The sequence below is a fragment of the Mycobacterium sp. E1214 genome, from assembly GCF_001666755.1.
In the GTDB taxonomy this organism is placed as follows: domain Bacteria; phylum Actinomycetota; class Actinomycetes; order Mycobacteriales; family Mycobacteriaceae; genus Mycobacterium.
The window spans coordinates 1-56240 of sequence record NZ_LZJC01000093.1 but is presented as its reverse complement, the minus strand read 5'-3'; the positions used below and the strand labels follow the sequence as shown (position 1 = coordinate 56240).

The 56240-nt window shown below is 70.7% G+C and carries 55 protein-coding genes, 1 tRNA gene and 1 pseudogene (1 of these 57 running past the window's edge); 36 read left to right on the top strand and 21 right to left on the bottom strand.

All coding sequences use genetic code 11. The features are described from left to right. Window positions 1-1074 carry the 5' portion of a hypothetical protein gene (locus A5700_RS13105; protein WP_068204784.1) on the bottom strand. Its footprint begins 765 nt before the window's first position, so only the first 1074 of its 1839 coding nucleotides appear in the window; it begins with the start codon at window positions 1072-1074; its stop codon lies off the left edge, out of view. A gap of 105 nt (window positions 1075-1179) precedes the next feature. After that, entirely contained in the window at window positions 1180-1368 is a 189-nt protein-coding gene (locus A5700_RS13100) for a hypothetical protein (protein WP_068067006.1), read from the bottom strand. Between the two features lie 135 nt (window positions 1369-1503). Here A5700_RS13100 and bioB point away from each other — a divergent pair, with 135 nt between their 5' ends. From bioB to A5700_RS13085, 3 genes are read left to right on the top strand one after another with little or no spacing between them, the layout of a single operon-like run. Then, window positions 1504-2538: a biotin synthase BioB gene (gene bioB / locus A5700_RS13095; RefSeq protein ID WP_068067003.1), complete on the top strand. Its 1035-nt coding sequence runs from the start codon at window positions 1504-1506 to the stop codon at window positions 2536-2538. Between the two features lie 30 nt (window positions 2539-2568). Further along, a complete protein-coding gene (locus tag A5700_RS13090; protein WP_068067000.1) occupies window positions 2569-2796 on the top strand; it encodes a hypothetical protein in 228 nt (75 codons plus the stop codon). Continuing rightward, a complete protein-coding gene (locus tag A5700_RS13085; protein ID WP_068066997.1) occupies window positions 2793-3440 on the top strand; it encodes a DUF2567 domain-containing protein in 648 nt (215 codons plus the stop codon). Before A5700_RS13090 ends, A5700_RS13085 begins: the two co-directional genes overlap by 4 nt. Here the strand turns inward: A5700_RS13085 and A5700_RS13080 are convergent. Continuing rightward, a complete protein-coding gene (locus A5700_RS13080) occupies window positions 3435-4775 on the bottom strand; it encodes a lipase family protein (protein ID WP_068066995.1) in 1341 nt (446 codons plus the stop codon). The two genes, A5700_RS13085 and A5700_RS13080, sit on opposite strands and share 6 nt — an antisense overlap. A gap of 171 nt (window positions 4776-4946) precedes the next feature. Further along, on the bottom strand, window positions 4947-5678 hold the full coding sequence (locus tag A5700_RS13075) for an NUDIX domain-containing protein (protein WP_068066992.1): 732 nt from the start codon (window positions 5676-5678) through the stop codon (window positions 4947-4949). A 64-nt stretch (window positions 5679-5742) separates the two neighbouring features. On the opposite strand from A5700_RS13075, the gene nadA reads away from it, so the two are divergent. Genes nadA through nadC form a run of 3 tightly spaced genes read left to right on the top strand, consistent with a single transcriptional unit; the run spans window position 5743 to window position 9214 of the window. Next, a complete protein-coding gene (gene nadA, locus A5700_RS13070; protein ID WP_369828269.1) occupies window positions 5743-6774 on the top strand; it encodes a quinolinate synthase NadA in 1032 nt (343 codons plus the stop codon). Next, on the top strand, window positions 6771-8369 hold the full coding sequence (locus A5700_RS13065) for an L-aspartate oxidase (protein WP_068066987.1): 1599 nt from the start codon (window positions 6771-6773) through the stop codon (window positions 8367-8369). Before nadA ends, A5700_RS13065 begins: the two co-directional genes overlap by 4 nt. Then, window positions 8363-9214 carry a carboxylating nicotinate-nucleotide diphosphorylase gene (gene nadC / locus A5700_RS13060; RefSeq protein ID WP_068204782.1) on the top strand — a complete coding sequence of 284 codons (852 nt, stop codon included), beginning with the start codon at window positions 8363-8365 and terminating at the stop codon, window positions 9212-9214. Before A5700_RS13065 ends, nadC begins: the two co-directional genes overlap by 7 nt. A 23-nt stretch (window positions 9215-9237) precedes the next feature. On the opposite strand, the gene A5700_RS13055 is transcribed toward nadC, so the two are convergent. Then, the gene (locus A5700_RS13055; protein ID WP_068066981.1) at window positions 9238-9651 is read right to left on the bottom strand and encodes a nitroreductase family deazaflavin-dependent oxidoreductase; all 414 of its coding nucleotides are present in this window, start codon (window positions 9649-9651) and stop codon (window positions 9238-9240) included. A 108-nt stretch (window positions 9652-9759) separates the two neighbouring features. Here A5700_RS13055 and hisD point away from each other — a divergent pair, with 108 nt between their 5' ends. Genes hisD through hisI form a run of 8 tightly spaced genes read left to right on the top strand, consistent with a single transcriptional unit; the run spans window position 9760 to window position 16161 of the window. Further along, window positions 9760-11106 (top strand): histidinol dehydrogenase, encoded by a 1347-nt coding sequence (gene hisD / locus A5700_RS13050; RefSeq protein ID WP_068066978.1) that lies wholly within the window; start codon window positions 9760-9762, stop codon window positions 11104-11106. Continuing rightward, entirely contained in the window at window positions 11103-12239 is a 1137-nt protein-coding gene (locus A5700_RS13045) for a histidinol-phosphate transaminase (protein ID WP_068066974.1), read from the top strand. Before hisD ends, A5700_RS13045 begins: the two co-directional genes overlap by 4 nt. Then, window positions 12236-12862, top strand: a complete 627-nt coding sequence (hisB, locus tag A5700_RS13040; RefSeq protein WP_068066972.1) for an imidazoleglycerol-phosphate dehydratase HisB — start codon at window positions 12236-12238, stop codon at window positions 12860-12862. Before A5700_RS13045 ends, hisB begins: the two co-directional genes overlap by 4 nt. Further along, window positions 12859-13479, top strand: a complete 621-nt coding sequence (gene hisH / locus A5700_RS13035) for an imidazole glycerol phosphate synthase subunit HisH (RefSeq protein ID WP_068066967.1) — start codon at window positions 12859-12861, stop codon at window positions 13477-13479. The genes hisB and hisH overlap by 4 nt, the downstream gene beginning before the upstream one ends. After that, a complete protein-coding gene (gene priA, locus A5700_RS13030) occupies window positions 13479-14225 on the top strand; it encodes a bifunctional 1-(5-phosphoribosyl)-5-((5-phosphoribosylamino)methylideneamino)imidazole-4-carboxamide isomerase/phosphoribosylanthranilate isomerase PriA (protein WP_068066962.1) in 747 nt (248 codons plus the stop codon). The genes hisH and priA overlap by 1 nt, the downstream gene beginning before the upstream one ends. A 4-nt stretch (window positions 14226-14229) precedes the next feature. Beyond that, window positions 14230-15030, top strand: a complete 801-nt coding sequence (locus A5700_RS13025) for an inositol monophosphatase family protein (RefSeq protein ID WP_068066960.1) — start codon at window positions 14230-14232, stop codon at window positions 15028-15030. A gap of 1 nt (window position 15031) precedes the next feature. After that, a complete protein-coding gene (gene hisF / locus A5700_RS13020) occupies window positions 15032-15817 on the top strand; it encodes an imidazole glycerol phosphate synthase subunit HisF (protein WP_068066959.1) in 786 nt (261 codons plus the stop codon). Further along, the gene (hisI, locus tag A5700_RS13015) at window positions 15814-16161 is read left to right on the top strand and encodes a phosphoribosyl-AMP cyclohydrolase (RefSeq protein ID WP_068066955.1); all 348 of its coding nucleotides are present in this window, start codon (window positions 15814-15816) and stop codon (window positions 16159-16161) included. The genes hisF and hisI overlap by 4 nt, the downstream gene beginning before the upstream one ends. On the opposite strand, the gene A5700_RS13010 is transcribed toward hisI, so the two are convergent. Continuing rightward, on the bottom strand, window positions 16158-17651 hold the full coding sequence (locus A5700_RS13010; protein ID WP_068066953.1) for a serine/threonine-protein kinase: 1494 nt from the start codon (window positions 17649-17651) through the stop codon (window positions 16158-16160). The two genes, hisI and A5700_RS13010, sit on opposite strands and share 4 nt — an antisense overlap. A 77-nt stretch (window positions 17652-17728) precedes the next feature. Here A5700_RS13010 and A5700_RS13005 point away from each other — a divergent pair, with 77 nt between their 5' ends. Beyond that, the gene (locus A5700_RS13005) at window positions 17729-18823 is read left to right on the top strand and encodes a calcium:proton antiporter (protein WP_068066951.1); all 1095 of its coding nucleotides are present in this window, start codon (window positions 17729-17731) and stop codon (window positions 18821-18823) included. A gap of 13 nt (window positions 18824-18836) precedes the next feature. Here the strand turns inward: A5700_RS13005 and A5700_RS13000 are convergent, their stop codons facing one another. Continuing rightward, window positions 18837-19295, bottom strand: a complete 459-nt coding sequence (locus A5700_RS13000; protein WP_068066949.1) for a peroxiredoxin — start codon at window positions 19293-19295, stop codon at window positions 18837-18839. A gap of 93 nt (window positions 19296-19388) precedes the next feature. Between A5700_RS13000 and A5700_RS12995 the strand changes: the two genes are divergently transcribed. The 10 genes from A5700_RS12995 (at window position 19389) to A5700_RS12950 (ending at window position 30465) form a co-directional block, all read left to right on the top strand. Beyond that, the gene (locus tag A5700_RS12995; RefSeq protein WP_068066946.1) at window positions 19389-20930 is read left to right on the top strand and encodes an anthranilate synthase component I; all 1542 of its coding nucleotides are present in this window, start codon (window positions 19389-19391) and stop codon (window positions 20928-20930) included. Continuing rightward, window positions 20920-21609: a TIGR02234 family membrane protein gene (locus A5700_RS12990; RefSeq protein WP_068066131.1), complete on the top strand. Its 690-nt coding sequence runs from the start codon at window positions 20920-20922 to the stop codon at window positions 21607-21609. The genes A5700_RS12995 and A5700_RS12990 overlap by 11 nt, the downstream gene beginning before the upstream one ends. Before the next feature lie 103 nt (window positions 21610-21712). Beyond that, window positions 21713-22531 (top strand): indole-3-glycerol phosphate synthase TrpC, encoded by an 819-nt coding sequence (gene trpC, locus A5700_RS12985; RefSeq protein ID WP_068066128.1) that lies wholly within the window; start codon window positions 21713-21715, stop codon window positions 22529-22531. Between the two features lie 68 nt (window positions 22532-22599). Then, window positions 22600-23862, top strand: a complete 1263-nt coding sequence (trpB, locus tag A5700_RS12980) for a tryptophan synthase subunit beta (RefSeq protein ID WP_068066125.1) — start codon at window positions 22600-22602, stop codon at window positions 23860-23862. Then, window positions 23859-24668, top strand: a complete 810-nt coding sequence (gene trpA / locus A5700_RS12975) for a tryptophan synthase subunit alpha (protein ID WP_068066122.1) — start codon at window positions 23859-23861, stop codon at window positions 24666-24668. The genes trpB and trpA overlap by 4 nt, the downstream gene beginning before the upstream one ends. Then, window positions 24665-26077, top strand: a complete 1413-nt coding sequence (locus A5700_RS12970; RefSeq protein WP_068066119.1) for a prolipoprotein diacylglyceryl transferase — start codon at window positions 24665-24667, stop codon at window positions 26075-26077. The genes trpA and A5700_RS12970 overlap by 4 nt, the downstream gene beginning before the upstream one ends. 24 nt (window positions 26078-26101) lie before the next feature. Next, a complete protein-coding gene (locus A5700_RS12965) occupies window positions 26102-26539 on the top strand; it encodes a DUF2752 domain-containing protein (RefSeq protein ID WP_068066116.1) in 438 nt (145 codons plus the stop codon). Between the two features lie 65 nt (window positions 26540-26604). Next, on the top strand, window positions 26605-28023 hold the full coding sequence (gene pyk, locus A5700_RS12960) for a pyruvate kinase (RefSeq protein WP_068066113.1): 1419 nt from the start codon (window positions 26605-26607) through the stop codon (window positions 28021-28023). A 16-nt stretch (window positions 28024-28039) separates the two neighbouring features. Next, the gene (locus A5700_RS12955) at window positions 28040-28945 is read left to right on the top strand and encodes an acyl-CoA thioesterase II (protein WP_068066111.1); all 906 of its coding nucleotides are present in this window, start codon (window positions 28040-28042) and stop codon (window positions 28943-28945) included. 131 nt (window positions 28946-29076) lie between these two features. After that, on the top strand, window positions 29077-30465 hold the full coding sequence (locus A5700_RS12950) for a bifunctional lysylphosphatidylglycerol flippase/synthetase MprF (protein ID WP_068204795.1): 1389 nt from the start codon (window positions 29077-29079) through the stop codon (window positions 30463-30465). Window positions 30466-30481: 16 nt separating this feature from the next. Here the strand turns inward: A5700_RS12950 and A5700_RS12945 are convergent, their stop codons facing one another. Beyond that, window positions 30482-31429, bottom strand: coding sequence for a DMT family transporter (locus A5700_RS12945; RefSeq protein WP_082960341.1), 948 nt, complete (start codon window positions 31427-31429; stop codon window positions 30482-30484). Window positions 31430-31599: 170 nt separating this feature from the next. On the opposite strand from A5700_RS12945, the gene A5700_RS12940 reads away from it, so the two are divergent. After that, the gene (locus tag A5700_RS12940; RefSeq protein WP_068066104.1) at window positions 31600-32451 is read left to right on the top strand and encodes a LysR family transcriptional regulator; all 852 of its coding nucleotides are present in this window, start codon (window positions 31600-31602) and stop codon (window positions 32449-32451) included. Between the two features lie 6 nt (window positions 32452-32457). Here the strand turns inward: A5700_RS12940 and cydC are convergent, their stop codons facing one another. The 6 genes from cydC to A5700_RS12910 form a co-directional block, all read right to left on the bottom strand. After that, on the bottom strand, window positions 32458-34131 hold the full coding sequence (cydC, locus tag A5700_RS12935) for a thiol reductant ABC exporter subunit CydC (RefSeq protein WP_156671211.1): 1674 nt from the start codon (window positions 34129-34131) through the stop codon (window positions 32458-32460). Next, window positions 34118-35731 carry a thiol reductant ABC exporter subunit CydD gene (gene cydD / locus A5700_RS12930; RefSeq protein WP_068066101.1) on the bottom strand — a complete coding sequence of 538 codons (1614 nt, stop codon included), beginning with the start codon at window positions 35729-35731 and terminating at the stop codon, window positions 34118-34120. Before cydD ends, cydC begins: the two co-directional genes overlap by 14 nt. A gap of 65 nt (window positions 35732-35796) precedes the next feature. Continuing rightward, window positions 35797-36837 (bottom strand): cytochrome d ubiquinol oxidase subunit II, encoded by a 1041-nt coding sequence (gene cydB / locus A5700_RS12925; RefSeq protein ID WP_068066098.1) that lies wholly within the window; start codon window positions 36835-36837, stop codon window positions 35797-35799. A 37-nt stretch (window positions 36838-36874) separates the two neighbouring features. Beyond that, complete coding sequence (locus A5700_RS12920) at window positions 36875-38338, bottom strand: cytochrome ubiquinol oxidase subunit I (RefSeq protein ID WP_068066092.1); 1464 nt, start codon at window positions 38336-38338, stop codon at window positions 36875-36877. An 81-nt stretch (window positions 38339-38419) separates the two neighbouring features. Continuing rightward, the gene (locus A5700_RS12915) at window positions 38420-39010 is read right to left on the bottom strand and encodes an HdeD family acid-resistance protein (RefSeq protein ID WP_156671210.1); all 591 of its coding nucleotides are present in this window, start codon (window positions 39008-39010) and stop codon (window positions 38420-38422) included. A gap of 45 nt (window positions 39011-39055) precedes the next feature. Beyond that, complete coding sequence (locus tag A5700_RS12910) at window positions 39056-40387, bottom strand: adenylate/guanylate cyclase domain-containing protein (protein WP_068066149.1); 1332 nt, start codon at window positions 40385-40387, stop codon at window positions 39056-39058. Window positions 40388-40687: 300 nt separating this feature from the next. On the opposite strand from A5700_RS12910, the gene A5700_RS12905 reads away from it, so the two are divergent. The 3 genes from A5700_RS12905 (at window position 40688) to A5700_RS12895 (ending at window position 41583) form a co-directional block, all read left to right on the top strand. Continuing rightward, entirely contained in the window at window positions 40688-40882 is a 195-nt protein-coding gene (locus A5700_RS12905; protein ID WP_068066081.1) for a hypothetical protein, read from the top strand. A gap of 81 nt (window positions 40883-40963) precedes the next feature. Beyond that, window positions 40964-41185: a hypothetical protein gene (locus tag A5700_RS12900; RefSeq protein ID WP_068066078.1), complete on the top strand. Its 222-nt coding sequence runs from the start codon at window positions 40964-40966 to the stop codon at window positions 41183-41185. Beyond that, the gene (locus tag A5700_RS12895) at window positions 41182-41583 is read left to right on the top strand and encodes a DUF4189 domain-containing protein (protein ID WP_068066075.1); all 402 of its coding nucleotides are present in this window, start codon (window positions 41182-41184) and stop codon (window positions 41581-41583) included. The genes A5700_RS12900 and A5700_RS12895 overlap by 4 nt, the downstream gene beginning before the upstream one ends. A 14-nt stretch (window positions 41584-41597) precedes the next feature. On the opposite strand, the gene A5700_RS12890 is transcribed toward A5700_RS12895, so the two are convergent. Further along, window positions 41598-41674 (bottom strand) — tRNA-Leu (locus tag A5700_RS12890). Between the two features lie 113 nt (window positions 41675-41787). Here A5700_RS12890 and A5700_RS12885 point away from each other — a divergent pair. Continuing rightward, a complete protein-coding gene (locus A5700_RS12885) occupies window positions 41788-42402 on the top strand; it encodes an ANTAR domain-containing response regulator (protein ID WP_068066146.1) in 615 nt (204 codons plus the stop codon). A gap of 100 nt (window positions 42403-42502) precedes the next feature. Here A5700_RS12885 and A5700_RS12880 read toward each other — a convergent pair whose 3' ends face one another. Together A5700_RS12880 and A5700_RS12875 are read right to left on the bottom strand one after the other, a co-directional pair. Beyond that, a complete protein-coding gene (locus A5700_RS12880) occupies window positions 42503-43705 on the bottom strand; it encodes a lipid-transfer protein (protein WP_068204793.1) in 1203 nt (400 codons plus the stop codon). Further along, complete coding sequence (locus tag A5700_RS12875) at window positions 43702-44145, bottom strand: Zn-ribbon domain-containing OB-fold protein (RefSeq protein ID WP_068066072.1); 444 nt, start codon at window positions 44143-44145, stop codon at window positions 43702-43704. Before A5700_RS12875 ends, A5700_RS12880 begins: the two co-directional genes overlap by 4 nt. Before the next feature lie 189 nt (window positions 44146-44334). Here A5700_RS12875 and polA point away from each other — a divergent pair, with 189 nt between their 5' ends. Further along, window positions 44335-46995 carry a DNA polymerase I gene (gene polA / locus A5700_RS12870; protein ID WP_197502728.1) on the top strand — a complete coding sequence of 887 codons (2661 nt, stop codon included), beginning with the start codon at window positions 44335-44337 and terminating at the stop codon, window positions 46993-46995. Between the two features lie 13 nt (window positions 46996-47008). On the opposite strand, the gene A5700_RS12865 is transcribed toward polA, so the two are convergent. Continuing rightward, window positions 47009-47725, bottom strand: coding sequence for a hemerythrin domain-containing protein (locus A5700_RS12865; protein ID WP_068066067.1), 717 nt, complete (start codon window positions 47723-47725; stop codon window positions 47009-47011). Window positions 47726-47912: 187 nt separating this feature from the next. On the opposite strand from A5700_RS12865, the gene A5700_RS12860 reads away from it, so the two are divergent. The 3 genes from A5700_RS12860 to coaE all read left to right on the top strand — a co-directional run bounded on the left by A5700_RS12860 (window position 47913) and on the right by coaE (window position 51744). Then, window positions 47913-48824, top strand: a complete 912-nt coding sequence (locus A5700_RS12860) for a manganese catalase family protein (protein WP_068066064.1) — start codon at window positions 47913-47915, stop codon at window positions 48822-48824. A 292-nt stretch (window positions 48825-49116) separates the two neighbouring features. Next, window positions 49117-50559: a 30S ribosomal protein S1 gene (gene rpsA / locus A5700_RS12855; RefSeq protein WP_068066061.1), complete on the top strand. Its 1443-nt coding sequence runs from the start codon at window positions 49117-49119 to the stop codon at window positions 50557-50559. Window positions 50560-50565: 6 nt separating this feature from the next. Beyond that, window positions 50566-51744, top strand: a complete 1179-nt coding sequence (gene coaE / locus A5700_RS12850) for a dephospho-CoA kinase (RefSeq protein ID WP_068066058.1) — start codon at window positions 50566-50568, stop codon at window positions 51742-51744. Between the two features lie 87 nt (window positions 51745-51831). On the opposite strand, the pseudogene A5700_RS26110 reads toward coaE, so the two are convergent. Next, window positions 51832-51924: pseudogene (locus A5700_RS26110) on the bottom strand (cell surface protein); the annotation flags it as partial. A 297-nt stretch (window positions 51925-52221) separates the two neighbouring features. Here A5700_RS26110 and sigK point away from each other — a divergent pair. Together sigK and A5700_RS12840 are read left to right on the top strand one after the other, a co-directional pair. Next, window positions 52222-52785, top strand: a complete 564-nt coding sequence (sigK, locus tag A5700_RS12845) for an ECF RNA polymerase sigma factor SigK (protein ID WP_068204792.1) — start codon at window positions 52222-52224, stop codon at window positions 52783-52785. Further along, window positions 52782-53480 carry an anti-sigma factor gene (locus A5700_RS12840; RefSeq protein WP_068066054.1) on the top strand — a complete coding sequence of 233 codons (699 nt, stop codon included), beginning with the start codon at window positions 52782-52784 and terminating at the stop codon, window positions 53478-53480. Before sigK ends, A5700_RS12840 begins: the two co-directional genes overlap by 4 nt. Window positions 53481-53496: 16 nt before the next feature. Here A5700_RS12840 and A5700_RS12835 read toward each other — a convergent pair whose 3' ends face one another. Together A5700_RS12835 and A5700_RS12830 are read right to left on the bottom strand one after the other, a co-directional pair. Continuing rightward, a complete protein-coding gene (locus tag A5700_RS12835; protein ID WP_068204790.1) occupies window positions 53497-53940 on the bottom strand; it encodes a DUF402 domain-containing protein in 444 nt (147 codons plus the stop codon). 100 nt (window positions 53941-54040) lie between these two features. Then, on the bottom strand, window positions 54041-56240 hold a 2200-nt coding region (locus A5700_RS12830; RefSeq protein ID WP_197504155.1), incomplete at its 5' end, for an ATP-binding cassette domain-containing protein.

Below are 56240 nucleotides of genomic sequence, written 5' to 3'. Positions count from 1 at the left end.
GTAGTGGTAGACGGCCCCGATCCACAGCGATTCCAGCCACAGCCCCGCCGTCCCGACCGCCAGGCCCGAGACGGCGCCGAAGAGCACCGGCCGCGCGAACAGTGGGGTGAGCGCCACGAGCTCGACGACCAGGGCCGGGCCCAGGTAGAGCGGGAACCAGTTGATCGGGGCACCGAGGATGGGGCCGACCAGCAGCGCGACGCCGCCGCGCAGCGCGATCGCGAAGATGGCCGCGATGATCGCGGCGCCGCGGCCCATGGTGACGCGGGCGGCGACGGCCGCCAGGGCGGCGGCCGCGGCGATCAGCATCGGCTGGAACACCAGCCGGAACTGGGGCACGCCGAAGTCGAATTCGATCTGATAGACGGACAGGCCGATGAACAGGCCGCCGAAGGACAGGTAGCGCAGAAAGGTGATGAACGCGCCGTGGGTCACCTCGTCGCCGTCGTGCGCCTCGCCCTCCCGTTCGAGCATGAGCACCGCGAACAGGGAGAAGCAGGCCCCACCGATCATCATCAGATGCGTGGGACCCCAGAGCGTCACGTCCTGGCCGAAGATGCGGTGCCAGATGTCGTCGAGCGGAAACCCGATCATCGCGTAGAGCCCGCAGCCGGCCATCAACACGCCGCCGACGGGGGCGTGCCAGTTGCGCGTGATGCGCACCGCCGCCGGTCCGGGCTTGTCGAAGGGCAGCACGATCGACGTCAGGCCGCCCAGGAACACCCCGAACAACCCGATGATGATGAAGTAGTGCGCCGGGTTTGCCAGCGGTCCGGGATCCCGGCCGTTGCCGATGTGCCAGCTGACGTCCCAGATGAACCCGAACAGGGCGCAGATGATCGACGTGGTGAAGATCAGGACCGGCAGCGCCACCCAGTTGGGCCGGTGGAACTTCTCGCCCAACTTGTCGGCAAGGCGGGTCAGCCACTGGATGCGGTGCGTGCGGTGCGCATGGCCGATCCACAGCAACGCCAGCGTGATCACGAACGCGGCTATCGAAAGCCCGATCACCTGGTTCAGTCCGGCGCCCCGTGCCGGTGGTGCGGCGAGAAGCGTCAACCCCGTCGACTCCATCGTTGTGCCCTCCAACTCGCGCGGTTCAGTGAACAGCAACTTACTCTTCAGTAAGTTAGGAATCCAGTAGCTGATCGCGGAATGCCCCGCCGGGCGTGTCGTCAATCACCCTTTCTCGTCGCCGACCGAGCGGGTGGGCTCGGGACCGCCCGCCGCCTCGTCGCCGTCACCGGCGCGACGGTCTTTGAGAGCGACGTAGAGGATCACGCCGACGACGATGACGGCCGGCAGGAACGCCGGAATCGCCAGCAGCAACATGTGGTGGGCTTCGTACTGGACGTGCACAGGAGTCATTGTGCTGACATACCCCGGCAGTCCCCACGATCAGCGGCCGCTACCCTACTTTGAACACTTTTATTCAGGCTGCCACCACGATGGGGCAGGGGCGGCCGCGCGCGCGGCCGCAACACAGATGCAGGGGAGTACCTGGTGACTCAAGCGGCAACTCGACCGACGACCGGCGCCCACGACGCAGACATCCTGGCGGTGTCCAGGGAGCAGGTGCTCGAGCGTGGCGAGGGGTTGCATCGCGAGCAGGTCCTGCGGGTGCTCCAGCTGCCCGACGAGCGGCTCGACGACCTGCTGGCGCTCGCCCACGAGGTCCGGATGCGCTGGTGCGGCCCCGAGGTCGAGGTCGAGGGCATCATCAGCCTCAAAACCGGCGGGTGTCCCGAGGACTGCCACTTCTGCTCGCAGTCGGGGCTGTTCGCCTCGCCGGTACGCAGCGCGCGGCTCGACATCCCCAGCCTGGTCGAGGCGGCCAAGCAGACCGCCAAGTCCGGCGCGACGGAGTTCTGCATCGTGGCCGCGGTGCGCGGCCCCGACGAGCGGCTGCTGGCCCAGGTCGCGGCCGGCATCGAGGCGATCCGCAACGAGGTCGAGATCAACATCGCCTGCTCGCTGGGCATGCTGACGCCCGAGCAGGTCGAGCAGCTCGCCGCGATGGGCGTGCACCGCTACAACCACAACCTGGAGACCGCCCGCTCGTTCTTCACCAACGTCGTCACCACCCACACCTGGGAGGAGCGCTGGGACACGCTGTCGATGGTCCGCGACGCCGGCATGGAGGTGTGCTGCGGCGGCATCCTCGGCATGGGCGAGACGCTCGAGCAGCGCGCGGAGTTCGCGGCGGAGCTGGCCGAACTGGGCCCGGACGAGGTGCCGCTGAACTTCCTCAACCCGCGGCCCGGAACGCCGTTCGGCGACCTGGAGGTGCTGCCGGCGTCCGAGGCGCTGAAGTCGGTCGCCGCGTTCCGGCTGGCGTTGCCGCGCACCATGCTGCGCTTCGCCGGCGGCCGCGAGATCACGCTCGGCGACCTGGGCGCCAAGAAGGGCATCCTGGGCGGCATCAACGCGGTCATCGTGGGGAACTACCTGACCACGCTCGGCCGCCCCGCCGAGGCCGACCTGGAGTTGCTCGACGACCTGCAGATGCCGCTCAAGGCGCTCAATGCGAGCCTGTAGCCGCGTCCGACGCGGCTAGGCGGCGCGCTCGTGGTCGGTAATTCGGGCGCCCCGGTGCGTGCCGGGGTCTACAACGTCTACACCGGGGAATTGGGGGGCAGCGCGGTGCCGACAGCCGCCCAGCTGGGTCTCGAACCGCCCCGGTTCTGCGCCGAGTGCGGGCGCCGGATGGTGGTACAGGTGCGCCCCGACGGCTGGCGGGCGCGGTGTTCGCGGCACGGCGAGGTCGATTCCGCCGATCTGGAGGCGCAGCGGTGACCGAGCTAGCGGCGCCGGCGGCCACGCCGCGGTCGGCCCGCGCCCGCGCGATCGCCGTCACGGGGCTGGGCTCGGCGGCGTCGGGGCTGCTCGTCGGGGCGCTGTGGGCCGGGATCGCCCCGCCGATCGGCGCCGTGGTCGCGCTCACCCGCCAGGGGGAGCGGGTGCACGACTACCTGGGCAACGAATCCGAGCACTTCTTCGACGCGCCCTGCCTGATGCTGGGGCTGCTCACCGCGTTGGCGGTGGTGTCGGCCGTCCTGGTGTGGCAGTGGCGGGCGCACCGCGGCCCGGGCATGCTCGTCGCGCTGTCGGTGGGGATGGTCGCCGCCGCGGCCGTCGCCACGGCCGTGGGCGCGGCGCTGGTTCGCCTCCGCTACGGGGCGTTGGACTTCGACGCGGTCCCCCTGGTCGGCAAGCCCTCGGTGGCTTACGTGACGCAGGCGCCGCCGGTGCTATTCGCGCGGGGGATGCTGCACATCGCCTTGACGTTGGTGTGGCCGGGTGGCATCGCCGCGTTGGTGTACGCGGCGTTGGCGGCGGCGGACGCCCGCGACGACCTGGGGGCGCTGCGGATGGTCGACGAGCCGGAGCACGCGCTGCCGGCGGCGCCCGGGGGCGCTACCGGGGCGAGCGTCTTATAGCGGACGGCGGCCGATTCTGCGGCCGGTGAGCACCTTGGCCGCGATCCTGGCCAGGCGCGCCATGCCGACGTAGGTCATCGGATTGAACATGGTCGGCCACGTGGTGCGGACCAGGTGCTCGGTGAGCGGCCGACCCTCGAACCGGTCGGTGAGCCAACGCAACGTCATCGGTGCCGACAGCGGGTGCAGCAGCATGTGCTCGTTGAACGCGTCGCGGTGGTAAGTGACCTTCGCGCCGCCGGCCGAATACGCGTCGGCGAGCACGTCGATGTCGTGCACGTCGATCAGGTAGTCGTGCACGGCCTGCACGATCAGCACCGGGGGTGTGGGGACCGCGGCGCCCAGTTTGATGTGGTCGAAGACGTACGTGATCTCCGGGGTGGACAGGATCTGCTCGAGCGGCTCGTCGAGGTAGTCGCCCATGTTCTTGCCGGCCATCCGGATGACGGCCTCCACGGTGGTCATCTTTTCCAGCGAGTCGAGCAGGGCGCGGCCCTCTTCGTTGGAGTGCTCGCGGATCACCCGGTCCAGGTCCGGGTAGATGTGGGCGAGGGCCGCGACGACCAGGGCCGGAAGGCCGGACAGGAAGCTGCCGTTGAGCCGGCGGAACGTGTTGCCCAGGTCGCCGACGGGGGAGCCGAGCACCGCCCCGACGATGCCCAGCTCGGGCGCGTAATCGGCGCACATCTCGGCCGCCCACGCGCTGGCCAGCCCGCCGCCCGAGTAACCCCACAGCCCGACGGGCGCCGACGGCGACAGGCCCAGACGCTCGGAGCTCAGCGCGGCCCTGATTCCGTCCAGGACGCGGTAGCCGGGCTCGTACGGCGCGCCCCACAGGCCGCGCAGCCCCTCGTGGTCGGGCACCGACACCGCCCACCCCTCGGCGACGGCGGCGGTGATCAGGAAGAGTTCGAGCTGGCCGATGGCGCCGAGCGCCTTGGCGCGGCGCCGCAGCGCGTACGACGGGAAGCAGCGCGACGACACGGCGTCGATGGCGCATTGGTAGGACAGCACCGGGCAGGTGCGGCCGGGCACCAGATGGGCGGGGACGATCACCGTGGTCACCGTCGCCTCGGGCTCGCCGTTCATGTCCATCGTCCGGTACAGCAACTGGACGGCCTTGATGGGCTGCGGGATCAGGCCGAGGAAGGCCAGCTCGACGTCGCGGGACCGCAACACGGTGCCAGGTTCGGCGTGCTGATAACCCAGCGGGGGCTGGTAGAACGGGTCGTCCGAGGGCAGCAGCGGGCGGACCTTGCGCTGCAGTTCCTCGTGCGGGGGTCGGGCGATCCATTCCGCACCCTGCGTGCCTGCCAAGTTGCCGAGCTCAGCCATTGAGGCTCCCTTCGTGGCCAACCGGCATTGTCCCGTACGAACGGTAGGTAACCAAACGTCGTCGCCGCGGTGTGAGGCAGTTCTCGCCCACGCCGCGGAACGGCTGCCGGGGCCGGTCGATCGCGCGTCGCCCGACGACGCGTTTTGGGCAAGCCTAGCGGTCCGGCGGGCTCATCCGGGTCCCGGCGGCCCCGGCGGCCTCAGCGCGGCGAATTCGTCGGTGACCCGCAGGGCCGCGTCGGTGAAGCGGTACAGCGCGGCGGGGCGCCCCCCGCTGCGGCCGGACTGCGCGATGGTCCCGGTCTGGGTGATCACCCCGCGCCGCGCCAGCACGCGCTGCAGGTTGGTCGCGTCGACCTGGTAGCCGAGCGCGGCGCCGTAGATGTCGCGCAGCGTCGACAACGCGAATTCTCTTGGCGCCAGGGCGAATCCGATGTTCGTGTAGGACAGCTTGGCGATCAGCCGGGTGCGGGCGTGCGCCACCATCGGCCCGTGGTCGAAGGCCATCGGCGGCAGGCAGCTCACGGGGTGCCAGCGGGTGTCGGGCGGCAGTTCGGGGCTGGCGGGGGAGGGCACCAGGCCCAGGAAAGTGGAGGCGATCATCCGGGCGCCCGGCACCCGGTGCGGTTCGGAGAACACCGCCAGCTGTTCGAGGTGGGCCAGCTGCTTGAGGTCGACCTTCTCGGCCAGCTGGCGGCGCGCCGAGGTGGTCATGTCCTCGTCGGCGCGCAGCCGGCCGCCCGGCAGCGACCAGGCGCCGCGCTGCGGATCCTGGGCACGCTGCCATAACAGCACGTTCAGCTGCGGTTTCTGCGCCTGCGGCCCTCGCGTAACCTGCCCGGGCGCCTGGCGAACCTGGAACACGACCGCGAGGACTTCGTGCTCGGTGCTACCATGGGCCATGTTTTCGATTATAAGTCGAAAACCTCTCGGGCTGAAAGGAGCCGCCGTGACGGTTATGAATCGCATGGACACGCTCGCCGAAGACCTGATCGCCGACATCACCGACTCTGCCGCCGGCTACACCGGGGTGGACGGTGACGAGCAGTGGGCCGCCGAGGTCCGCCGGTTGGCGACGCTGCGCGGCGCCACGGTGCTCGCGCACAACTACCAGCTGCCCGCGATCCAGGACGTCGCCGACCACGTCGGGGACTCGCTGGCGCTGTCCCGGATCGCCGCCGAGGTGCCCGAGGACACCATCGTGTTCTGCGGCGTGCACTTCATGGCCGAGACCGCCAAAATCTTGAGTCCCGACAAGACGGTGCTTATCCCCGACCAGCGGGCCGGCTGCTCGCTGGCCGACTCCATCACCCCGGAGGAGCTCGCCGCCTGGAAGGACGAGCACCCCGGCGCGGTCGTCGTCTCCTACGTCAACACAACCGCGGCGGTCAAGGCGCTCACCGACATCTGCTGCACCTCCTCCAACGCGGTCGACGTCGTCGCGTCCATCGATCCCGACCGCGAGGTGTTGTTCTGCCCGGACCAGTTCCTCGGCGCCCACGTGCGCCGGGTGACGGGGCGCAGCAACCTCCACGTCTGGGCCGGTGAGTGCCACGTGCACGCCGGCATCAACGGCGACGAGCTGGCCGAGCAGGCGCGGGCCAACCCCGACGCCGAGCTGTACGTGCACCCCGAGTGCGGGTGCGCGACCTCGGCGTTGTACCTGGCCGGTGAGGGCGCCTTCCCGTCCGACCGGGTGAAGATCCTGTCCACCGGCGGCATGCTCGACGCGGCCCACTCCTCGCGGGCCCGCAAGGTGCTGGTCGCCACCGAGGTCGGCATGCTGCACCAATTGCGCAGGGCGGCACCACAAGTCGACTTCCGCGCGGTCAACGACCGCGCGTCGTGCAAGTACATGAAGATGATCACCCCCGCGGCGCTGCTGCGCTGCCTGGTCGAGGGCGCGGACGAGGTGCACGTGGACCCCGACGTCGCGGCGGCGGGCCGGCGCAGCGTCCAGCGCATGATCGAGATCGGCCAGCCGGGCGGTGGCGAATGATCACGCGTCCCGCGTGGACTGACGTCGCCGACGTCGTGGTGATCGGCACCGGCGTCGCGGGCCTGGCCGCCGCGCTGGCGGCGCACCGCGCCGGGCGCAGCGTCGTCGTGCTCAGCAAGGCCGACCAGCCGTACGGCGCGACCGCGACCCACTACGCGCAGGGCGGCATCGCGGTGGTGCTGCCCGACAACCCGGAAAACGACGACTCCATCGAGGCCCACGCCGCGGACACCGTGGTGGCCGGCGCCGGGTTGTGCGACCCGGAAGCCGTGTGCTCGATCGTCGCCGACGGCCACCGCGCGGTGGCCGAATTGGTCGGTGGCGGGGCCCGTTTCGACGAATCCGCGCCCGGCCGCTGGGCGCTGACCCGCGAGGGCGGCCACTCGCGGCGGCGCATCGTGCACGCCGGCGGTGACGCCACCGGCGCCGAGGTCCAGCGCGCGCTCGACCACGCCGCCCGCGCGCTGGACATCCGCATCGGCCACGTGGCGCTGCGGGTCCTGCACGACGGTGCGGCGGTCACCGGCGTCCTGGTGCGTAACCGGGACGGCTACGGGATCGTCAGCGCGCCGTCGGTGATCCTGGCCTCCGGCGGCCTCGGACATCTCTATGGCGCGACCACCAACCCCGAGGGCTCCACGGGCGACGGCATCGCGCTGGCGCTGTGGGCCGGGGTTGCGGTCAGCGACCTGGAGTTCATCCAGTTCCACCCGACCATGCTGTTCACCCCCGACGCCGCCGGTGGCCGGCGTCCGCTGGTGACCGAGGCCCTCCGCGGCGAGGGCGCCGTGCTGCTGGACCGTCAGGGCCATTCGGTCACGGCCGGCGTGCACCCGATGGGCGACCTGGCGCCGCGCGACGTCGTCGCGGCGGCCATCGACGCGCGCCTGAGGGCGACCGGCGACCCGTGCGTGTTCCTCGATGCGCGGCACATCACCGGCTTGGCCGCCCGGTTCCCGACCGTCACCACCGCGTGCCGGGCGGCGGGCATCGACCCGACCCGGCAGCCCATTCCCGTGGTGCCGGGCGCGCACTACAGCTGCGGCGGCGTCGTCACCGACGTGCACGGCCGCACCGAGCTGCCCGGCCTCTACGCGGCCGGGGAGGTGGCCCGCACCGGCCTGCACGGGGCCAACCGGTTGGCCTCCAACAGCCTGCTCGAGGGGCTGGTGGTGGGCGGGCGCGCCGGCACCGCCGCGGCCGAGCACGCCGCGGTGGCGGGCGGCCGCCGGGCGGTGCCGCCGGAGCCGCTCGTGCACACCGCCCCGGAGCGCGGCGAGCTTCAGCGGGCGATGAGCCGCGACGCCTCGGTGGTGCGCGAGGCCACCGGGCTGTGCCGGCTGGCCGGCACGCTGGCCGACGCCCCGGCGCGCGCCGTCGCGGGCCGCCGCGACTTCGAAGACGTCGCCCTGGCGGTGGCCGCGCGCGCGGTCACGGCCGCCGCCCTGGCCCGCACCGAGAGCCGGGGCTGCCACCACCGCGCCGACTACCCCGACGCCGCGCCCGAACACGCGCGCAGCACCGTGCTGCGGCTCGCCGAAGACCAGCACACCGTGCTGGTCGAGGCGCTCGCGGCGGTCGGCTCCCCATGCTGACCGAGGCGGAACGCAACGCCGCCCGGGACGCGATCCGGCGCGCGCTCGACGAGGACCTCTGTTACGGCCCCGACATCACCACGTCGGCGACGGTGCCCCCGGGCACCGTCGCGACCGCGTCGATGGTGCCGCGGGAGGCGGGCGTCATCGCCGGGATCGACGTGGCCCTGCTGGTGCTCGACGCCGTCCTGGCCGGCGGCTACGAGGTGCAGCACCGCGCCGAGGACGGCGCCCGGTTGCAGCCCGGCGAGCCGGCGCTGACCGTGCGGGCCGAGACGCGCGGTCTGTTGACGGCCGAGCGGACCATGCTGAACCTGGTCTGCCACCTGTCCGGGATTGCCACGGCGACCGCGGACTGGGTCGCGGCCGTGGACGGCACCAAGGCCAAGGTGCGCGACACCCGCAAGACGCTGCCCGGCCTGCGGGTACTGCAGAAGTACGCCGTTCGGGTGGGCGGCGGCGTCAACCACCGGATGGGGTTGGGCGACGCGGCGCTGATCAAGGACAACCACGTGGTGGCCGCGGGCTCGGTGGTCGGCGCGCTGCGCGCCGTGCGCGACGCCGCGCCCAGCCTGCCGTGCGAGGTGGAGGTCGACTCACTCGAGCAGCTGGACGAGGTGTTGCCCGAGAAGCCGGAGCTGGTGCTGCTGGACAACTTCCCGGTGTGGCAGACGCAGATGGCCGTGCAACGGCGCGACGCCCGCGCGCCCGGCGTGCTGCTCGAATCGTCGGGCGGGCTGAGCCTGGAGAACGCGGCCGCCTACGCCGGCACCGGGGTGGATTTTCTGGCCGTCGGGGCGCTGACGCACTCGGTGCGGGTGCTCGACGTCGGCCTGGACATGTAAGGCCGCGGCGGCTGGGTCCGCCGTCAGGCGATGTCGGCGACGAAGATGCCGATGCGGCGCAGCTGCAGCCGCGCGAGCCGCGGCAGGCCCGTACCGTCGGAGCCGGCCGGCAGGATTCGCGGGTTGGTGAGGTGCACCACGCGGTCGCGGCCGAGCTGCAGATCCGCCTCCCCGGCGGCCAGCACGTTCTTGACCCAATTGGTCTTGCCATGGCCCAGGGCGATGGCCAGCACGTTGCCCTTGCGGTACGGCGTGACGATGGTCTCGTAGGGCTTGCCGGACGTGCGGCCGCGGTGCTTGATGGTCGCGGTGCGGGGCAGAAACCGCACGAGCGGCTTCACCGCGGGGTTGAAGTACTTGATCTGGAAACGCTCGAACCACAGCGGGAACACCATCGGGGTCCCGGGGGCGTGGTTGGGGTGATCCTTGGCGGACATGGCGGCTCCCGAGGGGGTAACGCGGGCTAGGGGTGTCAGACGGCGTGTCAGACGGCGTGTCAGACGGCACTGTACCGGCCGGATATCGACTTGAGTTCCTCTGGGACAATGGACGACGTGAGCACCACTGGACCGTCGCCGATGGCCCGCATCGACTTGCGGGGCGTGGAGCTGACGGCTGCCCGGTTGCGGACGGCGCTGCCGCGTGGCGGCGCCGACGTGGAGGCCGTGCTGCCCCGCGTGCGCCCGATCGTGCAGGACGTCGCGGAGCGGGGCGCCGAGGCGGCCCTGGAGTACGGCGCGTCCTTCGACGGGGTGCGCCCCGCGGCCGTGCGGGTGGCCGACGCGGCGCTCGCCGACGCGCTGGCGGGCCTGGACGCCACCGTCGTCGACGCCCTGCGGGTGATGATCGAGCGCACCCGCGCGGTGCACGCCGACCAGCGCCGCACCGACGTCACGACCACCCTGGGCCCGGGCGCCACGGTCACCGAGCGCTGGGTGCCCGTCGAACGGGTCGGCCTGTACGTGCCGGGCGGCAACGCGGTGTACCCGTCCAGCGTGGTGATGAACGTCGTACCGGCGCAGGCCGCCGGGGTCGCTTCGCTGGTGGTGGCCACCCCGCCGCAGGCCCGATTCGGCGGGTTGCCGCACCCCACGATCCTGGCGGCGGCGCGCCTGCTGGGTGTCCACGAGGTGTGGGCCGTAGGCGGCGCGCAGGCGGTCGCGTTGCTGGCCTACGGCGGCACCGACACGGACGGGCGCGACCTGGCTCCCGTCGACATGATCACCGGACCCGGCAACATCTACGTCACGGCCGCCAAGCGCCTGTGCCGCTCGCGGGTGGGCATCGACGCCGAGGCGGGGCCGACGGAGATCGCGATCCTGGCCGATGGCACCGCCGATCCGGTACACGTGGCCGCCGACCTGATCAGTCAGGCCGAGCACGACGAGCTCGCGGGCAGCGTGCTCGTGACCCCCAGCGAGGACCTGGCCGCCGCCACCGAGGCGCAAGTGGCGGCGCAGCTGGGCACCACGGTGCACCGCGAGCGGGTCACGGCCGCGCTGGGGGGTCCGCAATCGGCGATCATCCTGGTCGACGACCTGGACGCCGGCGTCCGGGTGGTCAACGCCTACGCCGCCGAGCACCTCGAGATCCAGACCGTCGACGCCGCCACGGTCGCGGGCCGGATCACCGCGGCCGGCGCGATTTTCGTCGGCGCCTTCGCCCCGGTCAGCCTCGGCGACTACTGCGCCGGGTCCAACCACGTGCTGCCCACCGCGGGGAGCGCCCGCCACTCCAGCGGCCTGTCGGTGCAGACGTTCCTGCGCGGCATCCACGTGGTGGATTACACCGAGGCGGCCCTCAAAGACGTCTCCGGCCACGTGCTGGCGCTGGCCGAGGCCGAAGACCTGCCGGCGCACGGCGAGGCGGTACGGCGGAGGTTCGAGCGGTGACCGGGCAGCCCGCACCCGGCCTGGCCGACCTGCCGTTGCGTGACGACCTGCGCGGCAAATCGCCGTACGGCGCACCGCAATTGGTGGTGCCGGTGCGGCTGAACACCAACGAGAACCCGCACCCGCCCAGCAAGGCGCTGGTGGACGACGTGGTGCGTTCGGTCAGGGAGGCGGCCGCCGAGCTGCACCGCTACCCCGACCGCGACGCGGTGGCGCTGCGCACCGATTTGGCCGCCTACCTCAGCGTCCAGACCGGTGTCCCGTTGGGCGTCGAAAACCTCTGGGCGGCAAACGGTTCCAACGAGATACTGCAACAGCTGCTGCAGGCGTTCGGCGGGCCGGGCCGCACGGCCATCGGGTTCGTGCCGTCGTACTCGATGCACCCCATCATCTCCGATGCCACCCGCACCGAGTGGTTGCAGGCCGCGCGTGCCGACGACTTCGGGCTCGACGTGGCTGCGGCGGTCGCCGCGATCACCGAGCGCCGGCCCGACGTGGTGTTCGTGGCCAGCCCCAACAACCCGTCGGGCCAAAGTGTTTCGCTCGACGACCTGCGCCGGCTGCTCGACGTGGCGCCGGGCATCGTGATCGTCGACGAGGCCTACGGCGAATTCTCCGCGCAGCCCAGCGCGGTGCGACTGGTGGCGGACTACCCCACCAAGCTGATCGTGAGCCGGACCATGAGCAAGGCCTTTGCCTTCGCCGGGGGCCGGTTGGGCTACCTGATCGCCACGCCGGCCGTCATCGACGCGATGCTGCTGGTGCGGCTGCCGTATCACCTCTCGTGCGTCACCCAGGCCGCGGCCCGGGCGGCGCTGCGGCACGCCGACGACACCCTGGGCAGCGTGGCCACGCTGGTCGCCGAACGCGAGCGCGTCGCGGCGGCGTTGCGGCAGTTGGGTTTTCGGGTCATTCCCAGCGACGCCAACTTCGTGTTGTTCGGCGATTTCGCCGACGCGCCGGCCACCTGGCAGCGCTACCTCGACGCCGGCGTCCTGATCCGCGACGTCGGGATCCCCGGATACCTGCGCGTCACCACGGGCCTGGCCGCGGAGAACGACGCGTTCCTCGAGGCCAGCGCCCGGCTTGCCGCCACCGAACTGGCACCAGCCACCCCCGTAGGAGCACCGTGACCACCACCGACGTAGGAACGCGTCGCGCGCGCATCGAGCGCCGCACCAAGGAATCCGACATCGTCATCGAACTCGACCTCGACGGCACCGGGCAGGTCGACATCGACACCGGTGTGCCGTTCTACGACCACATGCTCACGGCGCTGGGCAGCCACGCCAGTTTCGATCTGACCGTGCACACCAGGGGTGACATCGAGATCGAGGGCCACCACACCATCGAGGACACCGCGATCGCGCTGGGCGCCGCGCTCGGGCAGGCGCTCGGCGACAAGCGGGGCATCCGCCGGTTCGGCGACGCGTTCATCCCGATGGACGAGACGCTGGCCCACGCCGCGGTCGACGTGTCCGGCCGGCCCTACTGCGTGCACAGCGGCGAGCCGGATCACCTGCAGCACACCACCATCGCGGGCAATTCGGTGCCGTATCACACCGTGATCAACCGGCACGTGTTCGAGTCGCTGGCCGCCAACGCCCGCATCGCGCTGCACGTGCGGGTGCTCTACGGCCGCGACCCGCACCACATCACGGAGGCCCAGTACAAGGCGGTGGCCCGCGCGTTGCGTCAGGCGGTCGAGCCCGACCCGCGGGTGTCCGGCGTGCCGTCCACCAAAGGTGTTCTGTGACGGCGAAATCGGTTGTCGTCCTGGATTACGGCTCGGGCAACCTGCGGTCGGCGCAGCGCGCCCTGGAACGCACCGGCGCGGCCGTCGAGGTGACCGCCGACGCCGGTGCCGCGGCGGCCGCCGACGGGCTGGTGGTGCCCGGCGTCGGCGCCTTCGAGGCGTGCATGACGGGCCTGCGCAAGATCGGCGGCGAGCGCATCATCGCCGAACGGGTCGCCGCGGGGCGCCCGGTGCTGGGCGTCTGCGTCGGGATGCAGATCCTGTTCGCCCGCGGCGTGGAGTTCAGCGTGGAGAGCACGGGGTGTGGCCAGTGGCCGGGCGCCGTCACGCGGCTCGACGCCCCGGTGATCCCGCACATGGGCTGGAACGTCGTCGAATCTGGGCCCGGCACAACCCTTTTCAAGGGCCTGGACGCGGACACCCGGTTTTATTTCGTGCACTCCTACGCCGCGCAGCGCTGGGAGGGGTCGCCCGACGCGGTGCTGACGTGGGCGACCCATCAGGCGCGTTTTCTGGCCGCCGTCGAGGACGGCCCGCTGTCGGCCACCCAGTTCCACCCGGAGAAGAGCGGGGACGCCGGAGCGGCCGTGTTGAGCAATTGGGTTGAGGGACTGTAATGGCACTGATTCTGTTACCGGCGGTCGACGTCGTCGACGGGCGCGCCGTGCGCCTGGTGCAAGGCAAGGCGGGCAGCGAGACCGAGTACGGCTCGGCGCTGGACGCCGCCCTGACGTGGCAGCGCGACGGGGCGGAGTGGATTCACCTGGTCGACCTGGACGCCGCGTTCGGCCGCGGCTCCAACCGCGAACTGCTCGCCGAGGTCGTCGGGAAGCTCGACGTGCAGGTGGAGCTGTCCGGCGGCATCCGCGACGACGACTCCCTGGCCGCGGCGTTGGCCACGGGCTGCGCGCGGGTGAACCTGGGCACGGCCGCGCTGGAGAACCCGCAATGGTGCGCCCGCGCGATCAGCGAGCACGGCGACAAGGTGGCCGTCGGCCTGGACGTGCAGATCGACAAGGACCACCCCGCCGGCACCCATCGGCTGCGCGGGCGCGGTTGGGAGACCGACGGCGGCGACCTCTGGGAGGTGCTGGAACGCCTTGACGGCGAAGGATGTTCGCGCTACGTGGTCACCGACGTCACCAAGGACGGCACACTGGGCGGCCCCAACTTGGAGTTGCTCGCCGCGGTCACGCGGCGCACCGGCGCGCCGGTGATCGCCTCCGGCGGGGTGTCCAGCCTGGACGACTTGCGCGCCATCGCCACCCTGACCGGCAGCGGGGTCGAGGGCGCCATCGTGGGCAAGGCCCTCTACGCCGGACGGTTCACGCTGCCGCAGGCGCTGGCCGCGGTCGGGGAGTAGCCGCATGGACCTGGACGCGTTGGTCAAGACGGCGTCGGCGATCCTCGACGACGCGGTGGAGCCGTTCGTCGCCGGGCACCGCGCCGATTCCGCGGTCCGCAAGAAGGGCAACGACTTCGCCACGGACGTCGACCTGGCCATCGAGCGGCAGGTGGTCGACGCGCTCGGCGAGTCCACCGGAATCGGCGTGCACGGCGAGGAATTCGGCGGCTCCGACGTCGACTCGGAGTGGGTGTGGGTGCTCGACCCGGTCGACGGCACCTTCAACTACGCGGCCGGGTCCCCGATGGCCGGCATCCTGTTGGGCCTGCTGCATGACGGCGAGCCGGTGGCCGGGCTGACCTGGCTGCCGTTCACCGGTCAGCGGTACACCGCCGTGGCGGGCGGACCCTTAGTCAAAAACGGTGTGCCGCAACCCGCGCTGGCCCCGATCGACCTGGGCGACGCCCTGGTCGGCGCGGGGTCGTTCAGCGCGGACGCGCGCGGCCGGTTCCCGGGGCGCTACCGCATCGCGGTCCTGGAGGAGCTGAGCCGAGTGTCGTCGCGGCTGCGCATGCACGGCTCGACCGGCATCGACCTCGCGTTCGTCGCCGACGGCATCCTCGGGGCGGCCGTCAGTTTCGGCGGGCACGTGTGGGACCACGCCGCCGGCGTGGCGCTCGTGCGCGCGGCGGGCGGCGTCGTCACCACCCTGGCGGGTGAGCAGTGGACCCCGGGATCGCAGTCCACGCTGGCCGCGGGCCCGGACGCCCACGCCCGGATCCTGGAGATCCTGCGCGGCATCGGCCGCCCGGAGGACTACTGAGATGTCCGCGGGTGACGGGCTGGCCGTGCGGGTGATTCCCTGCCTTGACGTCGACGGCGGCCGGGTGGTCAAGGGCGTCAACTTCGAAAACCTGCGTGACGCCGGCGATCCCGTGGAGCTGGCCGCCGCCTACGACGCCGAGGGCGCCGACGAGCTCACCTTCCTCGACGTCACCGCCTCGTCCTCGGGGCGGTCCACCATGCTCGACGTGGTGCGCCGCACCGCCGAACAGGTCTTCATCCCGCTCACGGTCGGCGGCGGTGTGCGCACCGTGGCCGACGTCGACGTGTTGTTGCGCGCGGGCGCCGACAAGGTGTCGATCAACACCGCCGCGATCGCCCGGCCCGAGCTGCTGGCCGAGATGGCCCGCCAGTTCGGCTCCCAATGCATCGTGCTGTCCGTCGACGCCCGAACGGTGCCGCCGGATTCGGTGCCGACACCGTCGGGGTGGGAGGTCACCACCCACGGCGGGCGGCGCGGCACCGGCATCGACGCCGTCGAATGGGCTTCGCGCGGAGCTGATTTGGGCGTCGGTGAGATCTTGCTGAACTCGATGGACGCCGACGGCACCAAAGCCGGTTTCGACCTGTCGATGCTGCAGGCGGTGCGGTCGGCGGTGACCGTGCCGGTGATCGCCAGCGGCGGCGCGGGGGCTGCCGAACACTTCGCACCCGCGGTCGCCGCGGGCGCCGACGCGGTGTTGGCGGCCAGCGTCTTCCACTTCCGCGAGCTCACCATCGGCCAGGTCAAGACAGCGATGGCCGAGAAGGGGATCACCGTCCGATGACGCTCGACCCGTCGATCGCGGCACGCCTGAAACGCAACGCCGACGGCCTGTTCACCGCGATCGTGCAGGAGCGCGGCAGCGGTGACGTGCTGATGGTGGCGTGGATGGACGACGACGCCCTGGCCCGCACCCTGGAAACCCGTGAGGCGACCTATTACTCACGCTCGCGCGCCCGGCAATGGATCAAGGGGCAGACGTCGGGGCACACCCAGCACGTGCACTCGGTGCGGCTGGACTGCGACGGCGACGCGGTGCTGCTGACCGTGGACCAGGTGGGCGGCGCCTGCCACACCGGGGATCACAGCTGCTTCGACGCCGACGTGTTGTTGGCGCCCGAGGGCTAGCCCGGCGTCATGTTGAGGCCCCGCGCGGCGGCGATCGCCGCCCGGGGCCATTCCCGCCGGGCGACGGCGGGGCCGATCCGGTCGCGGCGAATGGTCTCCACGTCGATACCGGTGCCGTTGATCGCCGCGCCGGGCACCCGAAACGAGAACGTCCGGTCCTCGGTGGCGACGGCCAGGATGGCGTCGGTCTCACCGAAACCGTTGGCGCGCATGGTGTCTTCGGCCCAGCGGAACGGCTTGAGGCCGCCGAAGTCTTTGACGTAGACCACCCACAGCCGGATGCCACGCCCGTCGCGCAGGGCGCCCAGCGCCCGCTCGACCTCGCGACGCTCGTCGGGACTCAACACCGCGGACCGGTCGGTGAGCTGCCCGGCGAGCCTGGCGGCGCCCGCGGGCGGCGCGGCGGTGGCCCCGCTGGGCCGCGGCGCCGCCGACTGCGCACCGCCGGCCGGTGACCCGCCGGCATGGGAGAGCAGGCGCACGCCCACGACCGCGCCGAGTCCCACCAGCGCCACGGCGACCAGCGCCGCCATCACGGTCGCGACGCCGCGCCGATTCCCGCGGCCGGCCGGCGCCCCCGTCGCGGTCGGCGAATCGTGTTGTGCGGCAATCACTTCCGTCGGCCCCGCGGCAACGTCCGTGGCGCCCGGGCGGCCGGCCAGCGCGGTCGCGAAGTCCGCGCACGAGGCGTAGCGCTCCTGCGGGTCCTTGGCGAGGGCCCGGGCGATCGCGGGATCGCAGTCCGCCAGGTCGGGTCGGCGCTCGCTGAGCCGCGGCGGCGGCGCGGACAGGTGCTGGCCGATGACGACCGCGGGGTTCGAGTTCTGAAACGGTGCGGCGCCGGTCAACAGTTGGTACGCGGTGCAGCCCAGCGCGTACTGGTCGGCGCGGGCATCCAGATCGGCGCCGCGCAGCTGCTCGGGCGCGCAGTAGGCGGTGGTGCCCACCAGCATGTTGGTGGCGGTCAGTCCGCTGATCTCGCCGAGCTCGCGCGCGATGCCGAAGTCGGCCAGCAGGATCCGCCGGTGCGGGGTGCCGTCGCCCAGCAAGATGTTGGCGGGTTTGACGTCGCGGTGCAGCAGCCCCCGGGCGTGGGCGTAGTCGAGCGCGTCGGCGACCGCGGCAATGATCTGCAGGACATCGGCTTTCGGCATGCCGGACGGATAACGGGTCCGCAGCAGCTCGGCCGCGCCGATGCCCTCCACGTAGTCCATCGACAGCCACAGCTGCCCGTCGTATTCGCCCCGGTCGTGAATGCCGACGATGTGCTCGTGGTACAGGCCGGCGGCCAGGTCGGCCTCCCGGTTGAACCGCTGCCGGAACTCGTCGTTGCCGGTGAGGTCGCCGGGCAGCACCTTCAGGGCGTCGCGGCGGGGCAGCCGCGGGTGCTGCGCCAGATACACCTGGCCCATGCCGCCGGCCCCCAAATGCCGCACGATCGTGTAACCAGCAAACACCTGTCCCGCCGTCAGGCCTTCGCTCGTGGGCATGTGAGCATGCTACTGAGGCGTTCGCCACGCGGCGCCGAAGAGGCGCGCCTCCACCACATCGAAGAGAATGGCGGGCGATGTCGAAATGGGTGTCCTGGACCGTCGTCGTGCCCGTACTGGCCGTGATCGTGTTGGCGTCGATCTGGGGCCGCGACCTGGGGCCCGTTTTGGTCGCGGTGGCCGCGGTGTTTCTCATCGGTGCCGTGCTGGCCGCGGTCCAGCACGCGGAGGTGGTCGCCCACCGGATCGGGGAGCCGTTCGGGTCGTTGGTGCTGGCGGCAGCGGTGACGATCATCGAGGTGGCCCTCATCGTCGAGCTGATGGCCTCCGGCGGCAACGAGGCCGCGACATTGGCCCGCGACACCGCGTTCGCCGCGCTGATGATCACCACCAACGGGATCGCCGGGCTGTCGTTGCTGCTCGGCTCCCGGCGCTACGGCGTCACCCTGTTCAACGCCGAGGGCAGCGGCGCCGCGCTGGCCACGCTCACCACGCTGGCGACGTTGAGCCTGGTGCTGCCGTCGTTCACCACGAGCGAGCCGGGCCGGGAGTTCTCGCCCGGGCAACTGGCGTTCGCCGCGGTCGCGTCGTTGCTGCTGTATCTGCTGTTCGTGTTCACGCAGACGGTGCGGCACCGCGACTTCTTCCTGCCCGTCGCCCAGAAGGGGCAGAAGAAGCGGATCTTCGAGGACGAGAGCCACGCCGACCCGCCGAGCAGGGGGGCGGCGCTGGCCAGCCTCGGCCTGCTGCTCGCGGCGCTGGGGGCGGTCGTCGGCCTGGCCGAGGTGGAGGCGCCGGCCCTGGAGCGGGCGGTGACGGCCGTGGGATTCCCGCAGTCGTTCGTCGGGGTGGTGATCGCGGCGCTGGTGCTGCTGCCCGAGACCCTGGCGGCGGTGCGCGCCGCGCGGCAGGGCCGCATCCAGATCAGCCTGAACCTGGCCTACGGCTCCGCGCTGGCCAGCATCGGGCTGACGATCCCGACGATCGCGCTGGCGTCGGTGTGGCTGAAAGGTCCGCTGCTGCTGGGCCTGGGGCCGGTGCAGCTGGTCCTGCTGGCGTTGACGGTCGTGACCAGCATGCTCACCGTCGTTCCCGGGCGGGCCACCCGGCTGCAGGGGGAGGTGCACGTGGTGTTGCTGGCCGCCTACGTCTTCCTGGCGATCAGCCCGTGACGCGTCGGCGTCGCTAGGAGCGGCCGCGCAGCGCGGCCAGCGCCTTGTCGGCGTGGCTGTCCATGTTGAACTCGCTGGAGATCACGTCGAGGACCGTGCGGTCGGTGTCGATGACGAACGTCGTGCGCTTGACCGGCAGCAGCTTGCCCAGCAGGCCGCGCTTGACGCCGAACTGGGCGGCCACGGTGCCGTCGGCATCCGAGAGCAGCGGGTAGTCGAAGTTGCGCAGGTCGGCGAACTGGGCCTGCTTGTGCACCGGGTCGGCGCTGATGCCCACCCGGTTGGCACCGACGGTGGCGAATTCGGCCGCCAGGTCGCGGAAGTGGCAGGCCTCTTTGGTGCACCCCGGTGTCATCGCCGCCGGGTAGAAGAACAGGACGACGGGTCCGTCCGCCAGCAGGTCGCTGAGCTTGCGCGGGGTTCCGGTCTGGTCGGGCAGTTCGAAGTCCGCCACGGTGTCGCCAGGTTTCATGGCGTGAGCGTAGCCCCGGGGCGATTGCCGTGGCGAGCAGCGCGGCGGCGTCACGCGCGCGAAGCCGGGTCCGGCGTCTGGGAAGATGGTTCGGTGCAAGCCCACCTCGCCGCGACGACCTCACGAGAGGATTTCCGCCAGCTGGCGGCCGAGCATCGGGTGGTCCCGGTGACCCGCAAGGTGCTCGCGGACAGCGAGACGCCGTTGTCGGCCTACCGCAAACTGGCCGCCAACCGGCCGGGGACCTTCCTGCTGGAATCGGCCGAACACGGCCGGTCCTGGTCGCGGTGGTCGTTCATCGGCGCCGGGTCGCCCTCGGCGCTGACGGTGCGCGACGGCGCGGCGGTCTGGCTGGGTGCGGTGCCGCAGGACGCGCCGACCGGCGGCGACCCGCTGCACGCGCTGCGGGCGACACTGGAACTGCTCGCGACGGCCGTGTTGCCGGGGCTGCCGCCGCTGTCGGGCGGCATGGTCGGCTTCTTCGCCTACGACATGGTGCGCCGCCTCGAGCGCCTGCCCGAGCTGGCGGTCGACGACCTGCGGCTGCCCGACATGCTGGTGGTGCTGGCCACCGACCTCGCGGCGGTGGACCACCACGAGGGCACCATCACGCTCATCGCCAACGCCGTGAACTGGAACGGCACCGACGAACGGGTCGACGAGGCCTACGACGACGCGGTCGCCCGGCTCGACGTCATGACCGCGGCGCTGGGCCAGCCGCTGTCGTCGACGGTCGCGACGTTCGACCGGCCCGAGCCGCGGTATCGCGCGCAGCGCAGCGTCGAGGAGTACGGCAAGATCGTCGACTACCTCGTCGAGCAGATCGCCGCGGGCGAGGCCTTCCAGGTGGTGCCGTCGCAGCGCTTCGAGATGGACACCGACGTCGACCCGATCGACGTGTACCGGATGCTGCGGGTCACCAACCCCAGCCCGTACATGTACCTGTTCCACGTTCCGGACGCGCGGGGCGGCACCGACTTCTCGATCGTCGGCTCGAGTCCGGAGGCGTTGGTCACCGTCGCCGACGGCACCGCCACGACGCACCCGATCGCCGGTACCCGGTGGCGCGGCGAGACCGACGAGGAGGATCAGCTGCTGGAAAAGGAGTTGCTGGCCGACGAGAAGGAGCGCGCCGAGCACCTGATGCTGGTCGACCTCGGCCGCAACGACCTGGGCCGGGTCTGCGCGCCGGGCACCGTGCACGTCGAGGACTACAGCCACATCGAGCGCTACAGCCACGTCATGCACCTGGTGTCGACCGTGTCCGGAACGCTTGCCGAGGGCCGCACCGCCCTGGACGCGGTGACGGCGTGCTTCCCCGCGGGCACGCTGTCCGGCGCGCCGAAGGTGCGGGCCATGGAGCTCATCGAGGAGGTCGAGAAGACGCGCCGCGGCCTCTACGGCGGGGTGGTGGGCTACCTCGACTTCGCCGGCAACGCCGACTTCGCGATCGCCATCCGCACCGCGCTGATCCGCGCGGGCACCGCCTACGTACAGGCCGGGGGCGGGGTGGTCGCCGACTCCAACGGGCCCTACGAGTACACCGAGGCGAGCAATAAGGCCCGCGCGGTGCTCAACGCGATCGCCGCCGCCGAGACGCTGACCGCCCCGGACGCGGGTCCCGATGACTGTTGACCCGAGGTCCCGGCGTCCCGGCCGGCGGCTGATCGGCAGCGCCCAGGTGCTGCTGGTCGTGGCCGCGGGCGCGCTGTGGGCGTCCGCCCGGCTGCCGTGGGTGGTGGTCCGGTCGTTCGACGGGCTGAGCCCGCCCAAAGAGGTGGCGCTGTCCGGTGGCGCCTGGTCGACGGCGTTGCTGCCGCTGGCCGTGCTGCTGCTGGCCGCGGCGGTCGCGGCGCTGGCCGTGCGCGGCTGGCCGCTGCGGGCCCTGGCGGCGCTGCTGGCGCTGGTCAGCCTGGCCGTCGGCTACCTGGGCGTCAGCCTGTGGGTGGTGCCCGACGTGGCGGTGCGCGGCGCCGAGCTGGCGCACGTCACGGTGATGTCGCTGGTGGGCAGCGAGCGGCGGCACTGGGGCGCCGGTGTCGCGGTGGCTGCCGCCGCGGGCGTCCTCATCGCCGCCGTGCTGCTCATGCGGGCGGCCGGGGATCGCGGGTCGGCGCGCGTGAGCGCGGAGCGGTACGCGGCGCCCGCGACGCGCCGTTCGATCGCGCGGCAGGACCCCACCGAGGCAGGGGCGGACGAGCCGGGGACGGCGGACTTGTCGGAGCGGATGATCTGGGACGCGCTTGACGAGGGCCGCGACCCGACGCGGGAGCCGACCGACCCGTCCCACCGGTCTGACACCGAGGGTCGGTGATGGGCCGCGAGCCGGGTGCCGCTACCCTTCATGGACGTCGTCGCGATCGGCTTGGGGACAAGTGGGCGGCCGTAGGGTGACGGTGGGAAGGGAAGCGACAAGCATGAGTCCGGCAACCGTGCTTGACTCCATCCTCGAAGGAGTCCGGGCCGACGTTGCCGCGCGCGAAGCGCTGATCAGCCTGTCCGAAATCAAAGCCGCCGCAGCCGCTGCGCCGCCACCGCTCGACGTGATGGCCGCCCTGCGTGAACCCGGAATCGGCGTCATCGCCGAGGTCAAGCGCGCCAGCCCGTCGGCGGGTTCCCTGGCCACCATTGCCGATCCGGCGAAGCTGGCCCGGGCCTACGAAGACGGCGGCGCCCGAATCATCAGCGTGCTCACCGAGGAACGGCGATTCCGCGGCTCGCTCGACGACCTCGACGCGGTGCGGGCCGCGGTGTCGATTCCCATCCTGCGCAAGGATTTTGTGGTGCAGCCCTATCAGATCCACGAGGCGCGAGCGCACGGTGCCGACATGCTGCTGCTGATCGTCGCCGCGCTGGACCAGTCGGCGTTGGTGTCGATGCTGGATCGCACCGAATCACTGGGCATGACGGCGCTGGTCGAGGTGCACACCGAGGCGGAGGCCGACCGGGCGCTCAAGGCCGGCGCCAGCGTGATCGGCGTCAACGCCCGCGATCTGGCCACCTTGGAGGTGGACCGGGATTGCTTCGCGCGCATCGCTCCCGGCCTGCCCAGCAAGGTGATCCGGATCGCCGAATCCGGCGTGCGCGGTACCGCGGACCTGTTGGCCTACGCCGGTGCGGGCGCCGACGCCGTGCTGGTCGGTGAGGGTCTGGTGAAAAGCGGTGACCCGCGCGCCGCTGTCGCCGACCTGGTCACCGCGGGCACCCACCCGTCCTGTCCGAAACCGGCTCGCTAATTGCTCGTCGACGTGCCCGGCGCTGAAACGTTGAACCCGATGAGCCCTCTGCGCGTGGAGCTTTGGTAATGGTCGACGCCTCCCTTCCGGGCCTTCCGCTGCCCAGCGCGGCCATCGCCGAACCGACTCGGCACGAACCGGACTCGGCCGGGCATTTCGGCGTCTACGGCGGCCGCTACGTCGCCGAGGCGCTGATGGCGGTCATCGAGGAGGTCACGGCCGCCTACGAGAAGGAACGGATCAACCCCGACTTCCTGGACCGGCTGGACCGCCTGCAAGCCAACTACGCCGGCAGGCCGTCGCCGCTATACGAGGCGGCGCGCCTGTCCGAACACGCCGGCGGGGCGCGCATCTTCCTCAAGCGAGAAGACCTCAACCACACGGGATCTCACAAGATCAACAACGTGCTCGGTCAGGCGCTGCTGGCGCAGCGGATGGGCAAGCACCGGGTGATCGCCGAGACCGGCGCCGGTCAGCACGGGGTGGCGACGGCGACGGCGTGCGCCCTGCTCGGCCTCGAGTGCGTGATCTACATGGGGGCGGTGGACACCGCCCGGCAGGCGCTCAACGTGGCGCGGATGCGGCTTCTGGGGGCGCGGGTCGTGTCCGTCGAAAGTGGTTCGCGCACACTTAAAGACGCTATCAACGAGGCGTTCCGGGACTGGGTCACCAACGCCGACACCACCTACTACTGCTTCGGCACCGCGGCGGGCCCGCACCCGTTTCCTGCCATGGTGCGCGACTTCCAGCGCATCATCGGCCTCGAGGCGCGCGCCCAGATCCAGGCGCAGGCGGGCCGATTGCCCGACGCTGTCGTCGCCTGCATCGGCGGCGGTTCCAATGCGATCGGTATCTTCCACCCGTTCATCGACGACCCCGCGGTCCGGCTGGTCGGCTTCGAGGCGGCCGGCGACGGCGTCGAAACCGGACGGCACGCGGCCACCTTCACCGGCGGCTCGCCGGGGGCGTTCCAGGGGTCGTTCTCGTATCTGCTGCAGGACGAGGACGGGCAGACCATTGAATCCCATTCCATCTCAGCGGGATTGGACTATCCCGGCGTGGGTCCCGAGCATGCTTGGCTCAAGGACACCGGCCGCGCGGAATACCGGCCCGTCACCGACGTGCAGGCCATGGACGCCTTCGGCCTGCTGTGCCGCACCGAAGGAATCATCCCCGCCATCGAGTCCGCCCACGCCGTGGCCGGTGCCCTGCAACTGGGCGCCGAGTTGGGGCCCGGCGCGATCGTCGTGGTGAACCTGTCGGGCCGGGGCGATAAGGACGTCGCGACGGCCGCGCAGTGGTTCGGGCTGATGGAGTCCGATCAGCAATGACGCTCAAGCAAAGCGAGGCGAGCCGGCTCGAGTCGGTCTTTCAGTCGTGCCGTGCGGACGGCCGCGCGGCGCTGATCGGCTACCTGCCCACCGGCTACCCCGACGTCCGCTCTTCCGTCGACGGGATGGTCGCACTGGTCGAATCCGGTTGCGACATCGTCGAAGTCGGGGTGCCTTACTCGGATCCGGGGATGGACGGCCCAACCATCGCCAGGGCCACCGAAGCGGCGCTGCAGCGCGGTGTGCGCGTGCGCGACACGCTGGCCGCGGTCGAGGCCATCAGCTCCGCGGGCGGCAGCGCCGTGGTGATGACGTACTGGAATCCGGTGCTGCGCTACGGCGTCGACGCGTTCGCCCGCGACCTGGCGTCGGCCGGCGGCCACGGCCTGATCACCCCCGACCTGATACCCGAGGAAGCCGGCCAGTGGTTGGCGGCCGCGCAGGAGCATCGGTTGGACCGGATCTTTCTCGTGGCGCCGTCGTCGACGCCGGAGCGGTTGGCGTTGACGATCGAGGCGTCGCGGGGCTTCGTCTACGCGGCGTCGACGATGGGCGTGACGGGAGCCCGCGACGCGGTGTCGAACGCCGCGCCCGAGCTGGTGCGCCGGGTGAAGGCCGTGTCCGACCTGCCCGTCGGTGTCGGGCTGGGCGTGCGGTCGCGCGAGCAAGCCGCAGAGATCGGCCGCTACGCCGACGGCGTGATCGTGGGTTCGGCGCTGGTGTCGGCGTTGGGTGACGGGGGGCTACCGGCTTTGCGCGCACTGACTGAGGAACTCGCCGCCGGTGTTCGGGCGGGCGCCTCGTGACCACGCTGCTCGCCTACTTCCCGAGCCCGCCGCAAGGTGTGTGGCACCTCGGCCCGCTGCCGATCCGCGCCTACGCGCTGTTCATCATCGCCGGCATCGTGGCCGCGTTGCTCATCGGCGACCGGCGCTGGGAGGCCCGCGGCGGGCAGCGCGGAGTCATCTACGACATCGCGCTGTGGACGGTGCCGTTCGGGCTGCTCGGCGGCCGGCTCTATCACCTGGCCACCGACTGGCGCACGTATTGGGGCCCCGGCGGCGCGGGATTCGGTGCGGCCGTGCGGATTTGGGACGGCGGCCTGGGCATTTGGGGCGCGGTGGCCCTCGGTGGGGTGGGCGCCTGGATCGGCTGCCGGCGCCGCGGCATTCCGCTGCCGGCGTTCGGCGACGCGATCGCCCCCGGCATCATCCTGGCCCAGGCCATCGGCCGCCTCGGCAACTACTTCAACCAGGAGCTCTACGGCCGGGAGACCACCGTGCCGTGGGGCCTGGAGATCTTTTACCGGCGCGACCCCTCCGGGTATATCGACCCGCACTCGCTGGACGGCGTCTCGACGGGCCAGGTGGCCCTCGTCGTGCAGCCGACGTTCCTCTACGAACTGATCTGGAACCTGTTGGTCTTCGTCGCGCTGCTCTACATCGACCGGCGGTTCACCTTGGGTCACGGTCGCCTGTTCGCCGTGTACGTGGCGGGCTACTGCGTGGGCCGGTTCGTCGTCGAGTTGCTGCGCGACGACACGGCAACGCACATCGCGGGCATCAGGATCAACTCGTTCACCTCGACGTTCGTCTTCATCGGCGCCGTGGTGTACCTCATGGTGGCGCCTAAGGGTCGTGAGGATCCCGAGACGCTGCGCGGCATCGACGACGCCGAGGCACCGGCGGAGCCGGCGACGGTGGCGCTGGCCGGCGAGCAGGGCGGCGCGACGGCCGAGACCACCGCGCTCGGCGGTGCGGGGACGGACGCCCTGGCGGCCGAGACCCCGGATGGCGAGGAGACCCCGGAAGGCGCGGAGACCGCGGTGGCGCCGGTGGCGGCCGAGGCGGAACCGACGGCGACCGACGCCGCGGAGCCGGACGCCGAGCCCGAGACGGCGCGGGCGCCGGAGGCCGAGGCCGAGGCCGCGGAAACCACGGCGGCCGAGGCGGTGCAGGAGCCGCAGGGGGAGCCCGAGATCGCGGACACCGCCGTGGCGCCGGTGGCGGCCGAGCCCGACGCCGTGGAGCCCGAGATCGAGGCGGCCCAGGCGCGCGAGGAAGAACCCGCGGCCGAGGAGGCGTCGGCGGCGAAACCGACCGCCGACGAGCCCGCCCCGGTGCCCGACGAGCCCGCAACAGACGAATCGGACGCGGCGGGGGAGCGCAACCCCCGCAGGGGCTGGCGGCTGCGCGGCGGGAAGCAGCGGCCGTAGCGCGCCGTCTGGCAAGCTGACATCGTGGCCGACAGCCATGAGATCGCCCCCTCCGGGCACCCGCACGCCCACCGGCGGCACCGCGGTTACGTCGCAGCCGGCACGACGGTCGCCCTGGGCGGCGCCCTCGGCTACATCGGGCTGGTCGACCCGCACGACACCCGCTCGGTGTATCCGCAGTGTCCCTTCAAGTGGCTGACCGGCTGGGACTGCCCGTTCTGCGGCGGCCTGCGCATGACCTACGACCTGCTGCACGGGCATCTGATGGCCAGCGTGGCCGACAACGTCTTCGCGCTGATTGTCATCCCGCTGTTGGCCGGCTGGGTGGTCGCCCGACGCGGCCGCGGCAAGCCGGCCCTGTCCGCTCCGGCGCTGGTGGCGGCGGTGATCGCGACGGCCGCGTGGACGGTGCTGCGGAATCTGCCCGGCTTTCCGTTGGTTCCGACAATTTCCGGCGGGTAATCGTTCACCGCGCGGCAGCCGATAAGGCGGGCCGCGGTGGCCCGGCGCGACTATGCTGGGTCGGCGTGAGTAGACGCGGAAAGATCGTCTGCACCCTTGGCCCTGCGACGAATTCGGACGAGTTCATCTTGGCGCTGGTCCAGGCGGGAATGGATGTCGCGCGGTTGAATTTCAGCCACGGCGACTACGCGGATCACAAAGCCGCCTACGAACGCGTCCGGTCGGCCTCGGACGCCACCGGCCGCGCGGTCGGCGTGCTCGCCGACCTCCAGGGCCCCAAGATCCGGCTCGGGCGCTTCGCGACCGGCTCCACCTTCTGGGCCGACGGCGAGACCGTCCGCATCACGGTCGCCGACTGCGAGGGCACCCACGACCGGGTGTCCACGACCTACAAGAAGCTGGCGCGCGACGCCGCCGTGGGCGACCGGGTGTTGGTCGACGACGGCAAGGTCGGCCTGGTCGTCGAGGGCATCGACGGCGACGACGTCGTCTGCACCGTCGTCGAGGGCGGCCCGGTGAGCAACAACAAGGGCATCTCGCTGCCCGGCATGAACGTGTCCGCCCCGGCCCTGTCGGAGAAGGACATCGACGACCTCACCTTCGCGCTCGACCTGGGCGTCGACCTGGTCGCCCTGTCTTTCGTGCGGTCGCCGTCCGACGTCGAGCTGGTGCACGAAATCATGGATCGGATCGGGCGCCGGGTGCCGGTGATCGCCAAGCTCGAGAAGCCGGAGGCCGTGGACAACCTCGAGGCGATCGTCCTGGCCTTCGACGCGATCATGGTCGCCCGCGGTGACCTCGGCGTCGAGCTGCCCCTCGAAGAGGTGCCGTTGGTGCAGAAGCGGGCCATCCAGATGGCCCGCGAGAACGCCAAACCGGTGATCGTGGCGACGCAGATGCTCGACTCGATGATCGAGAACTCGCGACCCACCCGCGCCGAGGCCTCCGACGTCGCCAACGCCGTGCTCGACGGCGCCGACGCCGTGATGCTCTCGGGCGAGACATCGGTGGGCAAGTACCCGCTGGCGGCAGTGCGGACCATGTCGCGGATCATCTGCGCGGTCGAGGACAACTCCACGGCCGCCCCGCCGCTGACGCACGTGCCGCGCACCAAGCGAGGGGTGATCTCCTACGCCGCCCGCGACATCGGCGAGCGGCTCGACGCCAAGGCGCTGGTGGCGTTCACCCAATCCGGTGACACCGTCAAACGGCTGGCCCGCCTGCACACCCCGCTGCCGCTGCTGGCGTTCACCGCCTGGCCGGAGGTGCGCAGCCAGCTCGCGATGACGTGGGGCACCGAGACGTTCATCGTCCCGATGATGGACTCCACCGACGAGATGATCCGCCAGGCGGACAAGTCGCTGATGGACCTCGGCCGGTACAAGCGCGGTGACCTGGTGGTGATCGTCGCCGGCGCGCCACCTGGCACAGTGGGGTCCACCAACCTGATCCACGTGCACCGGATCGGGGAGGACGACCTCTAGAGATCAAGGAGCGCCCGTGCCGGCCGGCGAGCAAAAACACGAAGCCGCGACAGACCACCCCGACTTCGACGAACTGCTGGCCATCCTTGAGCTCGACCGAGTCGCCGACGACGTCTTCGTCGGCACGCATCCCAGCAAGAATCCGATGCGGACGTTCGGCGGCCAGCTCATGGCCCAGTCGTTCGTCGCGAGCAGCCGCACCCTGATCCGCAACACCCTGCCGCCCAGCGCGCTGTCGATCCACTTCGTCAACGGTGGCGACATCACCGCCGACATCGAGTACCGGGTCACCCGGTTGCGCGACGAACGGCGCTTCGCCAATCGACGCGTCGACGCGCTGCAGGACGGCACGCTGTTGTCGTCGGCGCTGATCTCCTACATGGCCGGCGGCCAGGGCCTCGAGCACGGCGTCGAGCCGCCGCCGGTGGGTGAACCGCACGCGCAGCCCACCATCGGCGAATTGTTGCGCGGCTACGAGGAGACCGTCCCGCATTTCGTCAATGCGCTGCAGCCGATCGAGTGGCGCTATACCAACGACCCGGCGTGGGTGATGCGGCAGAAGGGAGACCGGTTGCCGCACAACCGGGTGTGGATGAAGGCCCTCGGCCCGATGCCCGACGACCCCGTCCTGCACACGGCGGCGTTGGTGTATTCGTCGGACACCACGGTCCTGGACTCGGTGATCACCACCCACGGCCTGTCGTGGGGGTTCGATCGCATCTTCGCGGCCTCGGCCAATCATTCGGTGTGGTTTCACCGCGCGGTCGACTTCGACGACTGGGTGCTGTACTCGACAACGTCGCCGGTGGCGGCGGACTCGCGCGGACTGGGCACCGGGCACTTCTTCGACCGTTCCGGGGACCTGCTCGCCACGGTGGTCCAGGAGGGCGTGCTGAAATATTTCCCGCCCTCTGCGCGCTGATCGGGCGCACTTCGCGGGTCCGATTCCGGCCGCCGGGTGCATAATTGGCGTAGGTCGCCGTCAGCCGGGTATGCGGTGCGCGGGTGGGCACGAGAGCCGTCCACCTGACGCCGGCGTACTGGGAGGTCAGTGTGAGCGCGCCATCGACGAAGTCCACGACCAAACCCCCCGCGGCCGAACGCGTTGTCGTATCGGTCGATTCGCCGGCCGCGCGACTGGCCGGCGCCCTGGCGTTGTTGGGGGCCGCCTGCTGGCTTCTGCACGTCGTCGCGCGCCATCACACCCAGCCACAATGGCGTGACGCCGACCGGCTGGCCTGGTCGGCGACGGTCCTGATCGCCGTGGTGTTCATCGCCCGCGGCATCTTCTTGAACCGCCCCGTGACGGCGCTACATGCCTGCGGCGCAGCACTATTGGTGATCGCCGGCCTCGGGTTGCACGTCCTGTCCTTTGATCGACTGGGTGATGTCGCGATCGCCGCCTCGGGCCTGGCGTTGATGTGGCCGACGGCCTCGCGTGCCACCCCCGGCGACCTGCCCCGGGTGTGGCGGCTGGTCGACGCCACCCGCGGTGATCCGTTGGCGCCGTTCGCCATGCAGACCGGCAAGAGCTATCGGTTCAGCCGCGACGGCCGGGCGGCCCTGGCCTACCGGACGCGGTGGGGCTTCGCCGTGGTCAGCGGTGACCCGATCGGCGACGAGACCCAATTCGCCTCCCTGGTCGACGACTTCGCCGCCCACTGCCACACCCACGGATGGCGCATTGCGGTGGTGGGCTGCAGCGAAGGGCGGCTGCCGCTGTGGACGGCGCTGCGACAACCGTTGCGGCCCGTCCCGATCGGCCGCGACGTCGTCGTCGACGTCGCCACCTTCGACATGGTCGGCCGGAAATTCCGCAATCTGCGCCAGGCGGTACAGCGCACCCACAACTGCGGCATCACCACCGAGATCATCGCGGAGCAGGAATTGCGCGAGCCGCAACTGGCCGAATTGGTCGACGTGGTAAGGGATTCGACGAAGGGTGCCCACGCCGACCGGGGGTTTCACATGAACCTCGATGGGGTGCTGGAGGGCCGATTCCCGGGCGTCCGGCTGATTCTCGCCCGCGACGCCGCCGGCACCGTCCAGGCGTTTCACCGCTTCGCCACGGCCGGGCGCGGCGCCGACGTCACCCTCGACGTCCCGTGGCGGCGCCGCCACGCTCCGAACGGACTCGACGAGCGGCTCACCGTCGACATGATCATGGCCGGCAAAGAGTCCGGCGCGCAACGGGTTTCGCTGGCGTTCGCCGCATTCCCGGAGATCTTCGACCGCTCCGACGGCGGCTTGACGCACCGCGTCGTGTACGCGCTGACCCATCTGTTGGATCCGCTGATCGCGCTCGAGTCGTTGTACCGGTACGTGCGCAAGTTCCACGCGCTCGCCGGCCGCCGCTACGTGCTGATCACGTGGACCCAGATCGTCCCGTTGCTGTTCGTGCTGCTGTCGCTGGAGTTTCTGCCCCGACGCCGACGTCTGTGACGGCGACGCCCCGGCGTCAGGGCCGCGATGCCGCGATCGCGGCCCTCATCGCGCCGCGCGGCGCGTCGGCGCCCAGCGCCCCCGTTTCCGCGGCGGCGAGTTGGCGGCGGTGCCGGTTGGTCGCCCGGCTGTTCAGCCAGCACGCCAGCCCGCCGGCGACCAGGCCGATCGCGACGCCGAGGTCGGGCCGCTGGCCCAGCATCAGCCACGACAACACGGCGGCGACGGCCGGAATGACGGCGAAGAGCATGGCCACGGCGGCCGCGCCGTGAGCGTTGATGGCGCGCACGTAGAGGCTGACGGCCAGCGTCGCGTTGAGCAACACCATGGCCGCGATCGCGATCACGGCTTGCGTGCGATGGTGCACGGTCAGCGGCGTGAACGCCGCGAGCGCCACGGCCGGGATCAGCGCGACGGCGTTCTGCAGCGCGCTCATCGCGCGAAAGTCCACCCCGGTGCAGAACCGTTGCTGGTAGATGCCGCCCGCCGACACACCCAGGAGCGCGACCAGCAGCAGCGCGATGACGGGGTCCACGCCGTGGGTGCTCATCAGCCGCTTGGCGCATGCGGCGAGCACCGCGAACACGCCCAGCGCCAGCGCCGCAATCCGCTGCGCCCCCAACGGTTCCCGCAGGAAGATCGTGGCCAGGATCGCGGTGATCACCGGGTTCATCGCCACGGCCACGGCGCACAGCACGGCGGGGGAGCCCAGTTGCAGCGCCTCGTACAGGCAGCAGAACTGCACGGCCTGAATCAACAGGCCCGTCACGACGACGTGGCCGAACTGGGCCCCGCGCGGCCACGGGACCCTGGCCACGACGCTCCAGGTGGTCAGGATCGCCGCCGCCAGGCTGAACCGCAGCACCAGGGCGTGCATCGGCGTCATCGCGGCCACCGCCAACGCGCCGATCGGGTAGCCGACCGCGTAGGACAGCGTGATCGCCGTGGCGGTGCTCAGGGGCATGCGCGGCAAGTGCATGGTCCCCATGGTCGCGGGAAACGCTGCCCAAGTCCAACGATTATTGGCGATCGCAACCGATCAGCATTGCTTATCGGCACCGCGATGGAATTTCGGCGATTCGCGACTTCTGCCCGTTGATTGATCACCTTCGCTGATCAGACTATGGTGCGGGGGTGGCTCAAGTTCTGGACATCGCCCCGCTGCGCAGCCTCGTCGCGGTGGCCGACTGTGGTGGATTTCACCGCGCCGCCGCCGCGCTGCACCTGAGCCAGTCGGCGGTCAGCCAGCACCTGCGCAGGATCGAGACCGTCGTGGGTCAGACCGTGGTCGAGCGCTCCGGTCGCGGGGTGATCTTCACCGAGGTCGGCCAAAAGGTGTTGCGGCACGCCCGGGTGATCCTCGCCGCCCACGATGCGGCGCTCGACGACCTGGGCGCGACCGAACACACACTGCTGACCATCGGTGCCACGGAGCATGGGGCGGACGTGATGCTGGCCGGCCTGACCGGGGTGCTGCGCGAACGGCTGCCCGACCGGCGGGTGCGTTTCAAGCTCGACCGCAACGTGTCGTTGGCCGAGTCGATCGACCGCGGGCTTGTCGACCTGGCGATCATGCTCGACGGCGCCGGGCTGGACCGCGCCAACGCCTCGGGATCGGTTCGGCTGCAATGGGTCTCATCGCGCAGCTTTGCCGCATCGACTCGCGACCCGTTGCCGCTGGTGATTTATTCGGAGCCCTGCACGCTGCGCGAACCTGCCTTCGCGATCTTGGAGAAACGCCGCATTGCCTACGAGATCGCCGCCGAGTGCGGTGACCTTTCCGGCCTGTGCGCGGCGGTGCGTTCCGGGCTGGGGGTGGCGCTGCTGCCGATGATCGGGAAGCTGCCCGACGGGTTGTGCCCCGCCGAGGGACTGCCGGCGGCCAACTACGCCTCGATCCTGGTGCGCGGGCGCGCCGGCATCGACCCCGAGGTGCTGCGCACCGTCGACGCCGCGGTGCGCGACGTGCTGGCCACCGACGACTGACGGGGCTCAGCCGGCCGGTGCGGCCGCGTCGATGCGCCACTCGCGGCAGTCGACGCCGCCGGGCAGCTGATGGGTGGCCACCACGACCGTACGGTCCGCGCCGAGCAGCGCCGACCCGGGGCTCAGCAGGTCGAGGAGCACGCGCTGCGCGTCCACCGCGTCGAGGTGCTCGGTGGGTTCGTCCAGCAACAGGATTCCCGCCCGGCAGAGCACCGCGCGCGCCAGCAGCAGCCGGCGCCGCTGCCCGGCCGAGAGGGCTTGTGCGCCGCCGGTCAGCACCGTCGACAAGCCGTCGGGCAGGCCCGCGACCCAGTCGCCCAACCCGACGGCGCGCAGCGCGGCGGACAGCTCGTCGTCCCCGCAGTCGCCGCGGGCGACCAGCAGGTTGTCCCGCACGGTGGTGGCGAACACGTGGGCGTCCTCGGCGAAAAAGCAGACCGCACTGCGTAGTTCGGCCTCGCGCCACCGGTCGACATTGATGCCGTCGAGCGCAACGCGGCCGTCCAGCGCGGGCAACAAACCGGCCAACGTCATCAACAGCGTCGTCTTGCCGGACCCGCTGGAGCCCGTCACGGCCAGTCGGGCGCCGGGTGGCAGGTCGAGCGTCACGCGGGCCGAACGGCCAGCGCCCGGGTGGCCGGACACGACGTCGGCGCACAACCGAGCCGTGCGCGCGGGCGCCGGCGCGGCCTCGGCCGGGGGCTCGGGTCCCGGCTCGGGTGGGGCGAGGTCGCGCAGCCGGCGGGCGGCGAGGCGCGAACGCGTCAACTGGACAGCGGCGGCCGGCAGCGGCGTCATGGCCTCGAACGCGGACAGCGGCAGCAACATGAGAACGGCCAGCGTGGTGGGCGCGACGGTATGGCCCAGCCCGATCGCCGCCACGACCGCGCCCAGCACGCTGATCCCGATTGCCGCGGTGGGCACGGCCTCGGACACGGCCACCGGCCGGGCGGCCGCATCCAGGGCGGCACCCCAAGCGCGCTGGCGGCGCCGCGACTCGGCGATGACCCCCGCGAGGCGCCCGGCGACCCGCAGCTCGGGCGCGTGCTCGAGCGCGAGCAGGGCGGCCGCGTCGCGCTCCGAAAGGTGTTCGCGCGCAAGGGCTTCCTGCGAGGCCGCCGCCCGGCCCGCCAGCGCCGGCCCCACGACGCCGGACGACGCCAGGCAGACCGCCAGCACCAGCGCCGCGGGCACCGAGACGACCGCGACCACCGCTACCGCCGCCACGGCGAGCACCACCGCGACACCCATCGGCACGATCGCGCGCACCAGCACGTTGGCCAGTTCGTCGACGTCGGCGCCCACCCGCGCCACCAGCTGACCGCTGGACAGCCGCACCGCCGCCGCGGCCGGGCCGCGCGCCAGGCGGCGATAGATCCGTTCCCGGGCGGTGCCGGCCGCCCGCAGGGCGGTGTCGTGCGACGCCAGCCGCTCGCAGTAGTGCGAAACGGCGCGCGAGATGGCGAACGTGCGCACCGCGACCGCCGCGATCGACAGGTCCAGCACGGGTGACATCTGCCACGCCCGGGTGATCAGCCACGCCGCGACCGCCGCCAGGGCCAGCGCGCTGCCCAGCGACAACACCCCCAGCGCGACGGCGACCACGACGCGTCCCAGCCGCGGACGCAGCAGGTCGATGACGGCGGCGCCCACGGCGCGGGCACCCTCAGACCGGCGCACGGCGCACCCCGCTTTCCGCGACCACACCGACCACCTGGTCGGCGATGGCGATGACGGGTTCCCGATGGCCGACGACCACCACGGTCGCGCCGCCGCGGGCGCGCTCGACGAGGGCCCGCAGGACGCGATGCTCCGTGGTGGCGTCCAGGTGCGCGGTCGGTTCGTCGAGCAGCAGCACCGCGGCCGACGAGCCGAGCGCGCGGGCCAGCCCCAGCCGCTGGCGCTGACCCAGCGACAGCCCGACGCCGCCGCGCCCGAGTGGCGTGCGCAGGCCGTCGGGAAGCTCGGCCAGCACCGCGTCGAATCCGGAGGCCGCGCAAGCGTATTCGGTGTCGTCCAGCTCGCCGAACAACCGGAGGTTGTCACCGACGCTGCCGGGCACCAACACCGGGCGTTGCGGCAGCCATGACAGCTGCCGCCACCAGCCCTCCGGTTCCAGCGCGGTGACGTCCACCCCGGCGACGGTGACCCGGCCCGACGTCGGCACGGTGAGCCCGGCGATGGCCTGCAGCGTGGTGCTTTTGCCCGCGCCGTTGCGTCCGGTCAGCACGGTGACGGATCCCGGTTGGAGGACCGCGGTCAGCCGGTGCGGCGCCTGGCCGTCGCGGCCCGTCACGCAGAGCGTTTCGAGGCGCACCGGTGCACCGCGGGCCGTGACGGTTCGCGTCGGGGCGGGCCGGGACGGCGGCTCGCCGATGAGCGCGAACGCCGCCCCGGCGGCGGTCCTGCCGTCCTGCGCCGCATGGAATTCCACGCCGATGCGGCGCAGCGGCCAATAGACGTCGGGCGCCAACAGCAGGACCGTCAGACCCGCGGTCAGCGTCATCTCCCCGAACACCAGGCGCAGCCCGATTCCGACCGCGATCAGTGCCACGCCGAGGGTCGCCAGCAATTCCAGCACCAAGGCCGATAGGAACGCGATCCGCAGGGTGGCCATGGTCGAACGCCGGTGCGCCGCGGCGAGTTCGGCGATGCGGCGCTCCGGCCCGCGGGCGCGGCCCAGCGCCCGCAGGGTCGGGATCCCCGCGATCACGTCGAGCAGCCTCGCCTGCAGGGTCGTGATGGCGGCCAGCGCGGCCGCCGACCGTTCGGCGGTCGCCAAGCCGATCAGCACCATGAACACCGGGATCAGCGGCAGGGTGATCGCTACGACCACCACCGATTTCAGGTCGTAGATCGCGACCACGGCGACGGTCGCCGGGGTGAGGATCGCGGCGAGGATCAGCGTCGGCAGATAGCCGGTGAGGTAGGCGCGCAGGCCGTCGAGCCCACGCGTCGCCACCACTGCGGCGGTGTCGCGTTGCGCGGCCAGCTCGCCGGGCGGCCGGGCGGTGACCGCGGTCAGCACCTGACCCGACAGGTCGGCGATGACCGCGCTGGCCCCGCGCTGCCCCAGGCGGGCCGCCAGCCATTGCGTTCCCGCGCGAATTGCCCACAGCAGGAACAGGATCGAGAGGGGCCCCAGCTCGCCGCGAAGGTCCCGCCGGGAGGCCTCGTCGACCACGCGCGCGACGATGCCGGCCAGCACGATCGCCGCGCCGATCGCGCTCGCGGAGATCACCACCCCGCAACCGACCGAGGCGATCAGGTACCGGCGCACCGCGCCCGACGCCCGCCATAGTCGCGGATCCAAGGGTGCCCGGCTTTGGCGCGGCGCTGCGTTGCTCAGGTCGAGCGCCTTGCCAGCCCGATGGGCGGTGGAATGCGGTCGGCCGAAATCCGTTGCCGGAAGATCCAATACGACCACGCCTGGTAGACGACGGTCAGCGGCGCCATGAAGGCCGTCACCCACGTCATCACCTTCAGCGTGTACGGGGTGGACGACGCGTTGTAGATGGTGACGCTCCAGTGGGGGTTCAACGTCGAGGGCACCAGGTTGGGATACAGCGACCCGAACAGCAGAATGACGACGGCGGCAACCACCAGCGCGACACACGTGAACGCCCATCCGTCCGACGCGCGCCGCCAGACCAGCAGCACCGCCGCCAGCTGCGCCGCCACGGCCAGCCCGAGCGCCAGCCAGGTCCAGTCCTTGCCGTGCGCCAGTTGCGTCCAAAGACCAAACGCGGCAACCACTCCCGTGACCGGCAGGGACAACCACCGCCCGAAGCGGTAGGCGTCGTCGCGGATGGCGCCGGAGGTCTTCAACGCGACGAACGCGGCGCCGTAGAACGAGAACAGCCCGGCGGTGGCCAGCCCGCCCAGCAGCGTGTAGGGGTTGAGCACGTCGGTGATCGACAGGTGGACATGGCCGTCGGCGCCCACCGGAAGCCCGCGCACCAGGACGGCGAACGCGACGCCCCACAGCACCGCGGGCAGCCACGAACCGGTCGCGATCGCGACGTCGGCCCAGCCTCGCCACCCGGTGTCGTCGATCTTGCCGCGCCATTCGATGGCCACCGCCCGCACGATCATGCCGAACAGGATGGCCAGCAGGGGCAGATACAGCGTGGAGAACACGGTGGCGTACCAGCCGGGGAAGGCGGCAAACATGGCCGCCCCGCCGACGATCAGCCACACTTCGTTACCGTCCCATACCGGCCCGATGGTGTTGAGCGCCGTGCGTCGCAACGGCTCGGCCTCGCCGATCCCGACGCGCGCGAACGGCTCCATCAGCATGCCGACGCCGAAGTCGAAACCCTCGAGGACGAAGAACCCCAAAAACAGCAGCCCGATCACGCCGAACCACAACTCTTGCAGCCCCATCGGTCAGCTCCTTTCGGGCCAGAAACTCGCACGCGCCTCAGTAGGCGAAGGACAGCGGCGCCACCTCGTCCGCGCTGGGCGCGCGCGGCGGCGCCGGTTCGGCGTCGTGCTCGAGCGGCCCTTCGACGACGTAGCGCCTCAGCAGGAAGAACCAGACGACTGCCAGCGCCGCATACACCAGGGTGAAGGTCGTCAGCGACGTCACCACCAGCCCCGGCGGCAGATGCGACACCCCCTCGCGGACGGTGATGCGAAGCGCTTGGTCGCCAGTCGGATTGGGCGCCACCACCCACGGTTGGCGGCCCATCTCGGTGAACACCCACCCGGCGATGTTGGCCAGGAACGGCGTGGGGATGGTGAGCAACGCGAAGCGGGAGAACCAACGCTGCCGGGGTGTCCGGCCGCCGCGCGTCAGCCACAGGGCCGCCAGGGCGAAGGCGACCGGCACCAGCATGAAGCCGATCATGGCCCGAAACGACCAGTAGGTGACGAACAGGTTGGGCCGGTAGTCATTCGGCCCGAAGCGCTGCTGATACTGGTGCTGCAGGTCGTTCACTCCCTGCAAGGTCACGCCGCTCAACCGGCCTTCGGCCAAGAACGGCAACACGTAGTGGACCTTGATCACCTCGGTGACGCTGCCGCAGTTGTTGTGGGTGCCGATGGTCAGCACCGAGAAGTCGGGGTCGGTTGCGGTGGCGCACAACGACTCCGCCGATGCCATCTTCATCGGCTGCTGGACGAACATCAGCTTGCCTTGGCGGTCGCCCGTGAAGAACAGTCCGGCCGTGGCGAGCAGCGCCACGCCGCAACCGAGAATCACCGCGGGCCGGAACATGGTGCGGGCGTCCGTCGCGGCGGCGGGTCCGCGCCGTTGTGAGCGCACCAGCCACCACGCACTGACCGCGGCGACGAACGTCGCGGCGGTCAGCAACGCGCCCGCCACCGTGTGGGAAAACGCCGCCCGGGCGGTGTTGTTGGACAACAGCGTGAAGATGTCGTCCAGCTCGGCGCGTCGCGTCGCCGGGTTGAAGTGCGCACCGACCGGGTGCTGCATGAACGAGTTGGCCACGATGATGAAGAACGCCGACGCGTTGACGCTCAGCGCGACGATCCAAATGCAGGCCAGGTGAACAAGTTTCGGCAGCCGGCTCCAGCCGAAGATCCACAGGCCGATGAAGGTGGACTCGAAGAAAAAGGCGAACAGCCCCTCCATGGCCAGCGGTGCGCCGAAGACGTCGCCGACGAATTTCGAGTACTCGCTCCAGTTCATCCCGAACTGGAATTCCTGGACGATTCCGGTCGCCACGCCGATGGCGAAGTTGATCAAGAACAGCTTGCCGAAGAACTTGGTGAGGCGATACCACGCCGTCTTACCGGTGGCCACCCACGCCGTTTGCATGACGGCCAGCAGGGGAGCGAGGCCGATCGTGAGCGGCACGAAGATGAAGTGGTAGACGGTCGTGATACCGAACTGCCACCGCGAGATGTCGACGACACTCATTGTCATCTCCCCAGATCGCTGAGGCCCTACGGGCAACTACGACATAGTGTAGTAGATGACGGGGCGGCGCGCTACGTGGGCTTATGCCCCGGCGCCGAGCGTCTTCGACGCCTTGCGGATGCCGAACGACGAGACGATCTCGAACACGCCGATCACCACGAACCAGATGCCGGCGACGAACGCCAGGGCGCCGATCGATTCCAGCGGGGACGCCAGGACAACGATGCCCGCCAGCAGGGTGATCACCCCGAGGAAGATGTTCCAGCCGCGCCCGGGCAGGCGGGGGTCACTGATCGCCGAGACGGTCGTCCCGACGCCGCGGAAGATGAAGCCGATGCCGATCCAGATGGCCAGCAGCAGGATCGCGGTGAGCGGGTCCTTGCCGAAATGCCGAAATGCCAAGACCGCCAAGATCAGTGACGCGGCCCCGCTGATGAACAGCAGGATGCGGCTGCCCGCCGAGACGTGCAGGCTGAATGCGAAGAAGACCTGCGCGGCGCCGGTGATCAGCAGGTAGATGCCGAAGGCGATGGCGGCGGCCAGGATGGACAGGCCGGGCAACGCCAGCACCACCACGCCGACGATCAGCGACAGGATTCCCGACAGCAGAGCGGATTTCCACAGGTGCGGCAACAAGCTCGGAACTTCAGCGGTACCAGGGGAGGTAGTCATGGCCGCAGTCTGGCATAAACCCGGGTTCTGGTACAGGGACTTAGGTCAGACGTGCGCGCGGCGCGAGCCCTCGGCGAGCACGTCGCGGGCTGGTTCGATTGCCTTGCGACCGATCAGATACCAGGTGCGCATAAAGCCTTTGCCCTTGACGTCGATGCGGCCGCGCTCCTGCAGAACGAACTCGTCCTTCAGGCGTTCGTACATGGCCTCGGGCACTTGGATGCGGCCCACCGAATCGGTGGATTCCATGCGGGCGGCGACGTTGACCGCGTCGCCCCAGACGTCGTAGAAGAACCGGCGGTAGCCGACGACGCCCGCCACCACCGGGCCGCAGGCCATGCCGATGCGCAGCGGGACCGGCTGGCCGCGCGGATCCTTCTGTGCTGCGGCGACACCGGCCATGTCGAGCGCGAAGTCGGCGAGCGCCTGGGCGTGGTCGGGCCGCTGCCGGGGAACGCCGCTGACCACCATGTAGGAGTCGCCGCTCACCTTGATCTTCTCCAGCCCGTGCGTGTCGAGCAGCGCGTCGAAGGCGCCATAGAGGCGGTCCAGAAAGCGCACCAGGTCGGCGGGCGGCGTGCTGCTGGCCCGTTCCGTGAACCCGACGATGTCGGCGAACAGCACCGACGCGACGTCGTACTTGTCGGCGATGACACCGCGGTCGGGCTGTTTGAGCCGCTCGGCGATGCTGCTCGGCAACATGTTCGCCAGCAGCTCCTCGGACCGTTCGTATTGCGCCTCCATGACCGCCTCGGCGCGGGCGGTGTCGCGCAGCGCGAACCACATCGTCACGACCACCATGACCACGCTGGAGATCGCCGTGATGACGAACCCGGCCGACTGGGCCCAGCTCGGCTGCAACCCGGTGTCGCGGGGGACCAGGAACTCGACGGCGATGATCAGCCCCGCGGCCACCGCCGCCAGGCCGGACGCCAGCACGATGTGCTCGATGCCCAGCAACAACACCACCAGGCAGGCGCCCACCAGAAAGAAGAATTGGGTGCCCGCGCCGGTGCCCACGTCCAGACAGTTGGCGATGACCGAGAGGTATGCCGCGCCGAGGAAGGTCAGCGGCGCGACCAGGTCCCCAAATTTGTGCAGCCACGGGACGATCGCGAAGACCACTGCGGCGGCGATGTTGATTGAGCTCACCTGCCACAGCCAGGAGCCGGTGACCACTTGCAGCAACACAAAGCTGGCGCTGACCGCTACGGCCAGCCACGCGGTGATGGACAGCAACCGGGCCCGCCGGGCGGCGCTGTCGGCGTAGTGCTGGGTGCGGTCGCGGGCCTGCGCCCGCACGGCCCCGACGCAGTCCGGGCGTTTCGCGGAGCCATCCAACCCGCTGGGTGGGGCACCGCATTTCCTCGCCACCACGTTCACAGCGTAACCGCTGAGCTTGCCTTTGGGGTCGTCCTGCTCGTGATCCTCCGGGACGCAAAAACGAGGAAAGCCAAGCCATTAATTGAATACCCCGAGTACGCGAAATGCGGCTAATTCATACCTTAGTTAAATACTGCGGGTACACAAAATAGCGCGATTACATACCCATAAGTAAAGGTCTTCCCACCGCTGTTACCGATTTGTATCGTGTGGTTTGCGTCACAGCGAGCGGGGTTATTCAACACATGCGTTATCGGTACTGACACGTGATTGCCCGGGACTAAGGGGTGGGTTATGGCGGGTCTGAAGAAGCTGCTCTTCGCGGTGGTGCTGGCGGGCACCGCACTGCTGGCCGACGGGTGTGCCGCCGGCTGTGGCGGGGGCAATTGGCTGTTACGGACGACGGGTGATTCCATCCAGAGCGATGCCACCCACCTCAACCTGCTTCCCTCGGAACAGGTTTGCATCGGCCGCTCGGTCGAGGACTGAATCTCCGGTCACCGTTCGACCCGCGTGGTTGCTCGCTGCCCCGGGCCGAGCGGGGTTGGGGTCGGGTGCACACTGTGTGGCGTGGCGTGGACTCGGTATACGGGCAGGGCGCTGGCGGACGCCGCGCTCACCGGCGAGGCGCGAGACGCCCAGCTCGAGGACCACATCCGGATGTCCAATGCGGAGCTGACGGACATCCGGCTCGAGCACGCCACCGCGACCGACGACCATGACGGCAGCGTCGAGCCGGCCCGGCGGTGGTATGAGGTCACCTACTTCGCCGAAGACGCGGCGGGCCCATGACCGCCCCAGCTGCGACGCGGCCGGCGGCGCGCTGGGTGGGCGCGCTCATTGTGATTGCGGCCGCCGCGGCCGCGGCCGGGGCGCCGTCCGCGTGGGCCGACGACGACTTCGTCGCCGTGGCCGTGTCGGCGGTGACGGGACGCGCCGCGGGGTGGGGCGTCGCAAGCAGCCAGGATGGGGCGAATCAGATCGCGATCGCGCAGTGCACCGCCGAAGCCGGTGACGTGTGCGAGGCCATCGCGGGGGCCCACAACGGCTGCGCGGCCGTCGCATTCGACCCGGCGTCCGGCCGATTTCGCGGCGGCTCCGGCCCGGACACCGCGGCCGCGAACGCCGACGCCCTGGCCAAGCTGGCCGCGCCGCGGGGACGGATCAAGACCTCGCACTGCTCGTCGTGATCGCTGCCTTCGGGTGGTGCCCTCGGTGAGATTCGAACTCACACTGGACGGGTTTTGAATCCGTTTCCTCTGCCAGTTGGGATACGAGGGCGTGTCCGGCGTCTTACCTTAAAGCAGCCTCCCACCATAGATGATCAGGCGCCCCGCGCCGTCTCACCGCCCCCGATGTCGCTGGTCTGGCGGGTGCACGACACAATATTCGTCATGACAGGCCCCACGACCGACACCGACGCCGCTGTGCCGCGCCGGGTCCTGATCGCTGAAGACGAAGCGCTCATCCGACTGGACCTCGCCGAGATGCTCCGAGAGGAGGGGTACGACATCGTCGGTGAGGCCGGCGACGGGCAGGAGGCCGTCGAGCTGGCCGAGCGCCATCAGCCCGACCTGGTGATCATGGACGTCAAGATGCCCCGTCGCGACGGGATCGACGCCGCGTCGGAAATCGCCAGCAAGCGCATCGCGCCGATCGTCGTGCTGACCGCCTTCAGCCAGCGCGACCTGGTGGAGCGCGCCCGCGACGCCGGGGCGATGGCTTACCTGGTCAAGCCCTTCACGATCAGCGACCTGATCCCGGCCATCGAGCTGGCCGTCAGCCGCTTCGCCGAGATCACCGAGCTGGAGCGCGAGGTGGCGAGCCTGTCCGACCGGCTGGAGACCCGCAAGGTCGTCGAGCGGGCCAAAGGCCTGCTGCAGACCAAGCAGGGCATGACCGAGCCGGAGGCGTTCAAGTGGATCCAGCGCGCCGCCATGGACCGGCGCACCACGATGAAGCGCGTCGCCGAGGTCGTGCTCGAAACCCTGGGCGGCGAGGACGAGTAGCGGCCGTCCGGCGCGTTGGGTGTGCGCCGACGGCGCCGACACGCCGACGGCTCCCGCCGTGGCCGCACGCTGAACTACCCCGGGCGGCCCGCTGGCCCGCTCAGCGGGCGACGATCACCGAGGAGCCGTGGCCGAACAGGCCCTGGTTGGCGGTGATCCCCACCGTGGCGCCCTCGACCTGCCGGCCGGTGGCCTGGCCGCGCAGCTGCCAGGTCAGCTCGCAGACCTGCGCGATCGCCTGGGCCGGGATGGCCTCGCCGAAGCACGCCAGGCCGCCGGAGGCGTTGACCGGGACCTTGCCGCCGATGCTGGTGGCGCCGCTGCGCAGCAGCCCTTCGGCCTCGCCCTTGGCGCACAGCCCCAGGTGCTCGTACCAGTCGAGCTCCAGCGCGGTGGACAGGTCGTACACCTCGGCCAGGCTGACGTCCTCGGGACCGATGCCGGCCTCGGCGTACGCGGCGTCGAGGATCTGGTCCTTGAACACCCGCTGCGGCGCGGGTGTCGCGGCGGTGGAATCCGTTGCGATGTCCGGCAATTCGGGCAGGTGCTGCGGATAACGGGGGGTGACGGTGCTCACGGCGCGCACCGACGGGACCCCGTCCAGCGTGCCCAGGTGCTTGCGGGCGAAGTCGGCGCTGGCCACGACCAGGGCCGCCGCGCCGTCGGAGGTGGCGCAGATGTCGAGCAGCCGCAGCGGGTCGGCGACCACGGCGCTGGCCAGCACGTCCTCGACCGACACCTCCTTGCGGTAGCGGGCGTTGGGGTTCTGCAGGCCGTGCCGGGAGTTCTTGACCTTGACCGCGGCGAAGTCCTCCAGCGTCGCGCCGTAGAGGTCCATGCGGCGCCGCGCCAGCAGGGCGAAGTACACCGGGTTGCTGGCCCCGATGAGGTGGAAGCGCTGCCAGTCGGGGTCGTTCTTGCGCTCGCCGCCGACCGGGGCGAACGCGCCCTTCGGCGTGGTGTCGGCCCCGATCACCAGCGCGACGTCGCAGAAGCCGGCCAGGATCTGCGCCCGCGCGCTCTGCAGCGCCTGCGACCCGCTGGCGCACGCGGCGTAGCTGGAGCTGACGGGCACCCCGTTCCAGCCCAGCTTCTGCGCGAACGTGGACCCGGCGATGAACCCCGGATAACCGTTGCGGATGGTGTCGGCCCCGGCGACGAGCTGAATCTGCTGCCAGTCCAGCCCCGCCTCGGCGAGCGCCCCCCGGGCGGCCACCACCCCGTACTCGGTGAAGTCCCGGCCCCACTTGCCCCAGGGGTGCATGCCGGCGCCGAGGATGTACAGCGGTTCGGGGGTGCTCATGCCGGGATCCTCCACGCGTGCACCATGCGCTCCACGCCATCGTCGTCGGTGTACAGCCGCATAGTGGTCAACTCCATTTCCATGCCGACCTTCAGGTCGGCGGCCAACGTCCCCTCGACGACCTTGCCCAGCACGATCAGTCCCTCGTGCGCCAGCTCCACCGCGGCGACGGCGAACGGCTCGAAGGGGTCCGGCGCGGGATAGGGCGGGGGCGGGGCGTACCGGTTCTCGGTGTAGCTCCACAGCGTGCCGCGCGTCGACAACGCGACGGGCTCCAGCGTGTCACTGGCGCAGGCCGGATTCGGGCAGTTGTTCTCCCGCGGCGGGAACACATAGGTGGCGCACTGCGGGCATTTCGCACCGATCAGGTGCGGGGCGCCGGCCTCGTCGGTGGTGAACCATCCGTCGATCGCCGGTTCTTGTCGGGTGACCTCTGACACCGGCCCAGCGTACCCAGCCCGGGCGCAAAACTGAAACGTGTTGCAGTTCCGCGCTGGCGCGGGGGAGCGTCGGCATGGGTGCCTAGAGTGAAAGCCGTGCCCGCGACGAAACCCGCCAGCAAGGCCAATACGAAGGCCAGTGAAAAGGCCAGTGGAAAGGCCGGCGAGGAAGAGACCACGCCGACGCTGATGCTGCTCGACGGCAATTCGTTGGCGTTTCGGGCGTTCTATGCGCTGCCCGCGGAAAACTTCAAGACCCGCGGCGGCCTGACCACCAACGCGGTCTACGGGTTCACCGCCATGCTGATCAACCTGCTGCGCGACGAGGCACCCACCCACGTCGCCGCGGCGTTCGACGTGTCCCGGCAGACCTTCCGCTCCGAGCGGTACCCCGAGTACAAGGCCAACCGGTCGTCGACCCCGGACGAGTTCCACGGGCAGATCGACATCACCAAGGAGGTTCTCGCGGCGCTGGGCATCACGGTGCTCGCCGAGCCCGGATTCGAGGCCGACGACCTGATCGCGACGCTGGCGACCCAGGCCGAGAACGAGGGGTTCCGGGTGCTAGTGGTGACCGGCGACCGCGATTCGCTGCAGCTGGTCAGCGACACGGTGACGGTGCTGTACCCGCGCAAGGGCGTCAGCGAACTGACCCGCTTCACGCCGGAGGCGGTGGTCGAGAAATACGGCCTGACGCCGGCGCAGTACCCCGACTTCGCCGCCCTGCGCGGCGATCCCAGCGACAACCTGCCCGGCATCCCGGGCGTGGGGGAGAAGACGGCGTCGAAGTGGATCAGCGAGTACGGCTCCCTGCAGGGCCTGGTCGACAACGTCGACTCGGTGCGCGGCAAGGTCGGCGACGCGCTGCGCGCGAACCTGGCCGGCGTGATCCTCAACCGCGACCTCACCGAGCTGGTCAAGGATGTGCCGCTGGCGCAGACCCCGGACACGTTGCGGATGCAGCCGTGGGACCGCGACCAGATCCACCGGCTCTTCGACGACCTCGAGTTTCGGGTGCTGCGCGACCGGCTGTTCGAGACCCTGGCGGCCGTGGAGCCCGAGGTGGACGAGGGGTTCGACGTGCGGGGCCGCGCGCTGGAGCCCGGCGAGCTGGCCGTGTGGCTGACCGAGCACAGCTCGGGCAAGCGGTTCGGACTGGCCGTCGTCGGGACCCACCTGGCCTACGACGCCGACGCGACCGCGCTGGCCATCGTGTCCGCCGACGGCGAGGGCCGCTACATCGACACCTCCCAGCTCGATCCCGAGGACGAGGCGGCGCTGTCGTCCTGGCTGGCCGATCCCGGCCCGCCCAAGGCGCTGCACGAGGCCAAGCTGGCGATGCACGACCTGGCGGGCCGCGGCTGGACGCTTAACGGCGTCACGTCCGACACCGCGCTGGCGGCCTACCTGGTGCGCCCCGGGCAGCGCAGCTTCTCCCTCGACGACCTGTCGCTGCGCTACCTGCGGCGTGAACTGCGCGCGGAAAACCCCGAGCAGCAACAGCTTTCGCTACTCGACGACACGGACGGCACCGACGACCAGGCGGTGCAGACGCTGATCCTGCGGGCCGTGGCGGTGCTGGACCTGGCCGACGCGCTCGACGAAGAGCTGGCCCGGATCAACTCCACGGCGCTGCTGGGCGGCATGGAACTGCCGGTGCAGCGGGCGCTGGCCGGCATGGAGCATGCCGGCATCGCGATCGATCTGGCGCAATTGAGCGAGCTGCAAAGCGATTTCGCGCACCAAATTCGCGACGCGGCCGAGGCGGCCTACGCGGTGATCGGCAAGCAGATCAACCTGGGCTCACCCAAGCAGCTGCAGACGGTGCTCTTCGACGAGCTGGAGATGCCCAAGACCAAACGCACCAAGACCGGCTACACCACCGACGCCGACGCCCTGCAATCACTGTTCGACAAGACCGGCCACCCGTTCCTGCAGCACCTGCTGGCCCACCGCGACGCGACCCGGCTCAAGGTGACGGTCGACGGGCTGCTGAACTCGGTGGCCTCCGACGGGCGCATCCACACCACGTTCAACCAAACCATCGCGGCGACCGGCCGCTTGTCGTCGACAGAGCCCAACCTGCAGAACATTCCGATCCGCACCGAGGCCGGCCGGCGCATTCGCGACGCCTTCGTGGTGGGCGAAGGCTACGCGGAACTGATGACCGCCGACTACAGCCAGATCGAGATGCGGATCATGGCGCACCTGTCCAAGGACGAGGGCCTGATCGAGGCGTTCAACACCGGCGAAGACCTGCACTCCTTCGTCGCCTCGCGGGCATTCGGCGTGCCGATCGAGGAGGTCACCGCCGAGCTGCGGCGCCGCGTCAAGGCCATGTCCTACGGGCTGGCCTACGGCCTGAGCGCGTTCGGGCTGGCTGCCCAGCTCAAGATCTCCACCGAGGAGGCCAAGGTCCAGATGGACCAGTACTTCGCCCGCTTCGGCGGGGTGCGTGACTACCTGCTCGACGTCGTCGAGCAGGCCCGCAAAGACGGTTACACCTCAACGGTTTTCGGCCGCCGGCGCTACCTGCCCGAACTCGACAGCAGCAACCGGCAGGTGCGCGAGGCCGCCGAGCGGGCCGCCCTCAACGCGCCCATCCAGGGCAGCGCGGCCGACATCATCAAGGTGGCGATGGTCGAGGTGGACAAGGCCATCAAGGACGCCGGCCTGTCCTCGCGGGTGCTGCTGCAGGTGCACGACGAGCTGCTGTTCGAGATCGCGCCCGGCGAGCGCGACCAGGTCGAGGCGCTGGCCCGGGAGAAGATGGGCGGCGCCTACCCGCTCGACGTGCCACTGGAAGTGTCCGTCGGATACGGCCGCTCCTGGGACGCCGCCGCGCATTAGCGCGCCGGCGCGATCAGGACGTGCGCCCCGAATGGGTGCTGGGGTCCTCGCCGCGGGTCAGCGGCGGCACGTGCTCGATCGCCCCGGCTACCCGTGCGAACGCCCGACTGACCGAGGCGCTGAGTCCGCCGGCCCGGCCGCCGGCCCGGCGGCTGGACCGGTCCAGCCTGTCGCGGCTGCGGTCGAGGATCGTCAGCGGCGTCGCGGCCAGCGCGTTGCCCGGCGGCCGGCGGGCCACCACGGGGTGCGGCCGCGTCGGTGCCGTGCGCCGCACCGCTTCCCACGCCCAGCCCAGCAGAATCAACGCGCGGTGCGACGACGCCTCCTGCAACAGGGGAAGCAACTCGTCTTCCTCGTCGCGCACGTCGTCACGCATCAGGCCGACGGCGCGCCGCCACAGCTCGTCGAATCGCGGGCCGTCCACGTCCAACGTCTCCAATTCGGTGAACAGCTCGTTGATCTCCTGATGCTCGCGCTCGATCTGCAGGGTCAGCCGCTCGCCCTGCGGTAATGACCGCCGAATCGCGGGCCATAGCACCGACTCCTCGGCGAAGGCGTGCGTAAAGACCAACCGGCACAGGCGGTTCAGCTGCTCGGCGCGCTGCGCCCCGTGCGAGGCGTCGACCGCGCGGATGAGCCGGTCGAGTTCGATGTGATCGCGCTTCTGGCGCGCCAGAATGCTGTGCGAGCCGCCCAACTCGGCGAGGCTCTGCTGTGCCAAAGATGTCATGTGGTCTGTGCCTCCGTCGCGGACGTCTTCCCCCGGCGGGCGTGGCTAAACGCGGTCAAGTTTTCTTAAAGAGAGAAGGTTTCCCTTACCTCACCTCGGGTATCGCGGTCTGTAGCCCCGTACAGCACCGTGCGGAGTTCTCGGCCGTGTGCGCCGATCCGAATTTCATTGTCACCAAGGGGTTTTCATGTTCAGGCATACCGATTATCTACAGTTCGACGTCAAGCCGGAGAAGCCGGATCCGGTCTACGCGCGCAAGTTGCAGGAGTTGCTCGGCGGCGCCTTCGGCGAGATGACCGTCACCATGCAATACCTCATGCAGGGCTGGAACTGCCGCATGAAGGGCAAGTACAAGGACCTGATCATGGACGTGGCGACCGAGGAGATCGGCCACGTCGAGATGATCGCCACCATGATCGCGCGGCTGCTCGAGGGCGCGCCCGCCACGGACGCGACCAAGAACGCGCTGGGCGACCCGGTGGTCGCCGCGGTGATGGGCGGCATGGACCCCCAGCAGGCGATCGTCTCCGGTGGGGCGCCCACCCTCTCGGACAGCCAAGGGCAGTCCTGGAACGGCAAATACGTTGTGGCGTCGGGCAATCTGCTCGCCGACTTCTACGCCAACGTCGCCGCCGAGGCGCAGGGCCGGGTGCAGACCGCGCGGCTGTGGCACATGACCGACGACCCGGGCGTCAAGGCGATGCTGAAGTTCAACCTGGCACGCGACACCTATCACCAGAACATGTGGCTGGCCGCGATCGAGGAACTGCAGGCCGACGGATTGGAGGGCGTGGTGGCCCCGAACGACCTCTTCGACGAGGAGTACCAGGAGCACGCCAGCGAGCTGTGGCACCTGTCCGACGGCGCGGACTCCGACAAGGGCCGGTGGGCCTTCGGCACCGCGCCCGACGGCAGCCACGTCAACCGGTTCCGCACGGACACCACGCCGCTGGGAGACCTGCAGCACGGCCCGCCGCCGGACCCGAAGCTCTACGTCACCTACGACGGCAGCTGGGGCGAGGCCCGCACGCCCGCATTCGGGACCGAGAAGGGCGTGGTCGGCAAGATCAAGGACGCCTTCGACCCCGACAAGACCTAGTTGCCGGCCGACCCCGGCCGTCCGCCGCCCCGCGCGGGTGGCCGGGGTCACCGGCCCGACGCCGGTGAACAACGGATGAATTGCGGCCGTCCGCCGCGCCGGCAAGCGCCGATATCGGCGCCGCTCAGCGCGGCGCGACCCCTCATTTCGCGGCGTGAGCGGGCCGAAAAGGGTGGTGCACCGCATTTCGGGTGACGGGGCGGTTTGTCCAGCGTGTTCGGGTCGAGTAGCCTCGACGGGTAAATCCTTAAATTGTCCCTACGACCCAAGCTGTCCGGAGCAACCCAACAATATGCCGAGTCCCGCCGTCACCTCGCCGCAAGTAGCCGTCAACGACATTGGCTCCAGCGAGGATTTTCTCGCAGCAATCGATAAAACGATCAAATACTTCAACGATGGTGACATCGTCGAGGGCACGATCGTCAAAGTTGACCGGGACGAGGTGCTCCTCGACATCGGCTACAAGACCGAAGGGGTCATCCCCGCCCGCGAGCTCTCGATCAAACACGACGTCGACCCCAGCGAGGTCGTTTCCGTGGGTGACGAGGTCGAGGCCCTGGTCCTCACCAAGGAGGACAAAGAGGGCCGCCTGATCCTGTCCAAGAAGCGCGCGCAGTACGAGCGCGCCTGGGGCACCATCGAGGCGCTCAAGGAGAAGGACGAGGCCGTCAAGGGCACCGTCATCGAGGTCGTCAAGGGCGGCCTGATCCTCGACATCGGGCTGCGCGGCTTCCTGCCCGCCTCGCTGGTCGAGATGCGCCGCGTCCGCGATCTGCAGCCGTACATCGGCAAGGAGATCGAGGCCAAGATCATCGAGCTGGACAAGAACCGCAACAACGTGGTGCTGAGCCGCCGTGCCTGGCTGGAGCAAACCCAGTCCGAGGTGCGCAGCGAGTTCCTCAACCAGCTGCAAAAGGGCGCCATCCGCAAGGGTGTCGTCTCCTCCATCGTCAACTTCGGCGCGTTCGTCGACCTCGGCGGTGTGGACGGCCTGGTGCACGTCTCGGAGCTGTCCTGGAAGCACATCGACCACCCGTCCGAGGTGGTCCAGGTGGGCGACGAGGTCACCGTCGAGGTCCTCGACGTGGACATGGACCGCGAGCGGGTTTCGTTGTCGCTCAAGGCGACCCAGGAAGACCCGTGGCGCCACTTCGCCCGCACCCACGCCATCGGTCAGATCGTGCCGGGCAAGGTCACCAAGCTGGTGCCGTTCGGCGCGTTCGTCCGCGTCGAGGAGGGCATCGAGGGCTTGGTGCACATCTCCGAGCTGGCCGAGCGGCACGTCGAGGTTCCCGACCAGGTGGTCGCCGTCGGCGACGACGCGATGGTCAAGGTCATCGACATCGACCTGGAGCGGCGTCGAATCTCGTTGTCGCTCAAGCAGGCCAACGAGGACTACACCGAGGAGTTCGACCCGGCGAAGTACGGCATGGCCGACAGCTACGACGACCAGGGCAACTACATCTTCCCCGAGGGCTTCGACGCCGAGACCAACGAATGGCTCGAGGGCTTCGAGAAGCAGCGGGCCGAGTGGGAGGCGCGCTACGCCGAGGCCGAGCGCCGGCACAAGATGCACACCGCCCAGATGGAGAAGTTCGCCGAGGCGGAGGCCGCCGGTCACGGTGTCGGCGACCAGTCGTCGAGCAGCGGCGCGCCCGCGGAGAAGGCCGGCGGCTCGCTGGCCAGCGATGCGCAGCTGGCCGCGCTGCGGGAGAAGCTCGCCGGTAACGCCTAACCTCCGATGCTGCGTATCGGGTTGACCGGTGGCATCGGCGCCGGGAAATCCGCCCTGTCGGCCACCTTCGCCGAGTTGGGTGCGGTGATCGTCGACGGCGACGTCATCGCTCGCGAGGTGGTCCAGCCGGGCACCGAAGGCCTGGCGGCGCTGGTCGACGCTTTCAACGCCGACATCCTGCTCGACGACGGATCACTGGACCGGCCGGCCTTGGCCGCCAAGGCTTTCCGGGACGACGAGGCGCGCAAGACGCTGAACGGCATCGTGCACCCGCTGGTGGGCAGGCGCCGCGCGGAGATTATCGCCTCGGTGCCCGACGATTCCGTGGTCGTCGAGGACATCCCGCTCCTGGTGGAATCGGGGATGGCGCCCCTGTTCCCGCTCGTCGTCATCGTGTTCGCCGACGTCGAGGTCCGGTTGCGGCGGCTGATCGACCAGCGCGGCATGCCGGAGGAGGACGCTCGCGCCCGAATCGCCGCGCAGGCCAGCGACGAACAGCGGCGCGCCGTCGCCGACGTCTGGCTCGACAACTCCGGCAGCCGGGACGATCTGGTGCGCCGGGCCCGCGACGTATGGAACGAGCGGGTACTGCCGTTCGCGCACAACCTGAGCGCGCAGCAGGTGGCCCGGGCGCCCGCGCGGCTGGTGCCGCCCGACCCGACGTGGCCGGACCAGGCGCAGCGCATCGTCAACCGGCTGAAGACCGCCTGCGGGCATCGGGCGTTGCGTGTCGACCACATCGGGTCGACCGCCGTGCCCGACTTTCCCGCGAAGGACGTCATCGACGTGCAGGTCACCGTCGAATCCCTCGACGTCGCAACCGAACTCGCCGAGCCGCTGCTGTCCGCCGGATATCCGCGGCTGGCGGGCATCACCTCCGACGTCGTCAGGACCGGCGATGCGGCGCTGTGGCAGAAGCGGATTCATGGATCGGCCGATCCGGGCCGCCCGACCAACGTGCACCTGCGCGTGGACGGTCGGCCCAACCAGCGGTTCGCGCTGTTGTTCGCCGACTGGCTGAGGGCCGACCCGCAGGCCCGCTCGGCGTACCTGGCCGTCAAGCAGGCCGCGCAGGAGCGCGCGGGCGGCGACGCCGCGGCGTACGCGGACGCCAAGGAGCCCTGGTTCGCCGAGGCCTACCGGCGGGCGTGGGAGTGGGCCGAGGCGACCGGCTGGACGCCGTGAGGGCACCGCGAGGCTGAACGGAAGCGGGCCCCGGACGCGCAAAGGCGGCCGGGCCCCCGCCCGACCGCCTCTGGCTGATGCTCCCGCTTACTGCCCCGGGGGCATCAACACGGTGTCAGTCATGTACACCGTCGCGTGGGCTGTGTGCACCCCGCCGCACACGAGCCCCGCGTCCTGGACCTTCACGTGAGGACGCTGTTGAGCAGCGGTGGCGACGTGTCGCCGTGCCCGAGCGTTCATCATCGCGTTCGACTCCTTCGTCTTCGGCGGCCACGCCGCCGCGTCAAGGTCGCTCGTAGGGCATTCGGAGGCCGAGCGGGCGTGGACGGGCCGTGCGTGCATCGAATTTCGCGCCGTCGGCCGCGCCGGTGGCCTCGAATACCGTCGATGGAGTCTCTCGCCGACGCACCGGCGCCCGGCGCGGCGTCCTCGGCGTGGCCGCACGGTGCGCCGCGGGAGTCGTTACGCTATCGCGCCATGGGCAGTAGGGCGCGTACGGGCGGCCAACTCGACGAGTTGCTGCGCCGCGTCGCCGACGGCGACGTCGACGCCTTCGGACAGCTCTACGACCTGACCCGCGCCCGCGTGTTCGGCCTGGTCTTCCGGGTCCTTCGCGACCCGGGATACAGCGAGGAGACGACGCAGGAGGTGTACCTGCAGGTGTGGCGCGGTGCCGGCGCCTACGACCCGGGGGTCGGTAGCGCGGTGGCCTGGATCCTGGCCATCGCGCACCGCCGCGCCGTCGACCGAGTGCGCTCCGAACAGGCTGCCGCTGACCGGGATTCGCGGTACGGCGCCCGGGACGTGGAACGCGCCCGCGACGTCGTCGCAGACGCGGCCCTGAGCCGCGACGAGCGGGATCGCGTGGTCAACTGCCTGGCGGGGTTGACCGACGCGCAGCGGCAGTGCATCGAACTGGCCTACTACCAGGGCCTGACATATGCTCAGGTCTCCCAGCGCCTCGCGCAGAACCCGTCCACCGTCAAATCGCGGATGCGGGACGCCTTGCGGAACCTTCGTCGTTGTTTGGATGTGCGATGAGCGACCCGGCCGATCTCACGCTGCTGGACCTGGCCACCGCCTACGCGCTGGACGCCGTGACGGACGACGAACGCGCCGACATCGAGCACCGCGTCGCGGCGGCGCCCGCATCGGTGGGGCAGGCGTTCTGGGTAGAGGTGCAGGCGGTCCGCGAGACGATGGCCGTCGTCTCGGCGCACACCGCGCTCGAGCCACCGGCGCCGCTGCGCGCCACGGTCATGGCGGCGGTCGAACCCACCCCGCCCCGCGTACGGCGTTGGCGCGCACCGCTGCTCGCGGCGGCCGCCGCCCTGCTCGCCGCGGTGATCGCCACCGGCGTGACCCTGGGGTTGCGGTCCGCCCCGACGCCGTCGGCGGCCGACCACGTCTTCGCCGCCCCCGACGTGCACGCCGCGACCGCCCCGCTGCCGTCGGGTGGCACCGCGACCGTGCTGTTCTCCCGGCAGCGCAACGCGGCGGTGGTGGTGATGAACGACGTGGCGCCGCCCCGTCCGGGAACCGTGTACGAGATGTGGCTGCTCGGCGAGAACGGCCCACGACCCGCAGGCACCATGGACGCCGCCGCCGTCAAGCCCTCGACCACCGCGGTGCTGTCGGACCTGGGGCCCAGCACCGCGTTCGCGATCACCGTCGAGCCCGGGACGGGCTCGGCCCACCCGACGACCGCGCCGGTGCTCAAGGTGCCGCTCGGCTGAGCCGCGCGCCCCCGCGTCAGGCCCGGTCGCGCCAGGTCAGCTCCATGCCGGCGGCCGCTAGCCAGCGGCACAGGTCGTAACCGTTGCGGGCCAGCCCGTCGACGGCCGCGACGGCACGGCGCACCGCCCGCTCGGCGGCCTCCGGCGCCAGCAGGCCGTGGCGCACCGCGTCCACCAGCTCGTCGACGTCGGCCGGGCGCGCCCCGCGGCCGGTGCTCACCTCGATGTCGAGGTAGTGGTCCTCGGAACGCCAGACGTCGGTACCCGGCGAGTAGTCACCGACGTCGAGGTAATAGTCGTGGTCGCGTTCGTGGCCGGGGTTGAAGTGAAACACCGTGGCGCGCAGCCCGAGTGACGGCAGCAGCCACGATTCGAGGTAGTGGAATTGGGCGCGGCCCGGGGTGGGTCGGGCGACGTAGAGGCCCCACGGCCGGACCACGTATTCGTCGACGGCCCGCACGATGCCCTTCGGGTCGGTGTTGGTGCGGGCCGCTACGTCGAAGGTCTCGTGCTTGGGCGGGTGGATGCTGCCCACCCTACCGCCGACCCCGGCGGGCCGCTCAGCGGCGCAACCGGATCCGCCACCGCACGAAACCGGCGTAGAACAGCGACAGCGCCGCCAGCATGCCCAGATCCAGCAGCCACACCTTCGGCGTGTGCTGCCAGAACCGGTCCTGCGACAGCAGGTTGTCGGGCACCAGGTGGCGCAGGTCGACCGTCGACGCGGCGGCCGCGTAACCCCAGCGCGCCGGCATCACCCAGGACAGCTGGTTGAGGCCCAGCCGCCCGGTGACCGGCACCATCCCGCCGCACAGCACCAGCTGCGCCATGACGGCCACCACGAACAACGGCATGATTTGCTCGCTGGAACGCACCAGCGACGAGATCGCCAGGCCGAGGATGGCCGACGCCACGCAGGTCGCGGCGACGGTGGCGAACAGCTCCACGACCGCGCCGAACGTCGAATGGCCCAGCAGGACGGCGCCGCGGGTCGGGGCGCTCTTGCCGACCACCACGATCGCGGTGACGATGACCGACTGCAGGATCGCGAACCCGCAGAACACCGCGACCTTGGCGATGAGATACGCCGACGTGGACAGGCCGACCGCCTGCTCGCGCTGGAAGATGGCCCGCTCGCCGACCAGATCCCGGATGGTCAGCGCGGTGCCCATGAACGCCGCGGCCGGCAGCAGCAACGCGAGGATCTGCGCCGCCTCGTCGGGCGTCCCCGCGCCGGGGCCGGGGGCGTGGAAACCGTTGCTGCCGGGGACGGTCAGCGACAGCGAACCCAGGATGAACGGCAGCAGCGCCAGGAAGACGAAGTACGCGCGATCGGCGACGACCAGCCGGACCTGGCGCCGCGCGATCGTCGAGATCTGCCGCCGCACGCTGGTGTGCACCGGTTCGCCCAGGTCCTCGGGCTCGTCGGCCCGCGCCGGGGCGAGCTTCTGCGGCCGTCGCTGCGCCTCGGCCTGCGCCAGGAACCGGCGGTTGGCCTCCTCGGGGTCGGCGCCGACGTTGGTGAAGATCTTCGCCCAGTTCGTGGTGCCCATCGCGTCGCCGATGTCGTCGGGCGACCCGCAGTAGGCGATCTTGCCGCCGGGCGCCATCAGCAGCACCTGATCGCAGACGTCGAGGTAGGACAGCGAGTGGGTCACCACCAACACGACGCGGCCGGCGTCGGCGAGCTGGCGCAGCATCGTCATGACCTGCAGGTCGAGTGCCGGGTCCAGGCCCGACGTGGGCTCGTCGAGGATGAGCAGCGACGGTCCGGTCAGCAGCTCCAGCGCCACCGAGGCGCGTTTGCGCTGGCCGCCCGACAACTTGTCGACGCGGGTCTCGGCGTGCTTGGTCAGGTCGAGTTCCGCGAGCACCTGGGCCACGACCTTGGCGCGGTCCGCCTTGCTGGTGTCCGGCGGCAGCCGCAGCTCCGCGGCATAACCCAGCGCCTGGTTGACCGTCAGCTGGCGGTGCACCACGTCGTCCTGCGGCACCATGCCGATCCGGCTGCGCAGCGACGCGTACTCGCTGTGGATGTTGTGTCCCTCGAAGGTGACCGACCCCGAGCTGGGCGTGGTGTAGCCGGCGATCAGCCGCGCCAGGGTGCTCTTGCCGGCCCCGGATCCGCCGATCACCGCGGTCAGCGTGCCGGGCCGCGCGGTCAGGGAGATGTCGTCGAGCAGCTGTTTGCCGTTGTCCACGACGTACTTGACGTTGCGCACCTCGAGGCCGCCCGTGCGCGACGCGGCCTCGCTGCGCTTGGTCAGCGTGCCGTTGCGGAACACCAGGTCGACGTTGCCGATGGTGACGACGTCGTCGTCGGACAGGATCGCCGACCCGACGCGGGTGCCGTTGACGAAGGTGCCGTTGATGCTGTTGTCGCGGATCTCGGTGCCGAGCGCCGTCGGCACCAGCGTCGCGTGCTGGCGCGACGCCAACACGTCGGACACCACGATGTCGTTTTCGGGGGCGCGCCCGATCGTCATCGCCCCGGCCGTTCCGGCCGCCGACGACGACCGCGGCGACAGCAACTTCACGAAGCGGGTCGCGAGGTTGGACACGTCGCCGGTCTTGGCGTCGATGACGGTGAACTCGGCCGGCGACTGGGCCTGCGCCGCGGCCTCGTTCGCGGCGACCGGCGGTGCGGCGGCCCTCGCCGCCGAGGCGGCGTCGACGACGGTCAGCTCCTCCGGCGGGGTCGCGCGCGCCGGCGCGGTGGCGGGACCGGTTGCCGCGTCGCGCACGGGCGGCCTCGAGGTG

What these genes read in the sequence shown, in the direction of transcription:
- A5700_RS13100 (WP_068067006.1), bottom strand. Translation starts at nt 1,368, where the DNA reads ATGACTCCTGTGCACGTCCAGTACGAAGCCCACCACATGTTGCTGCTG.
- A5700_RS13080 (WP_068066995.1), bottom strand. Translation starts at nt 4,775, where the DNA reads ATGGCTGAGCTCGGCAACTTGGCAGGCACGCAGGGTGCGGAATGGATC.
- A5700_RS13075 (WP_068066992.1), bottom strand. Translation starts at nt 5,678, where the DNA reads ATGGCCCATGGTAGCACCGAGCACGAAGTCCTCGCGGTCGTGTTCCAG.
- nadA (WP_369828269.1), top strand. Translation starts at nt 5,743, where the DNA reads ATGGACACGCTCGCCGAAGACCTGATCGCCGACATCACCGACTCTGCC.
- A5700_RS13065 (WP_068066987.1), top strand. Translation starts at nt 6,771, where the DNA reads ATGATCACGCGTCCCGCGTGGACTGACGTCGCCGACGTCGTGGTGATC.
- nadC (WP_068204782.1), top strand. Translation starts at nt 8,363, where the DNA reads ATGCTGACCGAGGCGGAACGCAACGCCGCCCGGGACGCGATCCGGCGC.
- A5700_RS13055 (WP_068066981.1), bottom strand. Translation starts at nt 9,651, where the DNA reads ATGTCCGCCAAGGATCACCCCAACCACGCCCCCGGGACCCCGATGGTG.
- hisD (WP_068066978.1), top strand. Translation starts at nt 9,760, where the DNA reads ATGGACGACGTGAGCACCACTGGACCGTCGCCGATGGCCCGCATCGAC.
- priA (WP_068066962.1), top strand. Translation starts at nt 13,479, where the DNA reads ATGGCACTGATTCTGTTACCGGCGGTCGACGTCGTCGACGGGCGCGCC.
- A5700_RS13025 (WP_068066960.1), top strand. Translation starts at nt 14,230, where the DNA reads ATGGACCTGGACGCGTTGGTCAAGACGGCGTCGGCGATCCTCGACGAC.
- hisF (WP_068066959.1), top strand. Translation starts at nt 15,032, where the DNA reads ATGTCCGCGGGTGACGGGCTGGCCGTGCGGGTGATTCCCTGCCTTGAC.
- hisI (WP_068066955.1), top strand. Translation starts at nt 15,814, where the DNA reads ATGACGCTCGACCCGTCGATCGCGGCACGCCTGAAACGCAACGCCGAC.
- A5700_RS13010 (WP_068066953.1), bottom strand. Translation starts at nt 17,651, where the DNA reads ATGCCCACGAGCGAAGGCCTGACGGCGGGACAGGTGTTTGCTGGTTAC.
- A5700_RS13005 (WP_068066951.1), top strand. Translation starts at nt 17,729, where the DNA reads ATGTCGAAATGGGTGTCCTGGACCGTCGTCGTGCCCGTACTGGCCGTG.
- A5700_RS13000 (WP_068066949.1), bottom strand. Translation starts at nt 19,295, where the DNA reads ATGAAACCTGGCGACACCGTGGCGGACTTCGAACTGCCCGACCAGACC.
- A5700_RS12990 (WP_068066131.1), top strand. Translation starts at nt 20,920, where the DNA reads ATGACTGTTGACCCGAGGTCCCGGCGTCCCGGCCGGCGGCTGATCGGC.
- trpC (WP_068066128.1), top strand. Translation starts at nt 21,713, where the DNA reads ATGAGTCCGGCAACCGTGCTTGACTCCATCCTCGAAGGAGTCCGGGCC.
- trpB (WP_068066125.1), top strand. Translation starts at nt 22,600, where the DNA reads ATGGTCGACGCCTCCCTTCCGGGCCTTCCGCTGCCCAGCGCGGCCATC.
- trpA (WP_068066122.1), top strand. Translation starts at nt 23,859, where the DNA reads ATGACGCTCAAGCAAAGCGAGGCGAGCCGGCTCGAGTCGGTCTTTCAG.
- A5700_RS12945 (WP_082960341.1), bottom strand. Translation starts at nt 31,429, where the DNA reads ATGCCCCTGAGCACCGCCACGGCGATCACGCTGTCCTACGCGGTCGGC.
- cydB (WP_068066098.1), bottom strand. Translation starts at nt 36,837, where the DNA reads ATGGGGCTGCAAGAGTTGTGGTTCGGCGTGATCGGGCTGCTGTTTTTG.
- A5700_RS12920 (WP_068066092.1), bottom strand. Translation starts at nt 38,338, where the DNA reads ATGAGTGTCGTCGACATCTCGCGGTGGCAGTTCGGTATCACGACCGTC.
- A5700_RS12915 (WP_156671210.1), bottom strand. Translation starts at nt 39,010, where the DNA reads ATGACTACCTCCCCTGGTACCGCTGAAGTTCCGAGCTTGTTGCCGCAC.
- A5700_RS12905 (WP_068066081.1), top strand. Translation starts at nt 40,688, where the DNA reads ATGGCGGGTCTGAAGAAGCTGCTCTTCGCGGTGGTGCTGGCGGGCACC.
- A5700_RS12895 (WP_068066075.1), top strand. Translation starts at nt 41,182, where the DNA reads ATGACCGCCCCAGCTGCGACGCGGCCGGCGGCGCGCTGGGTGGGCGCG.
- A5700_RS12885 (WP_068066146.1), top strand. Translation starts at nt 41,788, where the DNA reads ATGACAGGCCCCACGACCGACACCGACGCCGCTGTGCCGCGCCGGGTC.
- A5700_RS12880 (WP_068204793.1), bottom strand. Translation starts at nt 43,705, where the DNA reads ATGAGCACCCCCGAACCGCTGTACATCCTCGGCGCCGGCATGCACCCC.
- polA (WP_197502728.1), top strand. Translation starts at nt 44,335, where the DNA reads ATGCTGCTCGACGGCAATTCGTTGGCGTTTCGGGCGTTCTATGCGCTG.
- A5700_RS12865 (WP_068066067.1), bottom strand. Translation starts at nt 47,725, where the DNA reads ATGACATCTTTGGCACAGCAGAGCCTCGCCGAGTTGGGCGGCTCGCAC.
- A5700_RS12860 (WP_068066064.1), top strand. Translation starts at nt 47,913, where the DNA reads ATGTTCAGGCATACCGATTATCTACAGTTCGACGTCAAGCCGGAGAAG.
- rpsA (WP_068066061.1), top strand. Translation starts at nt 49,117, where the DNA reads ATGCCGAGTCCCGCCGTCACCTCGCCGCAAGTAGCCGTCAACGACATT.
- coaE (WP_068066058.1), top strand. Translation starts at nt 50,566, where the DNA reads ATGCTGCGTATCGGGTTGACCGGTGGCATCGGCGCCGGGAAATCCGCC.
- sigK (WP_068204792.1), top strand. Translation starts at nt 52,222, where the DNA reads ATGGGCAGTAGGGCGCGTACGGGCGGCCAACTCGACGAGTTGCTGCGC.
- A5700_RS12840 (WP_068066054.1), top strand. Translation starts at nt 52,782, where the DNA reads ATGAGCGACCCGGCCGATCTCACGCTGCTGGACCTGGCCACCGCCTAC.